General features: G+C 36.6%; 56 protein-coding genes (2 of these 56 cut by a window edge). 29 read left to right on the forward strand and 27 right to left on the reverse strand.

Annotated features, from left to right (window positions below):
* The 16 genes from NR125_RS16750 to NR125_RS16825 form a co-directional block, all read right to left on the reverse strand.
* Positions 1-1,375: the 5' portion of a PKD domain-containing protein gene (locus tag NR125_RS16750; protein WP_206842708.1), read on the reverse strand. It extends 3,785 nt beyond the left edge of the window; only the first 1,375 of its 5,160 coding nucleotides appear in the window; its start codon is at positions 1,373-1,375; the stop codon falls past the left edge of the window.
* A 5-nt stretch (positions 1,376-1,380) separates the two neighbouring features.
* Positions 1,381-2,307: a hypothetical protein gene (locus NR125_RS16755; RefSeq protein ID WP_206842710.1), complete on the reverse strand. Its 927-nt coding sequence runs from the start codon at positions 2,305-2,307 to the stop codon at positions 1,381-1,383.
* 386 nt (positions 2,308-2,693) lie between these two features.
* The gene (locus tag NR125_RS16760; protein WP_206842712.1) at positions 2,694-3,344 is read right to left on the reverse strand and encodes a hypothetical protein; all 651 of its coding nucleotides are present in this window, start codon (positions 3,342-3,344) and stop codon (positions 2,694-2,696) included.
* Positions 3,345-3,821: 477 nt separating this feature from the next.
* Complete coding sequence (locus NR125_RS16765) at positions 3,822-8,849, reverse strand: PKD domain-containing protein (protein WP_256815751.1); 5,028 nt, start codon at positions 8,847-8,849, stop codon at positions 3,822-3,824.
* A gap of 12 nt (positions 8,850-8,861) precedes the next feature.
* Positions 8,862-10,277, reverse strand: coding sequence for an S-layer homology domain-containing protein (locus tag NR125_RS16770; protein WP_206842739.1), 1,416 nt, complete (start codon positions 10,275-10,277; stop codon positions 8,862-8,864).
* Positions 10,278-10,535: 258 nt separating this feature from the next.
* Positions 10,536-11,042, reverse strand: coding sequence for a hypothetical protein (locus tag NR125_RS16775; RefSeq protein WP_206842742.1), 507 nt, complete (start codon positions 11,040-11,042; stop codon positions 10,536-10,538).
* A 12-nt stretch (positions 11,043-11,054) separates the two neighbouring features.
* Entirely contained in the window at positions 11,055-11,450 is a 396-nt protein-coding gene (locus NR125_RS16780) for a hypothetical protein (RefSeq protein ID WP_035332138.1), read from the reverse strand.
* Positions 11,451-11,519: 69 nt separating this feature from the next.
* Positions 11,520-11,696 carry a hypothetical protein gene (locus NR125_RS16785; RefSeq protein ID WP_160169273.1) on the reverse strand — a complete coding sequence of 59 codons (177 nt, stop codon included), beginning with the start codon at positions 11,694-11,696 and terminating at the stop codon, positions 11,520-11,522.
* Positions 11,697-11,789: 93 nt separating this feature from the next.
* Positions 11,790-12,683 (reverse strand): hypothetical protein, encoded by an 894-nt coding sequence (locus tag NR125_RS16790; protein ID WP_256815752.1) that lies wholly within the window; start codon positions 12,681-12,683, stop codon positions 11,790-11,792.
* Between the two features lie 5 nt (positions 12,684-12,688).
* Positions 12,689-13,465, reverse strand: coding sequence for a hypothetical protein (locus tag NR125_RS16795; RefSeq protein WP_256815753.1), 777 nt, complete (start codon positions 13,463-13,465; stop codon positions 12,689-12,691).
* Between the two features lie 167 nt (positions 13,466-13,632).
* Positions 13,633-15,162 carry an ATPase, T2SS/T4P/T4SS family gene (locus NR125_RS16800; protein WP_035332132.1) on the reverse strand — a complete coding sequence of 510 codons (1,530 nt, stop codon included), beginning with the start codon at positions 15,160-15,162 and terminating at the stop codon, positions 13,633-13,635.
* Positions 15,163-15,174: 12 nt separating this feature from the next.
* A complete protein-coding gene (locus NR125_RS16805) occupies positions 15,175-16,266 on the reverse strand; it encodes a CpaE/TadZ family protein (RefSeq protein ID WP_206842748.1) in 1,092 nt (363 codons plus the stop codon).
* A 16-nt stretch (positions 16,267-16,282) separates the two neighbouring features.
* Positions 16,283-16,933 (reverse strand): SAF domain-containing protein, encoded by a 651-nt coding sequence (locus NR125_RS16810; RefSeq protein WP_035332130.1) that lies wholly within the window; start codon positions 16,931-16,933, stop codon positions 16,283-16,285.
* Positions 16,934-16,945: 12 nt separating this feature from the next.
* On the reverse strand, positions 16,946-18,361 hold the full coding sequence (locus NR125_RS16815; RefSeq protein WP_035332129.1) for a hypothetical protein: 1,416 nt from the start codon (positions 18,359-18,361) through the stop codon (positions 16,946-16,948).
* A 145-nt stretch (positions 18,362-18,506) separates the two neighbouring features.
* Entirely contained in the window at positions 18,507-19,514 is a 1,008-nt protein-coding gene (locus tag NR125_RS16820) for a hypothetical protein (protein WP_035332128.1), read from the reverse strand.
* 197 nt (positions 19,515-19,711) lie between these two features.
* Complete coding sequence (locus NR125_RS16825; RefSeq protein WP_160169272.1) at positions 19,712-20,410, reverse strand: MerR family transcriptional regulator; 699 nt, start codon at positions 20,408-20,410, stop codon at positions 19,712-19,714.
* Positions 20,411-21,526: 1,116 nt separating this feature from the next.
* Here NR125_RS16825 and NR125_RS16830 point away from each other — a divergent pair.
* Entirely contained in the window at positions 21,527-21,859 is a 333-nt protein-coding gene (locus NR125_RS16830; protein ID WP_035332125.1) for a hypothetical protein, read from the forward strand.
* A 26-nt stretch (positions 21,860-21,885) separates the two neighbouring features.
* Positions 21,886-22,461, forward strand: coding sequence for a hypothetical protein (locus tag NR125_RS16835; protein ID WP_035332124.1), 576 nt, complete (start codon positions 21,886-21,888; stop codon positions 22,459-22,461).
* 350 nt (positions 22,462-22,811) lie between these two features.
* Here NR125_RS16835 and NR125_RS16840 read toward each other — a convergent pair whose 3' ends face one another.
* Both NR125_RS16840 and NR125_RS16845 read right to left on the reverse strand, forming a co-directional pair.
* Complete coding sequence (locus NR125_RS16840) at positions 22,812-23,321, reverse strand: hypothetical protein (RefSeq protein WP_035332123.1); 510 nt, start codon at positions 23,319-23,321, stop codon at positions 22,812-22,814.
* A gap of 62 nt (positions 23,322-23,383) precedes the next feature.
* Positions 23,384-24,595 carry a ParM/StbA family protein gene (locus tag NR125_RS16845; protein ID WP_035332122.1) on the reverse strand — a complete coding sequence of 404 codons (1,212 nt, stop codon included), beginning with the start codon at positions 24,593-24,595 and terminating at the stop codon, positions 23,384-23,386.
* Positions 24,596-25,271: 676 nt separating this feature from the next.
* Between NR125_RS16845 and NR125_RS16850 the strand changes: the two genes are divergently transcribed.
* From NR125_RS16850 to NR125_RS16915, 14 genes are all read left to right on the forward strand, one after another.
* Positions 25,272-26,579: a hypothetical protein gene (locus NR125_RS16850; RefSeq protein WP_035332120.1), complete on the forward strand. Its 1,308-nt coding sequence runs from the start codon at positions 25,272-25,274 to the stop codon at positions 26,577-26,579.
* Positions 26,580-26,698: 119 nt separating this feature from the next.
* The gene (locus NR125_RS16855; RefSeq protein WP_206842761.1) at positions 26,699-29,482 is read left to right on the forward strand and encodes a type IV secretory system conjugative DNA transfer family protein; all 2,784 of its coding nucleotides are present in this window, start codon (positions 26,699-26,701) and stop codon (positions 29,480-29,482) included.
* A gap of 155 nt (positions 29,483-29,637) precedes the next feature.
* A complete protein-coding gene (locus NR125_RS16860; protein WP_206842763.1) occupies positions 29,638-30,546 on the forward strand; it encodes a hypothetical protein in 909 nt (302 codons plus the stop codon).
* Complete coding sequence (locus tag NR125_RS16865) at positions 30,536-31,684, forward strand: replication-relaxation family protein (RefSeq protein WP_206842773.1); 1,149 nt, start codon at positions 30,536-30,538, stop codon at positions 31,682-31,684. The genes NR125_RS16860 and NR125_RS16865 overlap by 11 nt, the downstream gene beginning before the upstream one ends.
* Positions 31,685-31,688: 4 nt before the next feature.
* A complete protein-coding gene (locus tag NR125_RS16870) occupies positions 31,689-32,150 on the forward strand; it encodes a hypothetical protein (RefSeq protein WP_256815755.1) in 462 nt (153 codons plus the stop codon).
* Between the two features lies 1 nt (position 32,151).
* Complete coding sequence (locus tag NR125_RS16875) at positions 32,152-32,391, forward strand: DUF1292 domain-containing protein (RefSeq protein ID WP_206842775.1); 240 nt, start codon at positions 32,152-32,154, stop codon at positions 32,389-32,391.
* Positions 32,392-32,765: 374 nt separating this feature from the next.
* Positions 32,766-33,218, forward strand: a complete 453-nt coding sequence (locus NR125_RS16880) for a hypothetical protein (RefSeq protein WP_135148171.1) — start codon at positions 32,766-32,768, stop codon at positions 33,216-33,218.
* Positions 33,215-33,799, forward strand: a complete 585-nt coding sequence (locus NR125_RS16885) for an NYN domain-containing protein (RefSeq protein WP_256815757.1) — start codon at positions 33,215-33,217, stop codon at positions 33,797-33,799. Before NR125_RS16880 ends, NR125_RS16885 begins: the two co-directional genes overlap by 4 nt.
* Entirely contained in the window at positions 33,799-34,659 is an 861-nt protein-coding gene (locus NR125_RS16890) for a hypothetical protein (protein ID WP_256815758.1), read from the forward strand. The genes NR125_RS16885 and NR125_RS16890 overlap by 1 nt, the downstream gene beginning before the upstream one ends.
* A 91-nt stretch (positions 34,660-34,750) precedes the next feature.
* Positions 34,751-36,208, forward strand: a complete 1,458-nt coding sequence (locus tag NR125_RS16895) for an AAA family ATPase (protein WP_256815759.1) — start codon at positions 34,751-34,753, stop codon at positions 36,206-36,208.
* Complete coding sequence (locus NR125_RS16900) at positions 36,209-38,125, forward strand: hypothetical protein (protein WP_256815760.1); 1,917 nt, start codon at positions 36,209-36,211, stop codon at positions 38,123-38,125.
* 65 nt (positions 38,126-38,190) lie between these two features.
* Complete coding sequence (locus NR125_RS16905; RefSeq protein WP_206842801.1) at positions 38,191-38,661, forward strand: hypothetical protein; 471 nt, start codon at positions 38,191-38,193, stop codon at positions 38,659-38,661.
* Positions 38,662-38,776: 115 nt separating this feature from the next.
* Positions 38,777-39,751, forward strand: a complete 975-nt coding sequence (locus NR125_RS16910) for a hypothetical protein (RefSeq protein WP_206842803.1) — start codon at positions 38,777-38,779, stop codon at positions 39,749-39,751.
* Between the two features lie 83 nt (positions 39,752-39,834).
* On the forward strand, positions 39,835-39,993 hold the full coding sequence (locus NR125_RS16915; protein WP_256815761.1) for a hypothetical protein: 159 nt from the start codon (positions 39,835-39,837) through the stop codon (positions 39,991-39,993).
* A gap of 111 nt (positions 39,994-40,104) precedes the next feature.
* Here NR125_RS16915 and NR125_RS16920 read toward each other — a convergent pair whose 3' ends face one another.
* Positions 40,105-40,377 carry a hypothetical protein gene (locus NR125_RS16920; RefSeq protein WP_206842807.1) on the reverse strand — a complete coding sequence of 91 codons (273 nt, stop codon included), beginning with the start codon at positions 40,375-40,377 and terminating at the stop codon, positions 40,105-40,107.
* A 92-nt stretch (positions 40,378-40,469) separates the two neighbouring features.
* A complete protein-coding gene (locus NR125_RS16925) occupies positions 40,470-41,273 on the reverse strand; it encodes a hypothetical protein (RefSeq protein ID WP_206842808.1) in 804 nt (267 codons plus the stop codon).
* A 131-nt stretch (positions 41,274-41,404) separates the two neighbouring features.
* On the opposite strand from NR125_RS16925, the gene NR125_RS16930 reads away from it, so the two are divergent.
* Positions 41,405-42,364, forward strand: coding sequence for a 3-oxoacyl-ACP synthase III family protein (locus NR125_RS16930; RefSeq protein WP_206842816.1), 960 nt, complete (start codon positions 41,405-41,407; stop codon positions 42,362-42,364).
* Positions 42,365-42,526: 162 nt separating this feature from the next.
* Positions 42,527-43,018, forward strand: coding sequence for a restriction endonuclease (locus NR125_RS16935; protein ID WP_244671253.1), 492 nt, complete (start codon positions 42,527-42,529; stop codon positions 43,016-43,018).
* A gap of 65 nt (positions 43,019-43,083) precedes the next feature.
* Here the strand turns inward: NR125_RS16935 and NR125_RS16940 are convergent, their stop codons facing one another.
* Entirely contained in the window at positions 43,084-44,091 is a 1,008-nt protein-coding gene (locus NR125_RS16940) for an alpha/beta hydrolase family protein (RefSeq protein ID WP_206842819.1), read from the reverse strand.
* A 606-nt stretch (positions 44,092-44,697) separates the two neighbouring features.
* On the opposite strand from NR125_RS16940, the gene NR125_RS16945 reads away from it, so the two are divergent.
* The 4 genes from NR125_RS16945 to NR125_RS16960 all read left to right on the forward strand — a co-directional run bounded on the left by NR125_RS16945 (position 44,698) and on the right by NR125_RS16960 (position 47,948).
* Positions 44,698-45,168 (forward strand): hypothetical protein, encoded by a 471-nt coding sequence (locus NR125_RS16945; protein ID WP_206842827.1) that lies wholly within the window; start codon positions 44,698-44,700, stop codon positions 45,166-45,168.
* Positions 45,152-45,769 carry a hypothetical protein gene (locus NR125_RS16950; RefSeq protein ID WP_206842829.1) on the forward strand — a complete coding sequence of 206 codons (618 nt, stop codon included), beginning with the start codon at positions 45,152-45,154 and terminating at the stop codon, positions 45,767-45,769. Before NR125_RS16945 ends, NR125_RS16950 begins: the two co-directional genes overlap by 17 nt.
* A gap of 132 nt (positions 45,770-45,901) precedes the next feature.
* Positions 45,902-46,210: a hypothetical protein gene (locus NR125_RS16955; protein WP_256815763.1), complete on the forward strand. Its 309-nt coding sequence runs from the start codon at positions 45,902-45,904 to the stop codon at positions 46,208-46,210.
* Between the two features lie 595 nt (positions 46,211-46,805).
* Positions 46,806-47,948 carry a hypothetical protein gene (locus NR125_RS16960; protein WP_256815764.1) on the forward strand — a complete coding sequence of 381 codons (1,143 nt, stop codon included), beginning with the start codon at positions 46,806-46,808 and terminating at the stop codon, positions 47,946-47,948.
* Positions 47,949-48,493: 545 nt separating this feature from the next.
* Here NR125_RS16960 and NR125_RS16965 read toward each other — a convergent pair.
* Together NR125_RS16965 and NR125_RS16970 are read right to left on the reverse strand one after the other, a co-directional pair.
* Entirely contained in the window at positions 48,494-48,625 is a 132-nt protein-coding gene (locus NR125_RS16965) for an FbpB family small basic protein (protein ID WP_197205985.1), read from the reverse strand.
* A gap of 90 nt (positions 48,626-48,715) precedes the next feature.
* Complete coding sequence (locus tag NR125_RS16970) at positions 48,716-49,540, reverse strand: ATP-dependent DNA ligase (protein WP_256815765.1); 825 nt, start codon at positions 49,538-49,540, stop codon at positions 48,716-48,718.
* Positions 49,541-49,942: 402 nt separating this feature from the next.
* On the opposite strand from NR125_RS16970, the gene NR125_RS16975 reads away from it, so the two are divergent.
* From NR125_RS16975 to NR125_RS16995, 5 genes are all read left to right on the forward strand, one after another.
* Positions 49,943-50,440 (forward strand): RNA polymerase sigma factor, encoded by a 498-nt coding sequence (locus tag NR125_RS16975; protein WP_035332075.1) that lies wholly within the window; start codon positions 49,943-49,945, stop codon positions 50,438-50,440.
* Positions 50,437-51,453 (forward strand): anti sigma factor C-terminal domain-containing protein, encoded by a 1,017-nt coding sequence (locus NR125_RS16980; RefSeq protein ID WP_256815766.1) that lies wholly within the window; start codon positions 50,437-50,439, stop codon positions 51,451-51,453. The genes NR125_RS16975 and NR125_RS16980 overlap by 4 nt, the downstream gene beginning before the upstream one ends.
* 228 nt (positions 51,454-51,681) lie before the next feature.
* Positions 51,682-51,855 carry a hypothetical protein gene (locus NR125_RS16985; protein ID WP_160169270.1) on the forward strand — a complete coding sequence of 58 codons (174 nt, stop codon included), beginning with the start codon at positions 51,682-51,684 and terminating at the stop codon, positions 51,853-51,855.
* Positions 51,856-52,188: 333 nt separating this feature from the next.
* Positions 52,189-52,800: a hypothetical protein gene (locus NR125_RS16990; RefSeq protein ID WP_256815767.1), complete on the forward strand. Its 612-nt coding sequence runs from the start codon at positions 52,189-52,191 to the stop codon at positions 52,798-52,800.
* 295 nt (positions 52,801-53,095) lie between these two features.
* On the forward strand, positions 53,096-53,329 hold the full coding sequence (locus tag NR125_RS16995; RefSeq protein WP_256815768.1) for a hypothetical protein: 234 nt from the start codon (positions 53,096-53,098) through the stop codon (positions 53,327-53,329).
* Between the two features lie 407 nt (positions 53,330-53,736).
* Here NR125_RS16995 and NR125_RS17000 read toward each other — a convergent pair whose 3' ends face one another.
* From NR125_RS17000 to NR125_RS17015, 4 genes are read right to left on the reverse strand one after another with little or no spacing between them, the layout of a single operon-like run.
* Positions 53,737-53,973, reverse strand: a complete 237-nt coding sequence (locus tag NR125_RS17000) for a DUF5348 domain-containing protein (protein ID WP_130201358.1) — start codon at positions 53,971-53,973, stop codon at positions 53,737-53,739.
* On the reverse strand, positions 53,970-54,770 hold the full coding sequence (locus NR125_RS17005) for an ExeA family protein (protein WP_061794454.1): 801 nt from the start codon (positions 54,768-54,770) through the stop codon (positions 53,970-53,972). Before NR125_RS17005 ends, NR125_RS17000 begins: the two co-directional genes overlap by 4 nt.
* Positions 54,763-56,118, reverse strand: coding sequence for a DDE-type integrase/transposase/recombinase (locus tag NR125_RS17010; RefSeq protein ID WP_256815773.1), 1,356 nt, complete (start codon positions 56,116-56,118; stop codon positions 54,763-54,765). The genes NR125_RS17005 and NR125_RS17010 overlap by 8 nt, the downstream gene beginning before the upstream one ends.
* Positions 56,119-56,162: 44 nt before the next feature.
* Positions 56,163-56,684 (reverse strand): DUF6431 domain-containing protein, encoded by a 522-nt coding sequence (locus tag NR125_RS17015; RefSeq protein ID WP_256815785.1) that lies wholly within the window; start codon positions 56,682-56,684, stop codon positions 56,163-56,165.
* Positions 56,685-56,891: 207 nt separating this feature from the next.
* Between NR125_RS17015 and NR125_RS17020 the strand changes: the two genes are divergently transcribed.
* The gene (locus NR125_RS17020; protein WP_256815774.1) at positions 56,892-57,116 is read left to right on the forward strand and encodes a hypothetical protein; all 225 of its coding nucleotides are present in this window, start codon (positions 56,892-56,894) and stop codon (positions 57,114-57,116) included.
* 246 nt (positions 57,117-57,362) lie between these two features.
* Positions 57,363-57,671 carry the 5' portion of a DNA primase gene (locus tag NR125_RS17025; protein WP_256815775.1) on the forward strand. Its footprint extends 729 nt past the window's final position, so the window shows 309 of its 1,038 coding nt (coding positions 1-309); its start codon is at positions 57,363-57,365; its stop codon lies beyond the right edge, outside the window.

The raw sequence follows: 57,671 nt of genomic DNA on the forward strand, positions 1-57,671 counted from the left end.
CCTGTGTGATTCCAGGAGTGACGGGTTTAAAATCCCAAGTAGTAAGATTATAGTTTATTGGTGCTACTCTAATCGCCTTAGTTGCTTTGTCAGAACCATGAGCATTAAAAGAAACTTTTCGGTTTTCTTTTAAGGTCCCATTAATTTCTAACATAGCAGTTGGAGTTGTTGGTAATATCTTAAACGACCTGGCATCAGTGTCAGAAGCCCCAGCATCATCCGTAACCTTCAAAGCAGCATCATGAGTTTCTTCAGCTGTAACACGTGGAAAATTCCTTGAAAAATTTGAAGGCGAGCCGTCTACTGTTAACTCTCTTGAAACAATCTCACCATCTGGATCCGTACTGTTATCTTGAAAAGTTACTGTTTCCGGCCAGTAATATTCTGGCTCCACAAATAAATTTGCAAGCGGAGGAAGATTTTCTTTTGGTTCCTCAGGTTCCACTGGAGGATCGGCTGCAACAACTTTAAGGGTTGCTGTTGCAGATAAGCTTCCATAATCCACTTTGACTGTTGATGTGCCCACTTTTTTACCTACAAACTTCCCTTTGGAAGAGGTAGATGCCAATGAAGTATCAGAAATAGACCAGGTACTTAGCTTGTCCAGCGTCTTATCGTATTCTTTCCCATCAAGCGCACTATATATAGCTTTATAAGTAGCTGTTTCTCCCACTTTAATGGTTTGTGTTGGAGGCTCAATCCTAAGACCTCTTGCATTTGGATCATCCATGATTTTAAAGTCATATTTATACCAAGGAGTGCCCCCATGCCCTAGACCGTCGTCACCCTGTACACGAAGTTTAGCTGTACGAAATCGATAGTAGTGCATATTTGGAATACCTAGAACATCATTATCACGAAAAGCATCATCATAATATTTCCAATGCTCTTTTTTCTCTATATTCCCTTCTTTAGCCCACCTGTTATCCTCACCAGCAACGCCACTAAAATAAAATGGATTACATCGATCTTCAGTCGGCAGTCCTCCATCACAGCCTGACTTTTCTTTTTGTACATCATAGGTTCGCATTTCGTAAACAGGATAACGTAGGATTGAGTGAATGATCTTCCCTTTAGGTGGAGTATATCCTGTTGGTGAGTCGTACCCAATACCACCTAAATCCACACCAGATGCACGGTTAGATTGCCAATTAGCTCTTAACTGGTTCGTGTCTGAACGAACAAAGTATCCATTTATAGATGTTTTATACCAACCAGCTTCATCATCATTAAGATGTGGATAAGACTTGGCTGCTGTCCCGATTTTACTCATTGGTGGATCTGTAGCATTTCCGATGAGAGTAAAAGAGTTTAATAGAAATATGAATAATAAGCCAAAAATACCTATTATACGATATCTTCTATACTTGAACATTCGTATTACTCCTCATGTAATATTTTCACTAGTCGCATTTTATTTTTTGCAGGTGTTTCATACTTAGCAAATTTAGGATTCATCTCAACAAAGTGTCCGCCGCCTACTGCATAATATCCTTTGCCGCTAATTTCTTTATAACCATAAATACGATACTGCTCGCCCATCTTCAAAGTCCGAGCCACGTTGAACTTACCATCCGTTTCCTTTAAAAGTGGAGTATCTTTTAACATGGTTAAACGGCCAATTTGGTTATGTTTTAATTCAGCAACACCCCATCTTACCTTGTCCAAAAGTGGAAAATAACGATTGACTTCATTAAAGACTTTTTGCTCCACATTGACATTTTCATAGAAGTAAGCCTTAACTTTCCAATACCCTGTTGCCATGTTAGGTGTATCTAAGTAGTAGACTCCTTTATTAACTACTTTATCAAGGTGAATACCTAATGCGATAAAACGTTCTCCTTTTTTATTAACTCCCGTATCTTGAAAACCAGAAGTATATTTAGGCCTAGGAAATTCAGGATTTTCATCATAAATAGCACTATAACGATCAAATGCCGCTAAGCCTTTAGCGTTCCCTGGGTCCAAAGCAGAATTAGAATCCATTAGAAAGAATCCTGAAGCCCTCTTTCGTTCAACATTTGCATATAAAGTATCTGAGCCACTTTTAGAATACTTATCTGTCATATACATTTTAAGTATTAAAGTACCTGTTCGATTGCCTAAGTCAATCTTATATTGGCTTTTGTTTAATCCGTATTCATCCACACCTGAAACATAATCAAGTGGTAGATCTACTGGTAACGGAGTAGCAAGAGCACTTGCTTCCACCTTATTAGGGTTTACTAGACCTGAGTTTTCAAATGGCATAACAGCTCCTAAACTTAATGCTGCCGTAACCGCTCCTACTAAAACAACTTTTTTCACAAATAACAACCTCCTAAAATATGGGCGATATAGGAAATTAGGTTTAAACACTTCCTTTCATTTCCTTTAAATTAAGTATAAAGGATTATTACAGAAAAGAAAAAAACACCACAATGCAGAGAATCCTCTGATTGCGGTGCTTCCGCTTTTCAAAATTATAGTTTCCCAATTTTACTCACAAAGTTTTACTACAATTATATTACTATTGTTCTCTCTCGCGTGAATAAAAATGGAAAGATGTATTAATACTTTAAATTATACCAAGAACCGATAGGAAAATCTAACCTTTTTTGTGAAAATCCCCTATTCTTCATTTACAAAATAGGGCTCACAATCTAACTTAAAATGAAAAATGCTGTTTGACTTACTTTAAATTATCTAATTGTTCATTGTAACAACCTTGCTAGATTGATAGAGATGGTCGACTTCGTAGCTGATTCTCTAAACATAAGTAGAATTTCATTTTTACATTTAGTTTTTTCTTTAAGACATTTTAGTAAATGATCATTTGTTGTAAGCTGCTCCCGTCTTTCTTCGTTAATATTTATTGCTAAAAAGATTCCTTTTTTGTATTGATATCTGTGAATGAATTGATCAATTTTCAATATATCCTTTATCATGTCTTCATAAGTCAGCTTTGGGTTAGCTTTGACTTCAATAATTAAGTCCTGATTATCAAATGTATCTGGTTCATGTATTAAGAAGTCAGGATAATATACTCCTTCGGTGCTTTGTATTCCGAATAATTGTTCAATTTCACTGCCTACTTGAGTTTTTCGGAGCTCAGCTTGCAAAATCACCTTCTCATCCAACTGGTTTTCTTCCATAATTTTGCGAAGTTGATGATAAAGCTCATAGCAAAAGACTCTCTCATGATGCATACTCAAATAAGGTATTAACTCTTCCCGCTTTGGATCTTTCGATTCAATTTCATGAGCATTCAGCATGGAATTGATCCAATCCTGATTTCCAAAATAAACTTCTTTAACATTATTAATTGCTTTTCGAAGAAATTTAATATAAGTAGGAATTTCCATGAATATACTTCCCCTTAATTTATTTTAATAATTAATCAAATCATTCTAGATAGGTTGGATCCAATCCTTTTTAAATTTATCGGTCATTAGAAGAAACTTCACATATTCCAAATAAAAAAACCTAAAAGTTGAGTTCCGATCAACCTTTCCTGTAGGTTAGGAACAAATTTAGAAAAAATCATGGATATTATAAGAGTCCATTTCGTAAGATTATAAAAAATTCGGTCCTAAAATTGATTTTAGAATTTCCTTTCAAGTTAGCATAAAAAGAAAAACGCTTTGCTCCTCAATGAAGCAAAGCATTGGCAACCATACAATAGCAGCTACCTTATTTCCTTCTTGATCCATTTGAAAACTGCCTCTTCCGAGATAAAGAGGCCCTTCAAAAAATTACTTAAAGGGTCTCGAGAATTTTAATTCCGGAAAATTATAAGATTCCGGATATTATTGAAAAATAACATAAATTTTGTATAGACTCTAGTGATTTCTGTGGAAATTAAGTTCTGAATACACATTACCCTGTATCTCGATTAAATAGTTTGCAGCAGCTTCTACTCTTGGATTGTCAACAGGATGTATAGATCCAAAATCAAACATGTATTGACCTTCTTCAATATAGATAAAATCCTCTCGCCACAATTCCGCTTCCCAAATATATTCAAATTCACCCTTACTGATCAGCTTAAATTTGGTGGAAGGAATATCTACTTTTCCAACTTCACCTCCAAAATGAACACTTCCCCATACACGTTGAGCTGGAGTTGAGGTTAATCTAATAATGAACTTCTCTCCTGCATGGAAGAGATTTACGTCAGAAGGGAAACCTTCATCCATCCACTTCCTATTCCACTCAGGTGTGTGAGTTACTAAAGCATCCAAAGCAGCAATATCGACCATAATTATCTCGGTAACAGCATCTTTTGAACCATTATTATCAGTTACTTCAAGCGTTACATCGTATCGCTCTGTCCTGGCAATAAAGGTAGGCTTTTTTTGTGAGCTTGTCTGTATGGAACCGTTGTCTGCTCTAATCGTCCATTTCCATGCCACTATTTCTCCATCTAAATCGTAGGAACCATCTGGGTCTAGTTGAACAGACTCACCCAAGAAAGGTTTAAATGGGTCCCAAATGAATGCAGCAACCGGCGGTAAATTTGGTGGCTTCGGCTGTACAACTATGTCTTGTATTGAAGGGACTCTAGAACGTATATTGTCATTATCTCGTACATGAAGAGTAACTTCATAAGTGCCCACCACTGCATTGTTTATCATCGGATAATGACTGCTGGAAGTCGTAGTTGTGCCGTTTGGTGCTTTAATAGTCCATTCCCATGCTTGAACAGTTCCATCCGGATCAAATGATTTATCAGGGTCTAATTTAATATTATTCCCTTCGATTGCGGGCTTAGGAGTGTAGTCGAATAAAGCAAAAGGTCTCTGTGGCCCCATTACAACTTCTACAATCTCAGAATGTGTCCCGCTCAATGAAGGCAATGGATAAGGCGGATCATCAAATACTGTTTGTGTGACTCGGAATGTCCCTATTCCATATTCCCGCCAATCTCTAGGAGGTACTCCAGTGTTCCATGTTTGAGTAACATTGTTTTCCTCATCAAGTTTTTCAATAGTCCAGGAATAATTTTTTAAAGGATGACCATCCGGGTCACTGCTAAGGTCCTGGTAATTATTCAATTCATTTACCAATAGTGGAGCGGGAGTTAGCTTAAAATTAGACACTGGTGGTCTATTCTCAATAACCTTTATTGTCTTCTCAAAAGGATCCGATGTTAAGGACGGTGGGATTTTAGGAATATCCCTAACTGTTAAACTCACAATATAGCTTCCAGCTCCTAACCCCATTTCTTTGAAACTCTTTGGAAACTCTGTTACGTTTCTAAGGATTGTCGTTTCACCTTGCTTGCGAACAGTAATCTTATAATCAGTTAATGGATCACCGTTTGGATCGTAGCTCCTATCTACAATATTCAGGTCCATAGTATCTACTACTATATCAGGAGCATCAAACAGCGCAACTGGCTTAATATTATACCCTTGTGTGCTGATTCGTTTTGTGACAACGCCATAAGCTCCGTCAATATCCTTAACCTGAAGGGTAACGTCATAATCCTTGTTAATTGCCAATCTGGATGGAGGAGCACCATTATAGGTATTACCGTCAACAGAATAACTTACCCATTTATGCTCCACAATCCCTTTATCTGGACGATTGAATTGATGATCCAAGTCATAAGAAATTGATGGATCCAAACTTAAATCTAATGTTCCAGGGTCAATACTATAAGTAAAATCTGCTATTGGCCTTCTATGAACATTAATTATATATTCTCTTTGTACTTCTTCATCTGACCATTTACGGTAATTGAAAAAGCGTTCATCTCCATCATATATAGGGTCATCTTGAGCTCTTAATTGTACCCGATAAGTCCCTACTTGTGTAAGCTGCAGCGGAGAATCGATATATAATCCGCTTTGAGGTATTGGACCTGCTGGTGCATTGTCTATGACCCTTCCATTTATCTTTGTTGGGTCATGAGAATATTTCCATTCTCTTTTTAATTCCGGGTCATTTTCGTGGTCAGTATAATTTACGGTGTAATCGAGTTTGTCACCTAATACAATTGTTGTATTGACTCCATCCTCTTCCATAAAATATTTATTAATAATGTAGTTCTCAACATCTTTTACATTTTTATTGAGATATTGAGAATCATAAATCGAAAACTGGCCAATACCAATGCCTCCTTGAATTACTCTTTCCGCATTGGTTCGGTTACCTGCGACAGCCATATTCCAGAAGAAGATACTATTGCTTTTCGATTTATTGGTAACTAGATTTACCTTCGAAGTGTTACTTATCCAATCCCACGGCCTTTTATCCATTCTAAGATACAAATTTTGAGCACCGGCTCTATATGTTTGACTGGCATATGAATCCGTAAAATCAGTAGTATTCACTTGTTCGGTAGAATTTAGCCCTTCATTTTGGTAACTGACTATTTCAAACCGATAGTCAGGAAAGTATTTTCGTAATGATGCCGTATACCTTGTTCCTGTTTGAGATAGAATTTCACTACCTGGATCAGAACATGGGGGGGCATGTGAATGTTCCTTTCCTCCATTAGGTCTATTATCAAAATAACACCAGGTTACTTCATAAATTGGTGTAGAGGAACTTGAAGTGACTTCCCAATCTCCACTATAAGGAGAAGTTCCTGAATAGCTGCTGTACTGGTAGCTTCCATAATCTCTCCAGCCCCAGACCGGTACGTTTCGAACACCCACACCGTCTGTATCCGGTTGTTTATAATAAGCATTATTAAACGTTACTCTTGCATCAATGCCTTTGGCTAAAAGATTTGCTTGAAGGGTTGATGCGTACGAGGTTAATCGGTTCTTATCCGCTTCATCATAAGTATAATATTTATGATCGTACGTTCCACCGCCACCACCGTTGTTAACGCCCGCCCCAGGTCTAGAACCTGTTTGGTGTTGCTGCGTTGCTGTATCCATTCCGCCAAAGTTTAAGACAACATCAATTTTATTCTGTCTTCGCACTCCAAAATCAATAACTGGATTTACATTAATGATTTCGACTGATTTATCATATTCCGGTAAATTAAAGTAATCTGGTAGCTGATAAGTTGCTACCTCTCCTGATTTATCAATTATACCGGAGGAGTCCCTCAAATAATGTTCATCCTGGATAAATTCAGGCAAAGTTTCTTGTCCAAATTCTTCTACAACTTCTAAACTAAATCGGTAATTACCCACTTTATTAGATTTAAATTGGACGGTTGTTTCATTTTTGCTTGAGATTATTCTTTTTGGCTCATCCTGCGGAGTTCCAAAGAAACCATCATTATTACTGTCAAAATCTATATAATAGATTCGTTGTTTAATTTTGTCTTCATCCGGAGAAGTACTACTGTCTTTTAGTGTTATAGTAGCATTCTTTCCCCCGTTTATATCCCGAATGGCCTTCCCTGCATCAACAGTAAATTGAGCAAGAGGCGGCCGGTCAGGTTCTACAGTAATAGTTTTGGTAGTGGGTTCTGAGGTTTCTCCGTATTTATTTGTTACAGTTAAAGTTATTTCATATTCACCTGGTTCTCTAACTAAAAAATCCCTTTTTGAAGGGTTACTGCTATTTCGGATAAAGATTCCCTGTTGCCCAACTCCCTCCGTTAAGGGTTTTATTGTCCATTTTGATAATGAATAATCAATTGGGGCGACATGAACAGGCGATACTTTATTAGAAAGAGTACCATCTAATGATATTCTTCGATTTACTTTAGTTGTACCTGTGATACTAAACTCTGCTTTTGGTGTTGTCGGCAAAATCTTAAAGTCTGCAGAATCTGTATCTGAAGCTCCTTGATCATCCGTTACCATTAGTTCTACAGTGTGATCCTCAATTTCTGTTACTCTCGGAAATTTCTTTGGATTTGTTGAATGCTGTCCATCAACTGTTAAGTCTCTAGAAATAATTTCACCGTCTGGATCATAACTATTATCCTGGAATGGTACTTCTTCAACCCAGTAATAAGAAGGTTCAACGTTTACATCAGCAATTGGAGAAAGGTTGGGCTTTTCTTCAGGTTCGGGTGGAAGTTCCACATCTCCAGCAGCAATAGTTACCGCCATAGTTGCTGTAGTAGTTCTTTCAATTCCATCTGTTACTTTTAGCGTCAGTACATGTTTCCCTGTTTCTGTGATTGAAATCGATTCATATAACTTTGTTATCTTATCCTTAAACTCAACACCGGATTTAAGTAGTGTGTTTCCCTTATAAATTTCGTATTTAATAAATTGAGAGTACGGATTAAATTCTTCTGCATTTATCTCAACATTAAATTTTTCACCTGACTTTGCAGAAGAAGGACCTCTTATACTTCCCACTGGAAAGGAAGTTGTAAAAACTTCTAAATAATCATTTCCGGAAGAATCTTTTCTGGCTACCACCTCAGCCCCAGCATGTCGAGCAATCTCTACAGAGTGATAACGATTAAAAGATGTATTATCCTTTAGTCTCTTTAAGGATACTGGTTGTGACATTCTTTCTACATAACTTGGGTTCCCATTCCAAACCTTCCCCCAGCGATACAACGTACTTTTATGGGCAAATGTACGTCCTAAGTGGTAATTTTCATATAATCCATCACCTGGGTTAAAATCAATCGGCCTAAGAAATCCCATATTTCCAACGTAAGTTCCTTGGAATGATGCAGGATCAGTCTTTTCTTTTGTATATACTGGCCACACTCCTTCATACCTATAATGAGGAGGAATTACTACTCCGTCAAAACGAGGAGATGGTTCGTATATCTCTTGGTTATTCGGTTCAGGATATATCGTCATACCGTCATGATAGTGAGGCACAGTTTCAGCAGCCAAGTTTCTATGACCTGAAATATTTATCATGGTAAGGAAGACTAAAGATATCCCTATAAAGCGAAATTTTTTTGAACCTATTATTAGCTTCATGAATAGCTACCTCTAATTTTTTCTATAGTCTTCAGGCAAAGGGAAATTGGCAATTTCAATTCTTGTAATATCTTCTCTCTTTCTTACATCTACTCCCGTATAAGTTCTTGTAAATAGGCCTAAAAGATTTGCAGATTCTCTTATAGGAACCATGAATTTTCCATTCTTCATTTCAACAGCAGTACTTAATTCTTGTGATATCCCATTAACAAAAACCTTTTTTGAACCAGCTGTGAATTCAACTGTATTTTTTGCCTTTACAATCAATTTATTAGAAGATACTTTTACATCAACTTGACCTTTTAAAATCGTTTCTATCTCAACAAACGCTTTGTTATTTTTAAAGTAAGATAGATTAGTTAATCGATTAATAAGTACATTATCTTTTACATAAGTGGCAAAATCGTTACTAGCTAAATGAAGATCTATAGAAAAATCACCTGTTTTCTCAGGATTAACCGGAAGGATTTCATCATCAACAAAATCTATGTTTTCAATATAGAATTCTGATGATCTGTAAGCTTTGCCATTGTAATGAATTGTTTCAGAGTAAGGGTAGTCTAGTCTGTATTGCATTAAAGAAGCATCTTTCTCCGAATCTAAATATTCATTAAATGTGTTATAGGATTGATTAAAATATGAAACATATCTATCGATAAAACTTGTTTGATAAATTTCCCCGTCCCCTCTCGAACGAAATGCAAATTTTTGCTCCCCATATTTTGCTTTAAGTTCAGCAGCTGTCATTTCTGTATCTTTCTTTTGTGGCGGTTCTACTGGTTTTGTAGATGCTATTGTTTGCAACATGTTATAAATTGAAACTACTGTTCCAACGCGCGTCCCACTTGTTGCTGGCTGAAATTTATTAGAGTTCTCTGCTGACCCCATAATGCCGTATGCAGCCATCCTTTTTACACTCTCTATAGCATAACCACCAATACTTCCAGCATCAGAATAAGGTAAGGAAACAGTTTTTGTATAATTTCCTTTTAACTGCAAAGCACGATCTAACATCACAGCAATATCAGAACGGCTAACAGGTAGATCTGGTCTAAAAGTACCATCCTTGTAACCTTTAATAATGCCAGCTGTCGCCGCTTTATTGATTTCTGTATATAAGGAATTACCTGATTTGACATCTTTAAAGGTTATATTAGATGCTTTTAAATCCAAAGCCCTTGCAACAAAGGCAGCAAATTGTCCCCTTGTTACAACCTGGTTAGGCTTAAAGGTACCATCTTCAAAACCAGAAATTACCCCTTTTGATACAAGGTAGTCAATTTGCTTTAACGCATGGTAATCACTAGGCAGGTCTTTAAATGAAGATGCTGCCTCTACTACAGCTACCTGTTCATTAAAAGGAATTGGTACTATTCCTGCAACCGTTAAACTAGAGCTTAAAACCATTGGTAAAATTAACTTTTTCATTTTTTGCACTCCCTCTCGTTTAATAATCTAAGTATAATGAAGATTTTGGAAAAAGAAAAAAACACCAACAATCAGGGATTCCCCTATTGCGGTGCTTCCGCTTTTGAACATATAGTTCCTAATTTACTCATTTATGTATGCAGAACTGAAGAAGACTTATAATATCTCTTCCTCGCATGAGTAAGATTTGGTAAATTAGTAATTATCTACTATTATACCAACTACCTCACAGGAATATCTACATACAAAATTCTATTATTAGTATTTATACTCTTGTATAGTCACATACCTTTGATATTCATCATCAAATCTTACTTTTGCCTCTATAACACAAACAATGCTTGGCCCAAAAATAGGCCTTTCAATATCAATGTTTAATAAAGGATTGCTGTATTTATAGGTAAATGGAAAAGTAACTGGTAAACCTGAATCTGAATCAATAAAATTGTGGTCTATATATACTGTCTCAACAATTTTTAGAGGATCAGTTATATATGACCCTTCTTTTGGAGATAGATCTTGATTTAGTAATAGGTTTTTACTTAATGTTAAATGTATTGTATCTAATGCAACAGCTTCATCGAATTCAATTATTCCATCCGCTACCTTTTCATTATCAATCTGTAAGGCACCATCATGAACAGCATGCTTTAAGGAATAATTGACTTTTTCATAAGTAGTATCCAATATAAAGTACTTAATTTGCGAGATCGTTAATCCAAAAGCTATAAAACATATGCCAATTAAGAAGTATAATGCCTTCATATTTCACCAGCTTTAGTTAATATATTCACTCATACGAGTTGCTGAGCGAACGTGATATAAATCGCTACTATAATCTTTGTCTGAAAGGAATAAAGGTTTAAATAAGAGAAAATAATATTTATTGGGCACTTTTATTGTTGCTTCTACATATCCACCTCTCAGGGTTACAGATTGTGTAGCATTTATGTCAATTTCATTGTCTTGGTATCCGATGCTATTTAGCTTCTTCTTCATTTCCAGTAGAGTTTCTGGAGAATAATATCCCTCAATTGCAGCTTTTTCAGTGGCTCTTTGGACAGTAATTTCAACCGCTTTCCCTCTGGTTTCCTCCATATAATTCAATATAGGCTGTAAAAGAAAAAAGACTAATATGGGGAATAGCATTGTAAATGAAATTAATTGTTTCATAGTATTATCTCCTATTAGATATTAAAAAAGGGATACTTATAAAAGATCCCTTTTTTACTTTTAAAATAATTAATTGGAAGTTGGCGGTGTTGTGCTGGTGTTTGTTTGTGCTTCTTTTAGTAGGTTAACAGAGTTTTGTACCAGGTTTTCATTTTCTGTTTTCAAACCATTATTTCCAAATACAGCGGTAAGGACAAGTGTGATTACGAAAAATGTTAATAGTAAAGTTGCTCCAAGTTCTTTCATTATAAAATCCTCCTGAAATAATATTTTTATTGATGAAACTGTTATTGAGAAAGAATATGTAGTCGAGCAACACTCCCTTCAAGTTTTTTAGTATTACATTTGAAAAATATTGTTGGCTGCTCCCATTATGTCTTTAAAGAACAGCATAAATATAACCACCATATTAAGGATTATTGCACCAGATGCTGTCGAGAAGATTACGATATACAGCACCATTTCCCTGCTTTTCAGGTAATTTCGGTACGCATTATAATTACTATTAGCAAACTGATCTCTCTTTTGCTCTAGTAATGCTAATGACCTTTCCTGGGAAGAGTACTCTACTTCCTTCATGATGATAGATAAGGTTTTTGCTTCCTCAGTACCTATCCTTTTTGAGAAGGAGTCCCAAGCTTTGTCAGGACTCTCATTCCATTTATATAAAAGTTCTTCTAAAGCTGGTTTTATTGATTTGAAATAACTTCTATATTCAAACAGCAAGCCATATATATTTCCTACTCGTCTTGTTTGGAATTCTGCTTTTAATTGAGCATACAAAGAATAAACTTCAGCATTCATCTTTCGCTTATGATTTGCAGCAAGATTCTTTAATACATAATCAAAAACTAAATTGAATTTCAAAGGCGAAGTTAGGAGAAAGACTCCTAAGACCATTAACAGATTCACAAGCGAGAATTGACCCGCAGCTAAAAATAAGCTGATAAAATATGACCAAACTGCCACATACAAAGAAATGTGCCGAAAAAAGTTATAGTGAACGCTGCTCACCTTTAACTTGTTGAGGCCAACAAAGGTAATTAATACTTCAGCTCTTTCGTTGTAAAAATACTTAGAGAGAAAACCATTTTTCGCAAGACTTTTTCTTAATGAGTTCCTAAGCGATAATTTACTTCTTGCCTTATCTAAACCAATAGACTTTGCAATCGTTGAGTATATTAGAAAGATAAACATACCAGTTATAAGGTAATGCAAGTATTGAAATGGCATAAAGATTATCCTCCTCTCTTAGGTCGTTGAAAGACTTTGGATGTGGTAAAGCTGATTAAGGTTAATACGACCGAAAAAGTAAATGTTTTTAGCCCGGTTGCTGTTTGAAAAATGTACTCAAACGCATTCCCGCCCATTTGACTCACCATGTAATGCATTCCAACAATAATAAGTGGTAAAACAATGACCGGTAAGTAACCTAATCGAATTAGCTCAATACCTTCAGATTCGACTTCCCCAATTTTCTTATCTATTTCTGTAATATCCTTTGATAAGTCTTCAAGGATCCCAGCGATATTTGTACCATCCTCTAGACCTTTTAAGATGGTTATAGATAAGTTCCTGCCCCACTCTCCTCCAATTTGATAAGAGAAGATTTGCATCGATTCTTTTCGTGTTGATATTCCGCTTTCTAGTCGAACAATGAGCATACCTACAATAAACTTTGTCTGTTTATTTAAGTTAGGGTAAATATCCTTTAAGGCAAATAAGATGTTATGATGCTGTTTGGTATAAGCTTGTAATAGTTGAATAATCGTATCTGATATAACAGCTTGAGTAGAGTGACGAATATTTAACAAGCGTATATACAAAATCGTGATAGGAAACAAAAACACTACTGAAAATGGCAAAATAAAAGAAGATATCATGCTTCTTGTAATTAGCCAATAAATAATACACAATCCAACTAAAATAGTTGCCTGTAAGGTGATTAATGGTTTTAGATGGTTGGTTTTATATGAGTTAATAGTTGCTTTAAGCAATTGATCATACCAACGCATAAAATTGGATCGTAGTATAATTTGTTTATTATTGGTCTCCTTATTAGATCTCAATTTGTATTTAACTGAATTAAAATTAAATCCAAAAGAATACATTAATAGAACAAAACCGGAGAAGCCTATTAAATAGCCAAATATCCTTACAATCGAATCAATGTACTGAATCATTAGGATCTGCTCGCTTTCAATCCGATAGATCTTTTTAGTTCTTCTTTCATTGGATATTTTTCTTCTAGTTCTTTAAGCAATATTTCTAATCGTTCAACGTCACTTTCATGATAAATTTTCGCTATCGATTTAATTCTCTCAGGGATATTAGAATTAAAAGACCAGCTATCTCCTTTACGGTCGTATGCCATAATCCTCACAATCTGCGTTTCCCATGTTTCTTCATTTAGTTCATAAAATTGGACGCCTGAAACTTTCTTATTCTTTTCGTCTAATTGTTCCATCGTAATGGAAAAATGAAGATTCTCTGCAAATCGTAAATATTCATCTGAATAATTTAATCCATTCGATTGGTTGTGCTGAATACTTAATCTTGCTAATATTCCGGGAATGTTTTCTGGAAACTTACTATGGAAGGTTCCCATAAGTTTCTGGATTCCTCGCTCCCCTGCGGAACCATATAACTCCACTTCTACCCTTCTTACCTCTGCTGCTATAACCTGTTCAATATCGTGTCGCAACAGCGCAGGAAAAACAGTATTTTCAAGTTCACCTTCAATATCTCTTTGTGTACCTTGTATGTGTATAATAGGAGACTTAGGAAAAAGAATATTAGGAAAATGTTCAAATCTAGACTCTATATAAGCTGTATGCATATCTTTTGATTCCGAAAGCATTGTTAAAAGGAAAGTAGATTTTCCGGTACCTGGTGGACCCGCTATAATTTGATTTAGATTTAATATTGATAAAATCTTAAAGACTTCGATTGCCTCTGTTGGCAATGTACCAAGTGCTGCTTGCTTCTCAAAACTATAATTTGTAACCGTCTGTCTCCTCAATGTAATGACAGGTTGATACGTTCTCCCAGGAACCATTATAGATACACGGATTCCATCTTCCGTTACCGATTCTAACTCTGTGTTTTGAAACCTATCCAGCTTATTCTCAGGGTTCAACATCTTAATTCTTTCAAAAAGATCATAAATATGAGTCATACTTCTAAATTTAAAGTGCTGTAGCTCCCATTTCCCTTCTTTCATGAACCAAATGTTTTGGCCAACAACCTTTGCTTTTTCTGACTCAGGATCGTTTCGCCACACACTTAGCGGCCCCCACCCGAACACTTCTTGAAAAATCGCTTCTGTTAAGTCTGGATAGTAATTAGGGAAATTTGAATTTAACAAACCATTGTTGGTTAGGTACTCTTCTATATGTTCTTTAATGATCCGGATGGAGTTAGGATTTCCACTTATAGCACCATGGTGAATTTCCACCCCATCTTCTGTCATCTCACTTTTTAACATATCTTCTACAATTCTCTGAATATAACTTTGTATCGACCTACAGAGTGTCGGGAAGTTTGCATTGATAAAAGAATCACTCATGGATTCCTTCTTATTGGTAATTACAAACTCACTTGCATCAAAACTTGCTGCATTGTTAATTTCTGATATCAGACTCTCTGGTGTTACAGGATCCAACTTAAAGCCCACCTTATTCTCGATTAAGTCTTTCTCTAGTAAACTCATTAAAGCTCCTCCCTACCTAGCAAAACTAAAGAAACTCTTCTTTTTCTTTTCAGTTGGTAATGTTGTAATCCCCTTAGCCATACGATTAAAAGACCGGTTATAAGATTTAACATAGTAGTTATATAAAACCCCATCAGAGCCATCCACTGGAATAAGAGGAATCTTTTCGAATAAAGTAACACCCGTTTCCTCTTCGATTTTTTTAGGTTTAATAAGATGGATTGGATCAAAGCGGTTGACTACCATTAATAAATCCTCTTTTTGAATTCCAATTGGTGAGAGGAATTGATCAAACCATCTATTAAAGTTTCTAATTGAGTATTCATCTTGATTAGCAACTAAGATTTTTGTCCCACTTGCCATAATGCCTGCGAGAGCACCAGAAGTATCATATATAGAACCTAAATCAAGAATGACAAAATCATATTCTTCCTTAACAATATTAATTAGTGAATGGATCGGCTCCGGATGATATTTATTTTTCTTCAAGAAATTTCGGTTACCAACCAAATATTGAATTCCATGAATTTCAATCAGTTGCTTTTTCAAACCTTCTGCATCAAACAAGTGATTAGATACTGAGTGATATATAGAATCAAAAGAAAACTCTGAGGGGAAACCGATTATTTCCCCAGGATTATAGAAATTCAATCCTATTACACAGACTTTGTAATTTAGTTCTCTTAGAGCCACCCCTAGACTTAAGGCGGTCTGTGTAACACCACTTTGAGAGTGTGTGCCGGAAATACTAATTACATTTTGATTTTGTTTTACAATATGTTCTAACCATTCCTGCAGGATTAATTGTTTGAATTCATCTCTGGAATTTTCCTTATAAAAAGGAACAATTCTCTGAGCATTACATATTCTTTTTTGTGTTTCATTTAGTGGGCTGTCAACAAGTAATATCGTTTTTATGGATGGCTGCACATCACGAAAATCTATTATGGATGAGAAGTCAACAAATTCCTGATCCACCAAAAGCGCATCGCATTTCAACTTGTCCAATTCGTCAACGCTACTTAATTTAATAACTTCACTTTGAAGCTGCCCTTCAATTATTTGAATATAATCAACGTGATTTGATAGTGTGGCTACTTTCATTTCATATCCTCCGTTCCTAGTAGCTAAAAATCAGCTTGTAACCTGCTTCTACAGACTTTTTAACTTTTATAAATTCTTCGTTTGTCATGTTGATCTCCAATTGTGAAGCCTGGGAGCCTGCATCCAACCGATCTTTTTCTGAATTGATACCTTTTACCTCAGTGTTGGAGCTGTTTTTGATAAAGGCGACCACCTTACCTTCCAAGATGGGTTTCTCCACTGAAAATTGATTACTTTCAGGTCTGCTCTTATCTGTTTGAACTAACCATAAGTCCACCATATCTAAACGCCTTAAACTCCCGGGAATTGTTTCTATCCAGCTATTTGGAATAGCAAAGAATTTTTCTCCATCTTTAGCTCTTAATAATGGACTATCTACCTTTTTTTCTGTAAAAATATCGTTTACTGAAATAAATCCTGTAGCTCTCTGACCTACAATCTTTTTAGGGTCTACTATCACATTCTCATGAAGCAAATCATTTGGGTATTTGCCTAAATAAATATCGTCTTCCCCAATTACTTCATTAGGTTCAAAGTCCTTATTAGCAAATACAACAGTTGAGGTATTTAACATTCCATGCAATTTCGTTTCATAAAGAAAGATATAAGCTATAAAACTTATAATAAAAAATACAGCTAAACCTCTCATAAAAATGGTCTTTTTCAATTTTTGGTCCTCCTACCTTGTTACGGTTATCTTTGGGAACTTCCATTTTGTTTTTGTTTTCTTTTTAAGGAATTCTTGAGGTAATATCATTTCAATTAATTCGTTAGTTAAGCTCTCTAAATCTTCAACAAGACTTTTCGAATTTGTAATGGGAACCCTCTCACTCTCACACTTAAAGATTTCTTCTCTGTTAAGATCAGGTACGATCCAAATATCATCGAATACATCATTGAAAATAGAGTGATTGGCAATTTTATATGTAGCCTTATTCATTACAATCTGAAGGTTTTCAATCCATTCTCCATTTTCTTTCAACAATGAGGGATATGGCCTCTTCTCAATAATCACTTGATTTAGAAATGGATCAGGCTCTGTAATGAAGAAAATATAATCAGCCATTTGACAAAGTTCCAGGTAAATTTCGTTGTTCCAATCAACACCTACATCGACTATCTTAATAGGAGTTCTTTGGCTAAGCAGCACCTTTAGAAACGTCTCAAAATCCAATTTGTCATATGGGTTTTCTTTTAGTGGGTTTAATACATTCATATATACATTTTTATAATTCCAATCAGTTGAATCATCCTTTTGAAAGTGAAAGTCGCAAAAGGGACTAACATAATTTCCCGATAGTCCTTCTCCCCAATATCGATCATAGGTATATCCATATCGATAAGGGTTCTCCAAATAGGACACTGATATATCCTTTTCAGCTAATATGAAAGAGAGATAGTGTGCAAAGAAGGAACTACCTACCCGACTAGCTGCTCCACCGACTAAAATCAATTTGGGTTGAACTGTTACCCCGATTACTTTTGTTTCTGTTTGTTGAAAGTTAATATTGAACTCTCTTTTTATTATTTGCTTATCTCTTTTTTCCTTTTCCTGCTTTTTTTCTTTCGGCTCCGGATGATTCCTTTTATTAGAGGTTTCTATCTTAATAGTTGATGGGCCGCTGTCCATTTTCCTCCAAGGGATTCCAGGGTCAACTTTTCTGAACAGCGATACCTCACCAAAACTCTTTCCAGATTCAAGTGCATCCAATATCAGCTGTACTGATAGATTGTTATCTTGTCTTAAAAAAATGTTATAAATACCCATATTGACGAGTTCTGCCAAGAATGGGTGTCCTACCCTTTCGGAAGAAAGTATGGCCATTCGAATATGTGGAAATTTTTCTCGTAACGTTACCAATAAGTTTGATAAATAATCTAATCTTAAATCATTTAATTTTTTTGCTAAGTCACTTGTTAAGATCAACCCGTATATTTCTTCCTCAGTCTCTTCAAGGTACTTAAGTAGATCCTCTTCAGATACCACAACTTCCGGAATTATATAGCCTTCCTTTTTCTGTATGAACGTCTTAAAAGCATTTGCCATTGCAGGATCAATCATTCCCACGACTATGTGTTTTTTATCTGCATTCACGATTACACCCCTTTCCGAAAAAAAAAACGCACTCTGACCCGTTTAAGGCAAGAGTGCGTTCTTCGCATCTTAATCACTTATTAATAGTTGTATTGTTAGAAAAATAATTTGGTGGTTCTCTTGGTAATTCTTTCTAACACATATTCTATTCAATTGCGCTTTCAATTTCAACCCTATTTTTAAATAAAATTTTATTTGTGTCATGTAAGGTTGTTTTTTCACCAGTTGCAAAATCAATCCATAAGCCGCAGCTTGAGTTATGGTTACTCCATGCTTCTATAACATCACTGTTGAAAAATGGCTGGTTTTCTACCTGATGCCAACTAAAGTCATTTGAGCTATATGGTAGGTACAGTTGGTGTCTGATATTTAACTCAGGGACCGGAAACATTGTTTCCGTACTTATAATGACACTCACTGTAATAATTTCTGAAAGCTGAACAATACTTCCCAATAGCTTTCTTATAATCTCCTTAATTTCTACGCTTGTGTCCATCTCTGTTAATTTCTTCGGAATATCAATTACCAGTAGCATTTGCTGAGGTTCTGCCAGGGATGATGTTAAAGCCCAATACGACCACATACCTTTTATGTACTCTATTAATAGATCAACAGGACTTTCAACGTCTTTGATTTCATAAACATACCCTCTTTTGTAGTTCCAAGTTATTGTCTCCAATTTTTTTAGCTCTTTAAGTAACCACTCTTTTTCTTCAGAATCTTGTAAGCTATTAATAGCCCTTAAATAGCCGACCAGTGGTCCTTCTTGATGTTTACGATAAGATGCAAGAGGAATTAACTCACTTCTAGTAACACCTCTTTTAATACATAACGCTTCAAAATACAGTTGCACAAAGGACATCCTTGTTTCCTCAAACGGACCATTTCTTACATGTCGTTCAGCTGGCTGCGATTCAAATTCAATCATATTGAAATCGTCTGATGTTTCTGACTCACCTGGCCTTACATCCCCTATCCAGAAAAGACTTTTGTGATCAATCTGGTACAAGGTATCACTTATCTTTTCTAACAGCTGCATTTTATTGGATTGATTTTTGTCACCAATTATTGCTGTTTTTGAACTGTATAAATCATACCAATGCCATTCAAAATTTTCATCTACGAACTGAAACGGATTCATTAGTTTTTGCACTGTAGTCCCCTCCTAAGAAAAAAAACGCAATCCTGCCCTTACCGGTAGATTGCGTTCTTCGCTTATAATTAATTATTAGATTTTATATGGTAAATATATCTTAACATCCCACATATTACAATACTTTGAATATATTTTCTGAGTATCTCACCTACTAAGAGATCAATTCTTCACCTATTAGTAGGCTCTATTATAGTTTATCCCCCGAATAAACGGCTGAAAAATCCCTTGTTCTTCTGTTCTTCTGCTTCTTTCTTTCTTTGCTCCATTAACTCTCTTAATAGCTTTAATGACTCTGCATCTCGCCTTTTCAATTCCTCAGTTAATTCTTTATCGCGCTTTTCCTGTTCATCTTGTAGACCTTGTAACTTAGTTTCTACAATACTTTGATTATCAAGTAACTCCTTTCGAACCTCTTCTCTAAGCGTCTCCTTTAAAATTTCACGTTCAGTAGCAAGCTGCTGCTGGAATTCCTCAACCAAATCATTTCGAATCTGTTTAGTTGTTTCACCTATCATGTAGCTGAACAGTGTCCTCACACGTTGGTTATCCAGCAATCTTTGTACATCATCAGCATTTAATAGATCACCAGTTTTATTACTTGGCTTCGGAACTGGAGCATCTTCTTCATCTCTTAAATTGAAACGTTCTCTCATGTCTTTCAACATTGCCGCAATATCTTTCATAGTTGTTCTTCTGCCATGTTCATCTTTCAAGTCTTGGATAAATTTAAATATTTGCAGGTCGTCATCATAGTAAATTCTTTCATTTCGATTATTCCGTTTCACATAATGCACTTCAAATTGTTCTAATTGATCAGTCCAATTCCTTAAAGTTGATGCTGGAACTCCAAGCCGATCCGCAGCATCACCAAGGGTTATAAATTCAACTTCCATTTGCATCTTCCCTTTCGAATCCACCTATTAATAGTTCAATTATCGCATATTTATAACCTATTAAACAAGCCGCTCTACTTGAGAACTCACATCTCAATTCACCTTTTCCAGCTCTTTGCAGCCAGAATGTTCCGCTCCCCAATAATCACAACCTTCCAATTCTCTCGCCCTACATCATAACTCATAGCTCGATATTATATTCAACCTATTAATAACCCTGCTGATATTTTGCCCTTCATGAGAATTCATATATCGATTTATCAAGTAACATACTAAGAGGTCGCATATATAAGTTGCTATTCATGATAGTTCGTATTTGGATATATTATTTAACATCTCAATAGGGTATATAGGGACTTGCTCTTCATTGTAATTCACAGCTTGAACATCCATATAACATATTAATAGGCTAATATGTTATCTTGTCCTACATGAGATTTCGTATTTAGATAACGATTTGCAGGAAATTACTCTCGCATTAACTTTAATTATTGTTGGGTATAAATTTTTATATAAACATTTATAATTATTTATATAAATTAGTCATAAATATTTATATAATTAATAATAAAATGATTTTTAGAGGGGAGAAGGGGAGATTTAATAGTTTCGCAGGGGTAACGAGACTTTTAGAATTGAATTCAATAATTAGCATTTCTAAGTGGGGTACATCAAAATAGGTTAGTAATCTATACAGGAAGGATAATTTCAAGAGCATTATCGGGGGGGGGCTTAAATGGCAGCGCTAGCTGCAGAAGATACACTGTAAAAGCAGTTATGATTGAAAATCCAAATAATGAATCAAAACGAAAACATATATATGTTTGTCCGACTTGCAAAACAGAGAATGGGTTGCGAGATGCAAAAGTTATTAATCCACAGAGCTTCAGGATAATACAGAAGACGGAAGCGTGTATATTGCCACTTATGATGGTTCAGGCTGTTATTTAGATTCGGATGATATGTTATTATTGGCCTGTGAAATTATGAAAACCCTTGGAGATTGAAAGATTTGACGAATTAATAAATACGCAAAATAGACATACTCGTTTAAGCCGAAATTACTCCCAACGTAAACAGATTGAAGGGAAATACCTTATCCCTTTAGAATATTTGATGATTGATAAAAAACAGTTTAACCCTTCCCGAAAATGGAGTTTCAAGTGTGGAAATTGCTCCACCAAAGTCTCCAGCCAAGACGGTGGAAATTACTTTACAATTAACCCTAGCCTTAATTGGAATTTGGAATTTACCACAGAAACTGGTTTGGAACGTGCATGTTCGGAAGGATGCATAAAGGTAATAGCTAAAGACTTTGTGAGAGAATGGGTAAAGATTAATCCGAGCCGGAAACTTTTTGTTACGGAAGATTTGGAAGAAAGGCTAACGGAATTAATTAAAAAATGCATAGGGTTGGAGAAAAAGAAGAGGAGCCAGCTTAGTAGCTGATTCTCTATAAACGTGGGGGAATTGACATGAAAAAAATTGATGCAGCAATGGAAATTATGAAAATGCACCGGTCTGTTTTTCAGGCAATTGAAGAAATTACCGTAATGAGCGGAATGGAGATTCACAATATTTTTGATATGTTTGACGATACCGAGAAAATTCTTTCTTTCTTGGCTGGAGAGCCTATCCCGAATTTTTATGATAATACCAGTGAATTTCTAAGGGGAGAGGAACCGGAGGAAGGACTTAGGGAACGGTTGCTGTTCTTCAGTCAAATGGAAAACAAAGTGTTTAACGTGGAATGGGTAATGGTGCTGACCATATTGGCTGAGATTGAAAAGAAGCGTTGGGAAGTTTATGAGAAATATGAGCAAACAGGAGTTATATTTGATTTCTTTGACCGAATTGAACCTACGGGAGTAATCGATTCACTTGTTAAGAAGCTGGTTGGCGATACTGGAGAATGGCTACATCCGTATTCAGATGGAGAAATGTCTATTCAGGAAGTCATGGAATATCTTGATGAATTATTCGAAATGACTCCAGACGAATCGAATTTGTTCGTTAATCAAATGAAATCAAAGGGGAATGTGATTAACTAATGTAAAGAGTCTCCAGAGAAGAACTCCAACAGGCTCCTGATAAGTTTTTAAAAGAATTTTCAAGCGCCAGGAAGAACGCAAGAAGAAAGGTTACCGGCCTGAATTGATTCTGATCCAGGGTGGGAAAAAGTGATTTGCCATTATTGCGGCAGACATTTTCCAGAAGAGGAATTACTTATTTTCATGGATTGTGCAGTGTGATTGCTAATATGAACTGCAACAAATATGGAAATCCTAAGAGGGGCTAAGAAGGGCTATAAAAAAGCTCAATTAAAAGTGAGTATGTTAAATACAATAATTCATGATTAATTAAAAGTGCTACAACCCCTTTGGAGGCTTGTAGCACTTTTTCATCCAAATATATTTAAGTCATCAATATCTAAATCATCGTCATTTTCCCCAGTTATTTCTTCAATAATCTTTTTTTCCTTTGATTTTTCTTGATTGATGTTGACAGGGGAAAGGGAAGGCTCTTCAATTTTAGGTTTCTCTTGTTCTTTATCAACAGGTAAAACAGAGGAACCACTACTCCCTATATTATCGTTACGAGAAGAAACAGCTGGGTTTGAATCATTATTGTTTAAAGAATTTTGTTCCATTACTTCATTCTGCATAACTGGATGACTACTTTCTTTAGCAACCTTATGGCTTGGTTTATAATATGAAAAACGCTGCTTCATTTCATATGTAAGGTCTCGGATGCCATTTTCGGCTATATCTTTTTCGATTAGATATCTAATCGAATCAGCTATGGTACCTTGAGCATTAAACCAATCAACAATATGATCCGGCTCGTTTTCTTTCAATTTTAACGGTATCTGACTACCAGGTTTCTTTATGGACTTTTTTTGTCTACCCATTTTCACCCTCCTTCCATGAAGGAAGGTATAACCTCAGAGGCTATACCTTGAATCTTATAAGGTTAGGCTTTCACTTTTTTCTTGCTTTGGTTTTTCATTCGATTTAATAATACCAACAGACCCTCAACATTCATTAGGGGAGCATATTCTTCAGGAACCCAAAGAATTTCTTTGCCTAATTTTCCTCCAAGGTCTTCTAATAATGGATAAAGAGAATCCTTAAGTGCAATGCTGCCTCCTCCATAGACCACAATTAAATCGACTTCATTATCAAAAGCAGAAAGGACTCTTTGATAGTGTTTAAAAATGAATTTAGATTGTACTAGTGCAGTTTTTTGGAAAAACCTTACTGCATCTTGATGGTATTGATGATTTTCATCTTTTAAATACTCACTAAATTTTTGTCTTGTTAATTTTTTTAATGTTGAATGTTTTTCTTTAAAGTTTTGTATAGCTGCTTCTATTGCATGTCCTACACCGTGATTACACCCTGTTACAAAATGGGTATCAAGATTAAATCCGTCGGTAACTGGCATATCAGAAGTTCCATCTCCAATATCAATATGAGAAATCCGCTTGCCTTTTAGATACTCTCCAGTAATTTCTTTCCCATAATCTTCACTAAAATGTTTGAATATTTCATCGTTTCGATTGTTAAGATTTTGATCAAACAAGAGCGCGAATAGGGCAGGAACACCTTCAGCTGCAACCTTAACCTGTCCAAATCTTATTTTAACAAGCACATCTACATTGTTAATATGGACAGTTACATTATGAATTAAAGATTCATTGTCTCCAGTAAATCGCTTGGCAAAAACGTCAGCATTCTTTGGATTCCATTGTTCAACAGGTAATGCTGTCAGCATATCAACTGTCACATCTAGTTCTGAAGGGATCTTCTTATTCTCTTTAAAGTAATTTTGAACTGCTTTTGCTGCCAATGTTCCTAGAGTATTAATGATTGGCAAATCACTATCATACTTAGTATCTAGCTCAACATCCATCGAAACTGGTTGGTATTTGCTTTTAATTGCTTTTAGGCCTATATAATAATCCCCATTAAATTGAATGCTGCGCGAAGAAATTGTGACATCAATTTGATTCATTAAGTTTTCGATTTGTGATTCTGGGGATACGTTATCTACAAAGCCTTTTGAGGTCGGCTCCGCATATACATTTGGTTGTCTAACTAAATCTCCGTTTATGTATAAAGCTTGCTCTGAGTTGCCATTATCATTTGTACAATCTAAATGAATTTCTGGTGTTTTTGCCATACCGTTTTTTTCCTCCTCAGGAAGATTAATTTATTTATATAAAAAATTATACCAATATTTATTTTTTTGTCAACGCTACTCCAAAATTTATATAAATACTTATATAAAAATAGGTTCCGCTTTTATATTTATATTTATACTAATATTTATATAAAAGTTTTCATTTTGTATTCTCTGCTAAGACAGTTTAGGATACATCCAACATGAAATTCTAGAGCTTTAAGAAAGACTCCCCCACCATATTTTTTACCGATTATTGCGTTTAAGTCATGGTCATTTATCCAGATTTCCTCCTTTGGGGTGTTCAAAAAGAGGGAGGGGGAGCTGGGATTAATAGTTCGAAAATCTTTCAATCTACCAACTGTATTACTAGTAAATTTAAACTGTTTTGAAACAGTGCGAAAATTGTCGAATTTGTAATCCATTTCTATAATCCTTTTCTCTAATGTCAAGGGATGAATGAAAAGGATTATAGAAATGGAACAACATAAACCCTTATATATCAACGTTTACAGACTAAAAAACGTGGCTAAAGGTGCACAGTTCCAAGGCGTGACTTTATTGTGGCTTATTGCACCTTGAAATTGACCATTCATACTATACTATTTTTTTAAATTTTCCTTTAGGTTTTTCACTCACTAATCTACAATAAATTAAAACTGTTTTATGGAGGTTAATGGGAACAATGCCAATTTTTTGTGGATATAAACTTTTCCCTAAACAACTAAAGATATTAGATTTTTTATTTAGACGAAGAGCTGCAACAACTGAACAAATTACAAGGGGGTTAGGTTACCGCCTAAACTATAATTCTAAGAAAGGGATATACACTAACATTTTGGAACTTAAGAATTCTGAACTTATTGATTCGGACAGTATAAGGGGAACTAATAAACACCTTCATTACTTGACAGAAAAAGGTCATGAACTAATGGATTTGTATAACGGCATAGCGCCAGGGCATAAAGGAGAAGGGTATGATAATGATCTTGGTGATTTCCCCTATGACTTATACAAATATCCATTAAAACAAACAGAGCACTTCAAATTAATTTGCGATGTATACCTTGAAGTAAAAGAGGCAAACGAAAGGATACTGGATAAAAAGAAACAGACGAACATACATTCGGAAGATGAAGCAGAAATAAAACCCTCGACTGACGAACATACGTTCCTTGTGAAATTCAGAGATAATCTATATGCGTCTCAAAATTTCTATCTTCGGACAGACAAAACTAAAACTAAGTACTCTTATAAGCCTGATTCAGAAATAAAGATTGGTGAATACACCTATCCAGTAGAAATAGACCGAGCTACAGAAAGAGGGCAAAGGTTCAACCTGAAATTTGAAGGTTATAGGAGATACTTTGATTATTTATCTGAAAAAGAACTGCCGCTCCCCAAAGGAATCATTTTTATTGCAGAAGAAAAATTGAATAATCGTATGATTACTAAAAGATGGTCGAGTATTGCAAATCGTTTTCTTGCTGAAATTGGAGAATACTCTGAGCAAGTGAACCTATACTTCACTTCAATAAATAAGCTTCAAGAATTGTTAATTAGAGAATTTACGTTCAAACATGAAGAACGCTTGTTAAATGAACAAGTTTCAAAGATGTACGAAAATGGAGATTACTTATTAGGGGAGAAAGTACAAAGATTCCAAGGTGCCCCTCAATATCCTATCTCAGTTGGTGAAAGAGACGATAAGGAGAACTTTAATTATTTTGTTAGAGTAGAAGGATTTCAAACCCAGGGGCTGATTACAGCAATCCGCTTCAAAGAATTTTACAATAAATTAAATGCCTCAAAAGAAACAGATAAGAGTGATCTGGCTACTCCGGTTTTTTATTATTTATTTGAACCACCGCAATTAAGCGGGCTTACGATCATGAAAAATCAGCAGCAGTTTTTTAGCAGGGCAATTTACTTCAACCTTGCAACAGGTGAGTATGAAAAGGTAAATTTAGCTAATACTTGTTGACACGTATTTCAGTGATTCAATATAATTTGATTAAATTAATATATTTCATAGAGCGGAAGAACCGTCCTCATACCTTGGGGGCGGTCTTTTTGTTTTAAAGGGGAAGGAGTTAGATTAGAGTGACAAATATTGAAAAGTTTAAGGCGTGGGTGAGAGACTATGAAAGTGTTGAACATTGGATAAGGATGATTTTCCACACAAGAGCTGTACAGGTTTTAACATTGCTTAACATGTCTTTAGGGATTATCGGATTTTTAACCTGGTTCAAATTATGTTTTGGGATATCATTTTTTATTCCTCACTTTGTTAATGTAAATTGGCCATCATACTTACTGATTGTCTATCTACCGTTGCTGACGTGGTTTTACTCAACAATCACTCAGCCAATAAAAGATGGTTTTAAAATTAAAGTTGATTGGACAAAGGAGGAGAAGGGTAGGCTGCATGCCTTTATCAGGAATATTATCCCCTTTATCTTTCTCTTATGGGCCTCTGCAGCAAAATACATTCATGAAAATTATGAACCATTAATTGGTCCTATTCGAGTAGATCCCAACCAATATAATCAATTGTTGGTCACAAACATGGATTCCTTAATTAAGCTTTTGTACTTTTTGCCTGTATTTTTCACCCTTATCCTTTTGGTTGTCTACTATCGTCATTATGCGATTAATAAGGATATTCTCAGAGACCAATTCTTTAAGTGGCAATTCCCCCCTCTTGCTCGGTTTTCGCACAATCTGGTATATGACCAATTTGATGTCATTGTGGGCTGGGATAAGAAAACCAAAAAACCGCTAATTTTAAAGCAGAAACAACGGTTTCTACATGAACTAGTGAATGGAGCAACAGGTAGTGGTAAAACAAGTACTGCTATTTTAGTCAGAATTGCACAGGATTTAATAAAGATTTCAAAGGGAATACCTGGAGGAATTGTTGTTCTTGAGCCGAAAGGTGACTTAGTAGATGATGTAGTAAAACTTGCAAAAGAGTTAGGTGTTCCAGATGAAAAAATCATGGTAATCGATCCGACAAAAGACCAATCTACAAAATTCAACCCGTTTTATGGGCCGATAGGTGCTGCTGCCGAATCCTTCCGGGGGACGATAACGGCGCTGACGGAAAATCAAGATACCTTTTTCAAAGGACAGCAGGAGGAAACAGCCGCATTCTACACGATGCTGGCAAAAATACTGTTTGGAAATTTGACGAATATAACACACATACAACAAATGTTTCTAGATGCCCGCTACTTAGCTACTTTAACGGAAAGAGCTAGAGCCATAATTGAGGAACATCATAAAAATGAGTCCATGCCAGAGAAGGTATTAAATCAATGGGATGGGATTGTACGATATTTTGAGGATGATGTATTGGATTATAAGACTTTCAGAGATAAAGACGAGATAAAACCTGTTTTATATCCTGAAGGGCACCGCTATGCAGGGAAACAAATGGTTGAGAGTAAAAAAGATAAATTCGTAACTGGTGCTAAAAAGTATTTGAACGACATCTCCATGAACGCTATGTTGAGTCAGCTTATGATTTCACAAGACGGAGAAAATGTTTTAAATTTAGATGACTTCTTAGAGAATGGCGGAGTCCTTCTAATCAACACCGCTCTTGGTGAGCTTGAGGAGTTATCCCTCTTATTTGGCCAATTCTTTATCCGTCAGTTTCAAAGTGCAGTATTCCGACGTCCCAAGGATGGCGCGGAAATCGGAAGTGATGAAAACAAAAGAATATACAAACGGATTCCTATTTTCTTTAATGTCGATGAATTTCCGCTTTATATCAATCAGGCTTTTGAACGCATGCTCACCTTAGGACGCTCTTACAACGTTGGCTCATTAATTGCTATCCAGTCTTTGGGTCAACTTGAGACAGTAATTAAGGGATATAGACAAACGATTATGACAAACGCTTCTTCCAAGACAGTGTTTGGACGTGGAGTGGTTGATGACAACAAAATATTCTCAGAGACATTCTTAGAAGATAAGTTTGTAGAAGAATCCCTAAACGAATCAACCACACCGGTTACAATTGAAAAGCAGCAATGGGGATACCGTCACAATACACAGAAAATATTAGCACCGGCTTTTACCCCATCTGATATTGCTCGACTTCCGTTTAAACATATGATTGTACAACTTGTTAATGAGGATGAATCGTTAGAGGATGCAAGAATCGCGACGGGTACATTTGTATCCGAGTCCAAGTTTCTTAAGCGTTACTTTAAAAAGCAGTTGGATATAAAGTCCGAGCAGTCAGAAGAGACTGACGACACTGAGTACAACCTAGTAGATTCAGCATTGGGTCATCTTAGCGGATTAAGCGATGAATTCCCATCTATGGAAAACGCAGAAGGCGGAGGAAGTAAAGATACTAAAGTGGAGTCACCGAATGAACCACTAGCATCTACTGCAACTCAACCAAAAGATATAGATGAACCTGAAACAACAGTGGACAACCAAACGGATGATCCTAATGATAAATGGCGCTTTAATGATATAATGGATGACATTGACAGCACCTATGTGTTTGAGGATAAAGAAGTTTCCCAAGGTACTCTTCTTTTCAAAGAAGTTGAGACAGGGGTAATCGCTAAACCACCTAAACAAAAAAAGCTTAGTGAAGCTAACGTCGAAAATCATGAAGAAATGAGTACTCAACAATTAACTTTGCAAGATATGATTACCTCACCACCGAATACAGAAGAGACGAGTGGAAGTGAAAGTCATATTCATAGCATTCCAGATAAAGAAACTAATGAATCTGTTGATAGCCTCCTAAAAGCTGTAGAAGAGGCCGCTGCTTCTCGGAATTTCAATAAAGACAATCAAAAGGTACCAAATTCTAGCGGTATTACCGAAAATCTTGAAATAGTGGAAGATGATTTGTAAAAAACTATTGCATTCCTTCCAGTAATTCCTTATATTAATAAATAAGCATTACAATTAAATTAAACCCAAAACAACGGAAGAACCGTTTCAGCCATTAAAGGCTTGAAGCGGTTCTTTTTTTGTTTTCAGGAACTTTTAAAAGGAGAGTGTGGTATATGTATTTATCGAATGAAATTGAAGCTGAAAGAGCAGCAGCTTGGGCAGACATAAAAGAATCCCAGCGTGCAGGAAATGTATTAACAGCGAAAGCCATTGGTATCGAATATTTTGAACTAGGAGAACTAAAGCAAGAGTGCTTGAAACTGAATTACAATGGCATTTATGGGTATCTGCCTACTAGCTTTATTGATACCTATGAGTTTAGAGGAATTCAGAACTTTGTCGGAAAGACTTTTGAATTTGTTGTCTCTTATGTAAGCTTTGATGATCAGATTTTTGCTGCAAACCGTATTCTAGCACTTGAAAAATCAGCAAGACGTTTTTGGAAAAATGGAAAGCCGGGGGATATCTATCCTGCATTTGTTCGCGGTGTTGACCGTTATCATGTATACCTACTCGTTAGCGGTGTCCCTACAAGAATGCATCGCGATGAGTTTTCGTACGTGTTTTCCGATGACCTAAGAGAAGAGATCTTCATTGGAGAAACCATCGATGTGAAGGTTCTAGAAATTAACAAACCCAATCCGGATTTAGAAATCGAAGGTGACGAACCAACAGCAGAAGAGAAAAGAGCCATTGAAGGAAACATTTCTGTCAGCAAGAAAGCACTGGAAGTTGACCCAATGTCTTTCATTAATGAATACAAAGAAAAGTCCACTTATTTAGGCACCATCACAAAGATTCACGTAGATCACGGAATTTTTATCAGCTTGGAGCCTAGAGGAATTACAGTTCGCAGCGGCTTTCCACCTGGATCAAACGGAGCTCGCCTTCAAGTTGGAGATGAAGTAAACTTCAAAATTCAGGATATCAATGTTAAGGAACGCAGAATCAAAGGGCTTATTATCACACCGAACCAAAACTATAAAAACAAATCAAACCGGAGCTATCAATATGGCAGATAACCTTACCGCACAATTAGATATTAATGATCCGCTCATGAAAGGCAGGCTAACTTCTTCCCCAAAGAAGTTAGCTGAATTGCCTTTAGCTACAAACAATCCATACGATCCTGAAACAAGCCCAAGTGATATTCTTAAATATCTTCCTCCTGATGGATCGATGTTTGGATTATATGCCGATCCTTATGCAACAATGGTGTTTTACCAACCGAGGGAAGGGAACCATAGCGGAAAGTATTGGCTTAATGAGCGAATGGAGAAGCATTCATTTACTGACAAAGAGCTAAATTTAATTGACTTCTTGTCCACAAATAGAATCGCTACCCGGAATCAGATTCAACGAGTGGTCTTTGAGCATGAAGACAGTGACCTAAAGATTAGGGATTTTATCAAGAAGTGCAGAAAAAGGGGAATCATTACTGCCTTTTCATGGGTTACTCCATGCAATAACGGTAAAAAGAAGCCTTTAATTTATGGACTCACTAGAATTGGAGCCGCTGCCGCTCAAGTCCTGTTCCAAAGAGAAGTACCAAAAGAATTCATTTTCCAACCAGTCGTCTTCAATCACTCAAGAGGTCCTAAAATGTCGGGATTCTTTCATGATTTGGTCAGTAATGAATTATTCTCTGAATTTAAGAGACTCGATCGTGTCATTTCTTGGGAGCGCAAGCCATCTATCCGCTTAAAGGATGGAACTACCCATAAACCAGGTATAGCAACTGAACTAATCAAAGATAAGGGTCAATTCCTTACGTTCTGGGTTGAAATATTCCGAATTACACCTGATTGGATTGAACATGTGACCAGCCGCTTTCAAAAGACTCAGCTTGCATTTGAGAAACTACCCTTACAAGAACAGCCGAAGAGGGTTATTGTCATATTAGACAGTGATTCAAGGATTCCCTACATTGCCCGGCTCGCAGAAGAACATATGCCTTCCGTTGAAGTGCGATATACAACTGATGAAAGACTACTAATGGGAATTGGAGTAGATAGTTTCCTTTTATACGACCACCAAACAAATCAAATGAAACGCTCACCCATTAACTTTTTATCAGATGATTATGCAGGTATGTCTGCTACAGAGTTCTTCGCATCACAGACTTTTGAAATAGAGGATGAGGATGAATTTGAGGAATAAAACCGTGATAAATAACGAGATTATGGAATTGGGGAAGGAATTTTGGGGATTATTGTCCTTTGAAACCAACCTAACGGGCCTTTATGAATATTTAGAATTAAACAAGTTCGGTGTTGCCCTGACCACATTAGCTAATTGGATTGTGTTTCCTGAGTTAATGCCACCTGATATTAGAAATTCGATTCGCTTAAAAATCATTGCAAGATACCAAACAGAAGAGTATAAAACCATTCCTTACGTTCTTATGACGAAAGAGCAAACTGAGGTTTACGAACATACCTTAGAGCTCCTAAACTTTAAATATAACAACGTCACGGCCTCTCCAGGCGCCTATAAAAGGATTTATTCCATGCGAAAGGAATCATTTGAAGCGGTCCTTCATCAATTTATAAAATACAGATACTTAGATAAGGAAAGTATGTTTAAGTATTATGACTATTATTTAGAAACACAGGAGGGGAAATAGAGTGATTCAGCCTATAGGAATGGTGTTAGTGAATGAAGAAGGTGAAACTCATGATGATGTTTCCCTCATTAAGCTTATCGATGTTAATTCAAAAAGATTTGCTGTTCTTCAGGATGATGAGGGGATTTCGTTCGCCCAACTTACCATAGACAATACTGGCCATACCGGCTTTACTGATATAACCGATGAAGAAGAATTTAAAGTGGTTGAGAGGATCTATCGGAAATCACCTAATGAGTAGTCCTCTATTGATATATAAATAAAGAACTTTCACCCTACAAAGGATTGAAAGTTCTTTTTATTTGGTTGCTAGACTTCTAAATTTCGTGGTAATATAAGGTATATTATTTAACTTTAACCATTTCACATCCCCTCTATGCAGAAGGGACACTTTGTAACAAGAAAGCGCTCTAAGAGTGAACGAATGTATTCTTATGAATACAAATTGATTCGTTTCTCTTAGAGGGCTTTTTTGTATTTTAAAGCACCTAAAACTTTTTTAAGGAGGAGTAATTGATGAAAACACACATTTTTAACAAGAAGGTTGAGTTTATGGAGGGAATAGGGAAATTTCACAAGTCCCGCTTCCGCTCTTACTCAGGGTTGGTGATCTAGATGGACCTGCTGCGCATGATGACCGTTTGGGACTCAGCAGCCAGTGACTTGGACACTAACAGTGTTGTAACAGGAAAAGGAGTTTCAAGTGTGCGTGTGAGTGAAGGAGCTTTTGGACGTATTATTACTGTCCTCACTTCTCAGCTTACATTAGACGAAGTAAGTTCGCGGTTTGTTCAAATCAAACGAGCGGGTTGCTTTCGTTGTCGCAGCTTGAAGCTCTTTTTTAATGGAAATATTCCAGAGAAACTTCTTCTAGAGAAAGGTCTACATAAAAAGGGTCCTCTTTGGAAGTTACCGCACAATGAGATCAGTATATTAGCTGTTCCATTTGGTGCAAATGAATGGTGTTTCATGATAGAGAAACGAACAGGGCATGGAGTTCCAACTCATGCTCTATCGTATCTTCCCTATTATGACTATCAATTACAATTGGAGGTAGAAATCGGATGACTAAAAAATCAGCCGTACTTATTGATGAAATGAATGCAATGGCACAACTTCATAAATTGGGAATTAAAGGAATCAAACCTTGGAATTCTTTTTACAAGACGATTGAAACATTTTTTATTAATAGCTCACTGCCAGCTGAGTATCACTTTTATGGCGCTAATGTTCCTAAGAAATTAGAGCCTCAAAGATACGAACTAAGAGAGAAATTTTTTAGAGCTCTTATCCGTGATGGAATTAGTGTTCATAAAGGCTTCGTGGTGCAAGACCATGAAAAGAAGTTTATTTCAAAAGGAGTAGATGTCCTCCTTTCGCTAGATTTGGTGGATCTATCATTAGAAGGTTATGATGAAATCTACGTTTTTTCAGCGGATGGGGATATCGTACCTGCTATTCAACGCGCGAGAGAGAATGGCACGATTGTAAAAGCAATTGTCTCTTTTGATACACCAGCAAAGCATATGGTAGAAGCAGTAGATGAAGTCATTCGCCTTAGTGATGTTCTTAAAAAGATTCCTTCCAATCATATTTTGAGACAGGAAAGAACAAATACAAGAACATTTAAAAAGGAGAGTGTTGCATAATGGCGACTACAACACCTAAATGGGCAATGGAAAAAGGGAAAAAAATCATTGAAGAGGCCAAAATTCGTTATGAACAGGCAAAAAAACAAATTCCAGCTGAATATCATGAATTTGTTGTGTTGTTGCCTCAAAATGTAAAAGTTAGTCAGACCCAGGTAGACATTGATTCTCATGCATCTGAGCTTGGTTTCTTTGCTACTAAGAACGGTACATATGTATCGGTTTCTTATCCATACATGGCAGTCAACGGCCGGGTTAAGATGGCTAGGGATGACCATCGCAAGGCTGGCAAACTTCTGCATTTCAACGAGCCTGCTATAAGTAATCAAGGAAAAAGCTTAAGCGTTACCATTGAATCAGAATTACTTGGTAAGGCTACTGGCAGTTCGTTAATTCCTTTAGGAGAAAATGCCAGTGGGGCAGAACGAGATAATCCGCTCGAGGTGGCTGAAACCAGTGCCATTGGCCGGGCATTAGGCTTTTTAGGTTATGGGCTTATCGGTACAGGAATCGCATCGGCAGAAGAAATGGACGGTGCGGAAGGTGAAGAAGAGGATCAATCCCCTGAAAAGCCTACTGGTGATAACCATAACAATTCGAGTGGTAATAATAATTCTCCATCTGTTTTTCGGATCAAGGTCCTTGATTTACCGAAATTCAACCGAGATGGCAGCTGCATATTCCATGCTTTGACCCATAAACGACAAGAGGTTGAGGTAGTGGTAACAAAGCAACATAAAGCTTACATGGACCACTTAGGTGTCGATCAGATCATAAATGTAACCGGCTGGCTGAATAACGACCGGATACGTGTAGACGCATCAAAGGCACCTGTCATTGAGGGTTCAGGAGCAGCTTAATATTCATTATTGAAGAGGAGTCAGTACATAGGTACTGGCTCTTTTCTGTTTTTTAAGATAGTCCAAATTACTTTTTAAGGAGAGATTTAAAATGGCAAAAGCAGTTTTTAAAAGAATGAAATTACCAGAAGCAACTATTCAGATGGTAGGGGAGAAGGTTCCTGAGACCGTTGAAAGAATCGAAAGCTTAAATAGTCCCAAAGCTCAGCAGGTCTATCGGGTGAAATTTAAAGACTTGGAACCTCATGCCTTTATCGTTTCAGATGAAGCAGAGAAAGGTAAGGCTAAGTTCTATCACTATTGTGAGAAAAACGAAAAGAATAGCCAATGTACCCATTTAGTACTCGGCGCCGCTATAGCAGAAAAAGTAGGATTTCAGGTAGAGAAGGCTTCATTTGGTTTTGATATTGCCGGGATAGAAGCATTGCCTTTTCCCAAAGAGGATAAGGAATACTCTAGCATGAATAGTCTTTTTGAATTGCTAGAGCCGGTAGAAGAAGAACCAAGTACTTCTTCTACCGCTCCTGCAGCGGCTATTCCAGCATCCCCCTCAATTCCAGCACCCGTTTTAAAAAGGAACTGGAAAGCGGGTTGGAACGAAATCCAGGAGCATCTTCAAAATGAAGGCCTATCTACCAGAATGATCTCCAAGCTACAAGCCAGGAGAGCTGAGATTCATACTACAGTTGGACTTAGACCAATGACAATTGAGCCTCAAAAACCTAATTTTCCATATCAGGGAGAGATGTTGGCCCGCTCATTACGACACATCTTAAAAGGCAAAGACCTTTTGCTGATAGGAAATAAAGGGAGCGGTAAAGATACTTTAATCAACACGATCTCTTGGATCCTTGGTTTACCAATGACTGTTTATGTTGGGAACAAAGATGAAACTAAAGAAAGTTTAGTTGGGGAACCGGCCTTTAGGAATGGAGAATCAACATTCGACCCTTCTGAGTTTGCAAAGGTGATTAAATATGGTGGCATTGTCAACATGGCCGAAATCAATATGCTTGTTGGGGATGTTACCTCGATCCTTCATTCCGTTGCAGATGAAAACAGAGTGTTAGCTACTCCAATAGGATCCATTCACCGTCATGATCATTCCGTCATTGTCGGAAGTATGAACGTGGGTGAAGGCTATCAAGGAGTGAAGGAACTGAACGATGCACTAAAAGATCGCTTTGCAATCCTTCGACTTCCATATACAACCGACTTTAAACAGTTAATCGAGAAGAAAACAGGTTTGGATGACCTCCATGCTCTGATGTTTCTTGAAAAAGTGAAAAACGCTATAAGCAAGCTGATTTCAGAGGAGTCTCAAGGACATGCTGCTGATACCTTACGTGGCTATATCGATGCTGCGGAATATTTTTGTGATTATGGAGTAACTAATGACACAAAAACTGAGGTAATCGAGGACTATATTATCAACAAAATCGAGGACCTTGATGAGTACATGTCTGCTAGAGATATGATTCGGACTGAAGCCTGGAAAGACTTCCCGACATCGAAAGAGGAAGAAGAATATATGAAGGGGGCTATGTAGATGACTACCGCTCTTTCATTACGCCAGGAAAAGGTTAAGCAAAGAGAAGGAGTGCGTTTAAAACGCACTCTTCGTTCTTTATTTGGAGGCAAAGATTTTGGCTTTCTTTGGACTGATGATTCAACCTCATATACAGATGGAGAAACCATTTGGGTCAAGTATGAAGTTCAAACGGAACATCATCGACTCTTTTCTCCTGAAGAATGCCGTATTCTACGAAAGGGACATGGTCTCCATGAAAGAGGTCATATTGAGTTTGATTACCTTCCGGATTATGTTCAATGGCAGGTAGACAACCATTCTACAAGGCTTGAGGACTGGAAAGACTTTTCAAGTCCCAAGTATCCCAGTCAATGGCTTCAATTCTTTGGAAACATGAGCATGGACGGAAGGATGGAAAACTTTGTGGTTCTTAAATTCCCTACTTATAAAGATTATGTAGATTTTACAAATTATGAGTGGAGATTTGGAATCCGGGAGGAAGGTATAGGAGAAAATCCTATCCAGGACTTCCAAGATTGTTATTCTTCCAGAGTATTAGGGATGAACGATTTAGAGGGTTGGCTGCCAGAAGCGGTTGAACTGGTCAACACCGTCCAGGAGAAAATTGAGGAATTACGGTTTGCTCCCTCTACCAAGGAATGCTTAGAGCTAGTTTCCTCCATCATGAAGGAGGTTTGGCCAACTTTAGCCGAGTGGATGGAGTTAAATGATATGGAAATGGACCAACCGCCTGCAGATTACCAATCTGATTCACACGAGGATGGACAGCAGTGGGGGGATTCAAAAGAAACGAGAGAAAATGCTCAGAGTATCCTTGTTCAAGTCGAGATAGCAAAAGAAGACTCTGCTAGAGAACAAGAGAGTTCAACTGAAAAAAACACCACTGGCTCAATGAATGAATCCGAAGGCAAAGAACCAGAGGAAACTGACGAAAGTGACAAAGAGAAGCCATCTAAGCCTGATTTTTCTCATATTATCCGGATAGAAGAGAAGCAGCAGGAAAAAGACTTTAAAGAAGCTGATGAATTAGTAAGTGACTTTGAAGAAAAGAATGATGAGGTATCTATTGAGATTCCAGAAAAGAAAACACGTCTTAACGAAGAGATCGTTATAAAAGCGTACCATAGACAAAATGCTAACGAATACGCCAAACTACGCGGAGAAATTAAACGCTTCATTAAGCCTACTTCAAAAGCTCTCAGAGAGCTTCTGGAAGGTGAGAAGGAACAAGTGAGGAAGAACGTCCGCAGTGGCCGCTTCATGCCAAACAAAGCCTGGAAAGCGGTCCATTGTAGTGACTCGAATGTCTTTCAGAAATACAAAGCGGGAACACCAAAGGGAAATGCTTTTGTTTCTTTATTAGGAGATATTAGTGGATCCACTTGGTGCTTGCTACCTGGTGGTATTCCCGTTTATCAGGAGATTCAGAAAGCCATGCTGCTTCTTTTAGAATCATGTGTGGAGGCAGGCATCCCTACAACAGCTCATGCGTTTACGGAAGATGATGAAACCATTATCTATCCTATTAAGCCAAATCCACACCGCTATGGTGAGGAAGAAAAGAGTTACTTAGGGGCAATAAAGCCGGAATTGGGGAATCGTGACACATTAGCTTTACAGTGGTCTCTTGATCAGCTAATAAAGCGTCCAGAGGATATCCGATTAGCCATTATCCTATCTGATGGTCTTCCTGTTTTTGAACATGGAGAAGGTCCTGAGACTATACGAAATATGGTGGAGAAGGCAGAGAAACAGGGAATTGATGTTCTATGTCTATTTGTAGGAGAACCAAGTCCCCATACTATTCAAACTGTTCGAGACATGTATCCTGGCCGCGCTATTTTTTCGGAACAGAACATTGCTCGGGAACTGCAGAAACAAGTAAAAAGAATTATTCGGCAACGCCGGAAGTAAAAACCTTGACCGTCCATTAGGGCGGTTTTTTAATAGGTTAAAAATTTTTTAAGGAGGGTTTTCAGATGTTAAGCAGCTTCAATACTAGCAATCTAATTGGGGAATCAGTTAACCAAAATGGAATGTTTTTTACACCATTCAAAGACAGAAAGGTTGTACCACAGCAGATGGTAGACGTGTATAGGAATTTACACACGAACAATGGATATAGCATCCGCTGTTCTAAATCTGGACTGGTTCTCTCACACTGCAGCACGGTTATGCTCCGGAATGTTCGATTCATCGTTTCCGAGAGCGGGAGACAAAAGACTATTCAGGAGAAGCGGAAAAGAGTGCATGCCTATATTAGAGGAGAATTGGTCGGCATAAATGAGTTAGTACCGGGCGATTTTCTCCAAGTGCATTACAACCCTTACCATACGCCGCTATTTACTCTAGCAGGAGCCAATAAGCCTGTACTTGGGGCAGAAGAAGTGATTTGCTGTGGGAAGTACGCTTATGTGAAGCAGCAAAATCAGATGAGACTATTCGAATAATAGAAAACTCTAAAATAGTTATCTACTTAATAAAATCACAATTCGGAAAATTAACCTTAATTTCTTATATATGGATAAGGACAAATTTGATACCTTTTTAAGGAGGAATATAAATATGAATCATATCGTATTTCTATCAGGGGGAAATGCTAGTTTCGCTGTAGCCGCTTGGGTAAAGGAGCAATACGGACATTTGAAAGGACATAGTATTCTATTATACTTTACCGATGTGAAGTGGGAAGACTTTGATCTCTATCGATTTATTATAGATGCTTCAAATCGCTTGGAGCTCCCTATGTTAATACATAGTAGGGGTTTGACTCCGCCACAATTAATGGTAAAGCAAAAATTCATGGCCAATTCCCGAGTTGGTTCGTGCTCGAAAGAATTGAAAATGAAAGTAGCATCCGATTACATTAAAAAGGGGATTAAACCTGAAATAGAAGTATGGCATAACAAGAAGTATATTAAAACGGATGACTTTATTAGTAATGCGACTTTATACTTTGGTATAGGCGTCAATGAGTTACACCGGGAAGAGCCCATTAAAATCAACTGGGCACCTTATGAGGTTGTAAATCCGCTCATTTACCATGACATAAACATCGATGAGTCTTTAAGGAAATATTCTATTTTGCCCGGACAGCTTTATTCCAAAGGTTTCCACCATAATAATTGTGGTGGTAAATGCATAAAGGGGGGCCAAGCTCATTTCAAAAACCTCTTTATGAAAGACGAGAAGAGCTTTATTGAGTTAATGGAACAAGAAATTGTTATAAGCGATTATATCCGTTATACAAAGCAACCTGCCATTAAAAGCGGAAAATGTAAAGACTATATGTATAAGGATGTCTGGGAGTTTGTTTCAACCGGTGAGAAGTCAGCAAAAATCCAACACATAATAGACACTCATCCCTATACTAAGAATTGGAGATTCGGTAAAAATCGTCACGGTGAAGATATTAAGAAGCCGTTTACGTTCATGAAAACCAAATCCCTATATGAATTAAAACAACAGCCAATGCAATATGATATATTCGATTACGGGGCATGTGGATGTTTTGTAGAATTAGATACTGCCGCCGGGTGATTAAACCATAATTTTGCCGATTTGACAGAATAATGATTAAGCTAGAAAGGATAAGATCAATGCCTAAAAAAATTCAATTATCAATGACCGTAACTTGGGAGTATGATCCAGAAGAGTATGAATATGATGAAGGGATGACAATCGAAGAAAAGGCGAAGCAAGATGCCAGTCATCCGGACATTAAATCTATAATTCGAGAAGAGGGAACATATAGTGAAGTAGCCTGGAAAATAGTTGATTAACTTCAGAATCTTCCAAGTTATATGACTAAACTCTCTTTATATAATTAATAAAACCCTCGATATGCGCATTAGTAGCATATTGAGGGTTTTTGTTTTATGGTTTTACTGTTATCAGTGTATTTCATTCGTTTTCCCCTGATTCTTACGGATAATCCCTATTATGAAGTAGACAATGGTTAAGCCAAATCCTATTATGACTAAAGTTGATACAAATAGCTGCAATTCATTATCGACTAAAAAGTAAGTGACTGAAGAAATTATACCTACACATAGGAAGTAAAGAGCATTTGTAAAACCTTTATTTGAGATGCCCGCTACTTTTTCAATACCCTTGGAGATCAGCGCCGCTAATAAAAGAATTAAAATAAATATTAGTACTCGCACGTTACCATCCTTTTTGTAATAATTGTTAAATATGTAAAAATTATACCACCGGCTGGGTGACATTGATATCCTACCGGTGGCTTAATTTTCACTTATATTTTTCTATAATCATCTCTTGCCTTCAACCATTCAGCACCATAATAATATAAGTTTAATGCAGCTCCAAATGGTCCTACCTTTACCGCACCTTTAACAATGTTTTTAATTAAGGTATAACTTAAAATCTTTCCAGCTCTTAATGCCTTTACAATATCATCAGCAAAACCAGCTACCCCAAAGGTTGCTAGGTTTTTCTCTATAGTTCTAAGGTTATCAGCATGCCCTTGGAACCTAATAAAGTCTCCGTCTTTCCTAGATGCATACTTATAATAGGGACTCTGGCCAGCCATGATAGCTTGACCTTGAGTGCTCGAAGTAAACCTATATCTAACATCAGAAATGTATGAGCCATAGTATGTTGCCATAGGCATTGGCATGACTGTTGGATTGTCCCCGAAGGATTGTTTAGTACTAATCTCTACCGTTTCACCTGTTTCAGTTTCCACAGTAATAGTACCTGTTAATTTATTCTCCGTGACTAAGGTACTGTATTCTTCCACAAGTACTTTCTCAGAACCATTCACTTCATATTTTTGAACGGTAATATCTTGTTTTTCATTCACAAAGGTAACCGTCTCACGATACTCATACAATTTACCATCTTCATTGATCTGATAGACTGATAGCTCATCAGTATCCACAAGTACATTAATTCCCAACTCTTGCTCGACAGGATCTTGCACCCCGTCGAAATATGGAGTTTCAACTCCCCCAGCGGCACTTGCAGCTCCCGCATACGGTGATAAAAGAACAGAAGACAACAGAGTACAACATACGATACTACTAAATTTCTTCATTTTTCTCCTCCTAATTTTGTTTTTACCCCTTATTAATTAGCCAAAAATATACATATTCCTCCTAAAATATGAAAATATTGGATATTATTGAAGAGGGTTCCCCAAAATTCGTCAAAAAAGGAGAAACGAACATGTTGAGAAGCGCAGGAATACTTGGTGTAGGAAGCTATTTGCCACCTTATGTAGTAACAAATGAATACTTCAAAGAGAAGTGCGGCATTTCTGGTAGATCTATCGAAAAAATGACAGGCATCAAAGAAAGAAGATTTACGATTCCAGGCATTAATATGATAGACATGACATATGCAGCAGGGAAAGCGGCACTTGAGAATGCGAATGTAGATCCAACCGAAATTGATTTTGTTATTCTCTCCACTATTACACAGGAACGTATATATCCTTCTATTGCATGCCAAGTTCAAAATCGCCTCGGCATCCCAACGACAGCTGGGGCATATGATATGAGTGTAGGCTGCGCTGGTTTTGTATTCGCTCTGTTAAATGCCTTCCAGTATGTACAGACCGGCTTTGCGAAAAAAGTGTTGGTAGTTGGTGTAGATGAATGTTCCCGAAACATGGTATTAGAAAATAAGAAGGAAAGAAAGGTAAATATATTGTTTGGCGACGGAGCGGGTGCTGCTATTGTAGGAGAAGTGTCAGAAGGGTTCGGCCTTTTATCATCAACGGTAGGTTCTGACGGATCCGGGTCTGAGTATATGAGTGAAGACAGTAACCATAGGCCGTCAATGGATGGCGAGGCTATTTTTCAGTTTGCTTCAACATACATTCCGATAATTGTAAATGAGGTCTTACTAAAAGCGAATTTAACTCTTGATGACTTGGATTATCTTGTTCCACATCAGGCTAACCTTCGTATTATTGAAAAAGCGGTATATAACTTGGATTTCCCAATTGAGAAGGTTGCCACTCATGCTGTCCAGTACTATGGCAACACCTCTTCAGCAAGTGTGGCACTCGCTCTTGCTGATGAAGTAACAGAGGGACGAATTAAAGACGGAGACTATGTCGCCCTCGCAGGCTTTGGATCAGGTTTAGCCTGGTCAGCAGCACTAATAAAGTGGGGGAAGTAATCGATTCAACCTTAGCTAATAAGAGGCTTTAAAGGACAAGCTTTGATTTTATAAGCTCATTTTTTGTAGATTTAGACCCAATTATTGATGGATTACTTTAGTGAGTCAGGTATACTTAAAACAAACAAAATGAACCAAGCGTTTGTTACGGGGGATTGAAGCATGTTAGATGGTATGCTAATCTTGTTCTTTTTATTTTTTATTGGGCTCATCCTTTATCACTTTATTGAACAATTTAAATTAAACAAGCGTCTTAATAAAGCAGGTATAGAAGAAATAGATTTGATGAAGGGTGATGAGTTTGAAAAATATCTAAGAGTCCTTTTTGATAAACTCGGATTCCGTGTCAGGGTAACAAAAGCATCAAATGACTTTGGTGCTGACCTTATACTCGAAGGAGACGTTAAAGTCGTAATACAAGCTAAAAGATATAAAAAGAAGGTTGGTATAAGGGCAGTACAAGAAATAAATACAGCCTGGGATTATTACAATGCTCAGGAGGCTTGGGTAATTACGAATAACTTTTTTACAACACCAGCGATAAAACTAGCTCAATCTTCTAATGTTAAATTAATAGACCGCTATGAATTGGTAGAATTAATTTTAAATTCAAAAAGCTCGTCTGCTGAAAAAAAGCACTTTTGGAGTTCGTGAAAAAAAGTCCGTAGTTATCAATAACTACGGACTTTTTATAAAAATTTTAGGCATTGATTTTACAATTAATAAGAAACATAAGGGCTTAATCTAGATAAGCCATGAGCATTTAGAATATCTTTCTGTGCTGTTAATGCCTGCCTTGCATAGTCTACTAGATCAAGAGTTGGTCCTTTACTCAAATAGTCAAGTCTGCTGTAATGGAGGATGTTTTCTGAATTAATACTACCCTGAAAACCAATGTAATCCATTTTATCGGTATTCATATCGTATACACCATTAAGCCATTCATTATTCAGATATAAATTTTTCACATCAGTATCGTACAATCCGTTCTTATTTGCATTCCATTGTGTAGAACTGATTTGTGATTTACCCATTGGCAGGGGATTAAATGTATAAACGCCGCTAATAGAGGATTTCTTTATTCCCCCACCATATTTAAACTTTGATTTATCTGGAAGTAACCAATTAGCTGAGCGTATATCTAAGTATGTCTTTGTTGCTAACCAACCACCTAATGAATGACCAGTAAAGTACCATTGATAACTCCTGTATGCCGGGAAAGCTTCATAAATATAATTTGTAAACAACTGAGCCTGATAGTTTTGTCCAGGTGCATTACTTGATAGAGTCTCTCTGGCAGTGTTGGCATCATTAAGGTCCGGTATGAAATTCCAGCTTTTATCTGTACCGGAGAAAGCGATAAATAACTTATTGCTGCCTTCTGCAACCACTGCCATTGCTTTAAAACCGGTCCCATCCAGTCTCAACCATTCTCCAGTACTGGAAGAAGCACTCATCGGATGGTAGACATCTGCATTAACATCGACTGCTGAAATAACTTTAAATTTGCCCGCCCCATGCTTACTGTTAAGATCGTCTTGGATAGTTTTACGAGTATAAGAGCTGTATTCTGCAGAATAAACGAGTCTTGATAAATCATAATATAGACGGTTGTAATTATCTGCATATCCTGCATTTGCTGCTCCTGGGCTCACAATAACTGAAGAAACTATTAACACTAAAGTTAAAGTAAGTAAAGCGGCCATCTTTCTTAGGTTTCCAATCATTTACATATCACTCCCCAAATAAAATACTTACTAAGTATAGGAAAATATGTAAATTAATTCAATACAATCTATGTAAAGAATATATTAATAATATTAGCTGATCTCTCTTACTTTTGAATTGTGAACTATAATGGGACAATAAAAAACCTTTTAATGCAATATTACATACATAAAAAGGGTTTGAAATCTGGGGGTGACCTTGCTAGGGAAAAGCAAAGCATCCTATTTAAATGTTTTAGTTGTATATACTTTCTATCTTTTGTATAATAAACAAGAACATTTGTTCTGTTATAGGTATAACCCTAGCAGATTCTTTATTCCTCTCTCCAACACCGGCCAAGATAGCCGGTGTCTTTTTTTATTTCACCTTTACTTTAAGCAATTTCATTCCAGTTCTTTGCTGGGATTTCTTCATTGCTTCAGCAAATTTCTTTTTAATATCCTTTTCTTTTTTTTTGCTCATATCTCTCTTCCTCTCACTCTTCTTTTTATTAGTCCCATTATGGTCAAACCATACTTTTTTTAATCAATTTAGGTTCTAAAAATAAGACAACCTTCTTATATTAATAGAAAAGTGGAAAGGTGACCCTGAGAAAGGAAGATTATATGAGTAGCATAAATCCTATGTTTGATGATATGAAGCTAAATAAAGTTCCTAACACGATCTCACAGCCACAAGCAAAACCAACAAAACCGCGAAAAGAGCGGGTGGATAAGACTAAAAATGTCAAGCTGCCTGTAGATCACATTCTTCATATGCAGCTCAGACGTTATGTTAAATTAGCGTATCCCCTATATATGAGAAAGATGGGGAAACCATTATCACAGACTAAGTTCAATACATTGCTGCTACGGTATGTATTAAATCACCAGGATATAATCAATTGGGATTGGCCATATCAAGATAGCAAAAGATACATGCATACGAACTTATTAAAGACAGAGCACAGAGAAATAAGCGGCCCCTATGGACTGGCAATCCAAAAGGGTTTTTCAGATCGTAAGACCGTTTATATTATGATAAAGTCCGGTGTTCAATGGCTGGAGAGGGGCGGAGACCTTGAAGAAATCATATAGCCAATGGAATGTTCTGCAAGAAAGACTAAGTAACCAGAAGGATAGCCTTCTAGATTTTTTGTTTACTTCCAAGTATCGATACATAGAAATCAAACTACCATACTATGAATACTTAAGAGGGCAGGTTTTTTGCCAGGACTTTATGGACCTATTCGATGAGGCTCCTTATACTTTTTCAGTCGTAGACTTAATGTCTATTTTATTTGAAGACTTTCTTAACCAAATAAAAAAGGGAAATACCCAATATGAAAGCATGGCTCGCTTCTTAGTGGATAACAAATACAAATATTTAGAGCCTCCTAAGAAAGAAACCCGGGTATTAAAAAAAGTGAATACCAACCTGTTTTCATTTGAAACGACTGAAGAGGTAATGTCTGTGAAGGAGGAAGATAGCAGAAAAGCCTACCTGACAGTCAAAATTCGAGATAAGGTACTTTTAAGGGGAGAAATATTTCTTCATGATCTCTCTCCATTCCTTCATAAAGAGCAGCTTCAGATTGAAGAATTATTTGCTATCCTTTACCTTGATTTTATTGCCAAAATTAAAGAAAAGGGGAATAATGTTGATGTCATGAAGGCCATTCTCAACCGGATAACGTAGGAGGTCTTCTTGACAAACATATATGCTTTTAAGATAATAGAATCAAATTAATATTTATTAGTGTACGGAAGAACCGGCACATGGGTATACGCTACCCGTGTGCCTTTTTTTGTTAAAAAGGGGGGACTTCAAATGATATTGATCGAGGATTTACTTTACCGGTTAAGACACGACAGTGAAACAATCGAAAAAGAGATGCTAATAGATACATTTAATCGAATTTTTCTCAGCCAAAGAGTGGAACCTTTCTTTGCCCAACAGCAGTTGATTGTATTAAATGAAGCTTACGAAGATTCCCCTAGTAAAGACTTCCGGTCTATTCTAGTAACAGCAAAAAAATTAGCAGCACAGCGGGAATATGGAATAGGTTTAAATCACCTACTTGGCACCATATTAAGTCTAGCAAGCTCTAAGAAACAGCAAAATCCCCCTCATCAGTGATAAGGGGGACCTGCTATCAGATTTAAGGCTGTTTATTAAATTAGTTTTATAATAGCAGACCAATTTCAAAGTTGCAAGAGTTTTAAAAATTCTTTTACTCAACTAGAAAGTTATGGTAGTATAAAAGTATCAGATTACGGGGCTGGGGATACGTCCATCCTTTTAGGGGAGAAGTGTATCTATTTTTTCAGCGACCGTTTTTAATAAATAGGGCGTTTTTTTTATGCAAAAATAATTTTCCCAAGCAAAAAGCTGATCGCGCCAACGACCAGCTTAAAATTAAAATTTGTGTCCATCAAAACGCCAATTCTGATAGACGAATGATCCAGATAAGATCTTTAAATTTGCGCCAACAAATTTAAAGAAAGCCACTAAAACTTAAGACTTAAAACTAAATACTAAATACTTAAAACTAAATACTTTAGTATCCTTCGAAAAAAATATACTTTCGAGGGCTAGTTTTTTATTGGCTTTTTTAAATTGTTATCTTTATTATACTTATTTTTCACAGTAGGCGCAACGGTTCAGACTTACTTTATATCAAATAAAATAAGACTTTATCATACATATTCTGACAGGGAGGAGGAGAGCCAAAATGAAGAAAAAACAATCAATTTCGGTTAAAGGCGTTAAGTTTTTTCAAAGGCATTTAGATTTATTAAAAGCTGAACAAGAACGTTCTCCTCTTCCTGCATCCTCGTTAGCTTTATATATACTTATGCATCTCAAATGTGATGACCTGGGAAGAATTAAAGGCAAGGAATTCTCTCTATCAGATTTTCAACAAAGCGGAATACCTTATACAACTTTACATACTGGCAAAATGGTATTGCTTGAAAGAGGGCTTATTCGTGAAGTCATTATTAATGACTTACCTTCCTTTGAGATCGTAGGATATAAAGAATTAAATTCCCCTGAACATCGTATTGAAGGGGACAAATTAAGCTATTTCCGTATTCCTTATGAATTATTAACAAAGCCCCTTCTTAAAAGTTTAGTTTCAGCAAGAGAAGCTGCCGGCATTTTATTAGTATTGGACCTGTTCAATCGATTCACTCGTTTTATCGGGAAAAACCAAGCAGAGGCAATGCAGGCATCGTTTATCTATACAATGAAATCTTTACAAGACAAGACGAAAAAATCCGCTTTAAAGATCAGACACATCATTAATTTGATACGGGATTTTTTCTCATTTGAAGCCTGTGATTATAATGAGAGACGTCCGAATAAAGAGCGGGTTGCTGTAACTAAGAAGAATGTAATTCAGATTGTTATTAAAAAGTTTAAGGTATGTATTAACCCTGATTTATTGCTTATCGAAGAAGACGAACATGCAACAAAAACATTAGAAGCCGCTTTCCGTAAGGAATTAACTGTCAAATTAGAGAATACCGGGATATCTTACCATTCGAAAGAATTGCGTGATATGCTGACAGCTGTTAAACAAGAGGTCATTAACGTTATGCAGTTTTCAACCCAGCAGACAGTTAAGGAGAGGAACCGTTTTATTCGAAACGTATTCTCCTTAGCTTTAGATAGCTTAATTGACTATTACCAGTTAAAGTCAAAGGAAAACAGCAATTTCACTTTTGGCAGCATAGGATCTTTCATGAGAAAGAGCTTAAGAAGCTCCATGCAATCGTTAGTTGTTATTGAGCTTGATCCTGGTGATCGAATAGAAATTGCCTCTGGTTATTATGAACGATACCGAAAATACCCTGTTGTATTTTCAAATTGAATAGAACTTCAGCCATGTGAAAAAATCGAAGGGTCACATGGCTTTTTGGGTTTTAATCCTTTTATCATTTATTATTATTTTTCAAGCTAAAGGCCGGTATTCATGTTCAATTTCATGAATACCGGTCTTTTTGTTGTATCCAAAGATAATAGGGTCACTTTTCTAATTCCGAACGTGCTAAGATTCCTCTATTCTCAAATACGAGTAATCTTTTGTGGATTCGTGGATATTTGGAGATTCAATATGTGAGTTTTAAGGATTATTGGTACTTTAAGTTGTGTAAATATGGATAGTTCTATACTATATTCGTGGAAACTGGTGTTAATTCGATTCTTTCAGATGCTAAAGAGGGGACAAGCCTTACTCGGCCAATACACTACACTGAAGACGATGTGCTCTATATTTTTAAATAATTGATCTTTTTTATTATTAAAACTTGATACTTTTTATTTCACTAAATTGAATGAATGAAATACTGTATGTACATGCTTTTTTACAAAAAAAAAACGATCATTCCTAATTAAATGATCGCTTTTCAAAAATATTTAAGATTTCTGGGTAGAAATTTTTTCATCTACACGCTTCTCAATCTGTTGAAGTTGTTCCGAATCCTTTAATAGCTCCTGCTTGTTTTGTTCAATGAGAGCTAGCATTGATGCTTTATTTGGTTTTCTCATTAAAAATCCCTCCTTCAATTCAAATATAGTCAAAAAGTAGCAAATTGTCGAAAAATGCAAAAAAAAAAAAAAACGCCCTTCATATGGACGTTAGCTAACCCAGCTCTCAAAGCTTGGAATTCTTAATTTCCCGTTGCTTGTTAGATTTCGATATTTCACGTTACAAGAGAGAGGTTTAATATAAACAAATTCTCCTTTGTCTAAAATCTGATTGTCTCTTGTATATTGATAGAACTTCCTTCGTTCTGTTGGAGGCATAAATTCCATAACCCCAGCTGGTTCATTATCATCAAACTGCAGCAGGAGGCCGAATTTCTTTTTGCTATAACCAACAATATTGATCCTGGTGTATTTATAATTGATGACCTTTAAAACTTCTTTTGACCTCCGGCCGATAAGATAAGGGGCATCAGCCTTTTTTTGAACTATCCCCTCAAGATCATGCTGCTTTATTAATTCAAAGTATGCCTTTGCATTGCCGCTCAGCCATTTCACTTTTGTTACCAGCTCAGAATCAGTAGGTAGGAGTTCTTCTAATAGCTGTTTTCGTTCTAGAAGTGGCAAATGAGTGACCTTCTTATCATTAACATAAATCACATCAAATATAGCAAACTGAACTTGATAGGGGGCTTTTAAACTTTTAAATCGGCTCATCATCGCTTCGAAGTTGGGTTTGCCATCTATACCAGGTACAATCAACTCCCCATCGTATACGCCATCTGGAAGCGGGACAGAGGCAATCTCTGGGAATAAGGAGGTAACCTCGTTATTATGGCGGGTATATAAACGGGTAACACCATTAAGTTTTGTATATAGTAAGCGGATACCATCTAGCTTTAACTCGGTTATCCACTTAACATCATCAAATGGAAGGTTGTCTGCTGCTTTATGCAACAACTGTGGAGATACAAACATACTTTCACCTCTAACCCCATTTTACATCAGCATGATGATAAACGAAGGAGGTACTTAGAGGGATACAAAGAAATTTGTACTAGTATTACCATTAAATTTTTTATAAAGTAAGTTAATCCATTTCGTTTTAATTATCTACATTAAACTGCATAAATAATTTGTACAAGGACCTGAAAGAGTCCCTCCTGCATCCCTCCTTTATTGTGGCTAAAAACAACATTTTAAGGTTTCTTTATTTTTAAATGATAGTCCTTCCAGGTACCTAGATGTATTACTTTCTTTTCTTGTACAGACATACACTAAAAACCTATTATGAATAAGAACTTCTTTAATTTTTTTAAATGTTATTGTTTACTTTTCTCTAACTAATTCGTCTTATGTTTGATGGGAAAGGGGGCAGAGATGTTTGAGGAAGAACAAGCAAAGACTTTAAACAGCGAATTAAATGTGGTTTACAAATATCTAAGAAAACATGGAATTTCACATGTCGATGCCCAAGATATTGTCCAAGAGACTGCTTTTAAATTTCTGTCCTATTCAGACTCTATAAAATCCCAAAACATTAGAGGGTGGCTCATTCGAGTGGCCTTAAATTATCATCATGATCAATATCGAAAGAAAAAAAGAATAAAACTTGGATTTAATGATGAACACTTAAAATTATTATCAAATGATTTGCCTGAAGACCTTTTACTTGGAAATGAAAAAAAAGAAGAAATACAGACAACATTAGATCGACTTAATCCCCTTTATAAAGAATTGATTTTGCTTAAATATTATTGGGACTTAAAGTATAAAGATATTTCAATTTTGCTTGATATGAAAATAGATAATGTGAAAACAAACTTGTATCGGGCCCGGAACCAATTCATTAAGTTTTATAAGGAGGTTAAAGAATGAGCGACAAAAATCCAAGAGATGAGGCACATGAAAGTAGTGAACAAAGTGAACCTTTAGAAGAAATTGACTTTACAAGCAGCCCATCTTTTCAAAAAGTTTTTAAGAAAACCAGGAGGAAACAAACCTTCAAATATGTCTTTATTGCTTTCCTTACTACCGCAATTGTAATTACAGCTGTTATATTTGGGAGCCAAGCCATTCTAAACAATAAGATAAATGAACAACAACAAAATTCACTTAACGAAACTGTGTCTGGCGCAAATGTTCAAATCAGTGAATCATATTATCATCATGATATGTTTAGTGTTAATGAAGAAACTAAATATCGTAAGCAACTTGGCGATCGCTATATAATTTGGGATAAAAAAACGAAGAGGATCCCGTTAATTGGAAAGATAGAAACAGTTAGCCAAGGAAGTGGGATGACAGGAATAAACACGTTGGATAAAGAAGCTAAAAGAACAGTCCGTTATAATGACTTCAATAACGAAAGAGAAATAGAATTTTATTACCCTGACGTTTCTTATAGTCCCCTTCCTAAAGAACTGGATGTAGCCCTGGGCTTGGAAACCGACAAACTTATTGAAATTGCTATTTCATTTAAACAACCAATGACTTTAGATCAACTCAGTAAACAGCTTGGCAACAAGAATGTAAATTGGTTATGGGTAGATACCACATCCAAATCAAAAAAAGAAGAAATAAATAAAATAAAGGGGGATAGTGTTAAAACCAAATGGGGTGAAGATGCTTTCGGTTTTGATGTGTCAGGTGATTTGCCCTACACAACCGAAACCGGGCAAGTATTTATAAGTAATATGAAGGAACTTAGTAATTCAAATTCCACAATTAAAAAGGCTTTAAAAACTATTAGAGAAAACACAAAAAACTCCAATGGAGAGTTGTTGATAAGTGGTGCAGTAGTAACCGGAACTCCAGAGGAATTGGAACGCTTTAAAGAACTGAAATTTATAAGAGCAACTGTGCTGGGAGCAACAATAGATAGATATTAAATAATAATGAATATTTAGTTGGCTTAATTTGTACACTACGCTCCCGTCTTTTAGACGGGAGTATTAAATTTTTCTAACTGCGACTTACAATTAACTGAATACTCTTTAATAAAATGATAATATACAACCTATAGGAGTACTTGCTACTGGGTTTGAATAATCTAATAAAGTTTAGGAAAGCAAAACCTATGAAGTCCTTATACAAAGGATAAAAGTGGAGGGAATTCAATGTCTAAGGATGAAAATAAAAACCAGAAACAAATGAAGGCTCAAACTGTATATAGAAAACTTACACAACAAAATAAACCAGAAAAGACTAAAAACAAATGGGGGATATATGATGTAGTCATTGTCTTATTATTTATATTAATTCTATTATTAAATAAAATTTTTGATATTTAGGTATTATACTGAACTATTTATAACCTGTTATTTTACCGCTTTTAGAAGAACCCTTTCCATTTCATCATAAGTCCTTCAATTACAATATTTATTATAGGAGTAATTTTTAGTTCCTCATTAGTAAAACAAATCTCCATTTGAACCTATCCAAATCAGAGTTAGTTATAATTTTTAGATGCTTTTATTAGATATCCTACCAAAAAAATTCCTAATTTTTCAATTTTTATGGAAATTAAAACCCAATGCTGTTATTATTTTACATAGGGTTGGCCAACCTTTATAATCTCGTACACTACTATTATTGACAATGTATAAAAAGGAGCAATACTAAAAATGAAAAAATCCCTAATATCTTTACTAGCTATCTCAACTTTTACAATGGGAGGATTATCTGTAAGCGCTGAAGAAATTGATTCTTCAAGTGATAATGTTAATAACGAAGCCATAGAGATTTATGATGAATTAGATTTTGGTTCAGCCCTGGATCTCGAAGAATATACTGAAATTGAAAATGGTAAAGATGGACTAAATACACAACCGGGATTTGTAGAAAATTCAATTACGATTATGGAATCACAGATACCATTGAAAAGAGATTCATCGCCGATTACTACACTTGGAGCTGGAACGTGGGATTATATTACCTCTGACACTATTAATACAAGTGCTTCTAAGATAGTTCATTCAAATGGTGGGAATTTTAGGTTTGTCGTTGATCAACCTTCCATTGGTCCTGGCTTCACATGGATGTATAAAATTATGGAAGATGACGGGGCTATTGGTGATGATACTTTGGGCACAGTTACCTTAAGTAACATTGGAACTCCACAAGAGATAATTGTTGACGCTAGAAATTATGTAGACGGTGACAATAATAAAGCAGAGTTTTATATAATTAAAATGACAGTTCCTACAAGATCTGTATATGTAGAATTTTATGATTAATTGACAAAAATAAGGTTAATTTTAATTTTTATCACTCAAATAGTATATAAATAATGTCCTCCTTTCAATTTTTGAGAGGCGGACATTATTTATGTAGAAAAAAGTTAATTTATTTTGTTAGGAGTTAAACTATGCTTATTAAAAAGGACAAATATATAGATAAATTTTATGAGTTATTGTTTTGTTATAAGAGAGCTATTCATCTCTAAACCTCTTTTTCTTTTAATTTCGCTGCTCCTCTCTTATTATTTTCCTAATTATTGAATACTGTAAAAACATTATTGGAGGTTAGATTTTGAAAAAAATTAAATCCTTAATAGGTGGAATAGTACTTGGAATTATAATTTCATACTTTATCCTAGATTATAATGGTTGGACTATTTTCGAAATGGATGATAAGGGGAATACAGTCAAGACCACAAATGAACTGGATTTTGATTTACTTACAAATTCTTTTTTAATCATATTACTGTGTACGTTACTAATATATATAGCTTGGACTTTAGTGGAAAAATTCAGAAATAAATAATCTACTCTAATAAGCTTTCTGGCCGGTTCGTAAAAGGGTCGGCTTATTTGAATTAATGGATTGACTTTTATTATTTTTTCATTAGTGGAGTATAAGCAATATCGGGGTGCCGAAGAAGGCTCTTAGATTGTTACATGGAAAATTGTACTAGAAATAAGGGAGCTGTACATACTATAGGAAATTAAGTTGAGGTGGTTCAAAAATGGATCTCGATTTTCAGAAAAAAGAACAAATACTGTCAGAATTTAAATCAAACATAAATAACATTGTGAAGAATTCAAATGTGAAGGAGGTTGAGTGTTAATGACGTTTTATAATGACCCGAAATTGTCGACGCTAGTTGTCCTGAAACTGACGGATTCACTGACCAAAACGAAAGGGAAGCTGTCATTGCTTCCCGAACATTCTTATACATCTACTTGATACGTTTCATTTTTCTTTAGATAAAACCTGACTTCATTTCGACCGGTTAGAATATACCAGTCTCTGCCCAATTCTAGACGGCAGGAAAGAATCTGTCCGTATCCTAGATGAAGCTCAAACCATTCCCCACACCGCATTTTATAACCTGAATTATCCCCCCAAAATACAACCCAACAGTCCAACTCTTCATTGTAATTCATATCTTTCCAGCGGCCCTTCATGAAAGTTCCCCCTGGATGACTTGCTTAATCATATGATCGTCAATGATTCTTCGACCATTTTGTGAGCCGTATAAAAGGCTATGGGTGCAGAGTTTATTAATGAGTCTAGCTGCTCCACCAGAGAACCGATGGATTTCATCTAGGGCTCCGTCAGAAAATATGGGTTGATCCACTCCGGCATACCGAAGATGCCTGGAAACATACTCCCCAACTTGGGCACGGTCTAGATGGCCTAACTGGAATTGGATATCGATTCTTTGACGAATCGCTGCATAGGACTGGAGTCGAAGTCGATCCCACAATTCACTTTGACCGACGAGAATAAGTGCCATCGGGCTTTGCGAATCCATCTTAAAATTCAGAAGGAATCGAACCTCTTCAAGCATTTCCCGATCGAGCAGGTGAGCTTCATCCACTACCACAACAGGTTGGAGTCCTCGTATTCCTTTCATTAATTCAATCTCCCGATGTAGTTGCCGTTTTGCATCTCCTCGATAAAACTTTGCTTCAGAGCCTAACTGTTCTAATAGACCTTTGTAAAAATGGCGAGGAGTTAACTTCGAATCGGACAGATAAAGGACGTGGAATTTCCCTTTGTCCAGTTTGTCCACGAACTTACGGATTGTCGTTGTTTTTCCGGTGCCACTATCTCCACTCAGGATGGCAAAAAGCTGTCTTTCAGCTGCATATTTCAGTCTTCCGAGGATTTCTTGCGTCATGGAAGAATCATAGAGCTGTTCCGTTGGCAGATTTCGGGTAAAAGGGGTATTTTCCATTTCGTAAAAAGCTTCAAACAAGAGAATCATCCTCCTTCCAAACGCCACGGAAGGTTACGGCAGTCTTCTGTTCGCTTTTGCGTTTCTCATTCTTTCGTTCAGCTGCTTTTAATAGTCTGGAAGATTCCACATTCTGCACCTGCAGGTGCTCCGGTAATGCAGGACGTTTTCCTGCTCTTTCTCCAATGATGAGCTTTCTTGCTTTCCAAGGAGCGTGATCCTCAAACTCAATGGTCAGCTCTTCGATATTTGCCGGGTCATAGACTACATCAACCTGTCGACCCATGAAGGCCAAACCCACCTCATATTTTTGATCCATAAAACTGATACACCCTGATTTATCCACTTTTCTTGTTTCACAGTGTAGGAACGCATTGCTCAATGCATCCTGATCGATAAAACGAATCGATTTCTTATCCGAACGAAAGGCGGTTTCTGGGCTAATTTTCTCCCCAAGCGCAGAGTGTGGTTTATTCTGATAACACTCTGTTAGCCACACTTGAAAGAGCTCATTTAATCGATCTAAGGTATTGGGTTTCTCAAGAACAGCTTCACTAATGAATGAATCTATGACTCTATTAAACCTTTCAATTTTGCCTTTCGATTCGGCAGAATACGGTTTTGTGTAGATAAGACGACTGCCTATTTTTGAACAGGTTCGTGACATCCATTTGGTTCGATATTGTTTTCCATTATCAAAATAAACAGCTTCTGGAACACCGTATTTTTGGATAGCCTGGCGGAATGCATCCTCAATAATTCTTGAATCTAGTGTAGGGTAGAAGGCCGCATGAACCACAAACCTAGTGGCATCGTCGATAAAGGCGACAAGATAGACTTGCTTCTTGACCCCATTTGGACCAATAGGTAAGTAAGGGCCATATTTAATGTCAGATTGCCAAAGTTGGTTCCGGTGTCGTTTCTGAAATCTTCGGGCAGCCACTCCTGTTTGGGAGTAAAGGCGCATATGTCGTGAGCTGTAACCTTTTTCCGTCAGCTTTTCCTGAAGAGTGGACCTTTTGATTTGTCCGGGTTCAGCCAATCCTTCCCACTCAAGAATCTGGATAATTTGCGCCACACTGCGGCTAGGTACTTCTTTGCGAAGAAGAATAGCCTGTTCTAATAGATGGGGAGGAATGGCTTCTGACTTTCTAGAAGATTGTCTCCCTTGGGGCTTCAGTCCCCCAAAACCATCTTCACGAAATTGAGCCAAATATCGTCTGATGGTTCTCTCCGAAAGGCCACTTACCTTCGCAATCTGTTCTTTTAATTCCTTTCGCTTTCCAGCATCAAGACCCTCTGCCAATAGAGGCGATATTAATTGAAAACGCTGCACGGCCAATTCTTCTGATTTCTTATAATCCCTCATGACACACTCTCCTCTCTGAATCTATCATGAGTGTAAATCATGGGCTATTGGACAATGAATGCAGAACGGGTATGTACCCATAAATTAATATTTACGATGGGCCGGACAATCCTGGCCAGCCAGCCACTGGCATCTCCTGCCAAGCGTCCTATCCTTTGAAGTGCAGTCCCCGAAACTTCGGACGTAAGGTCCGGGGGGATATTTCCCTGATTGGTTCTGATCATGATGGAAATTAAACAGCCCACCCAGTAATCCACGAATTCTTGGAGCCAACTATGCCACCTCGAAAGAGTGGAATCATCAGCTGGAACCGTATGGTTAGTTGGGTTCGTAAGAACGCTTTCTATACATCCCAGTTCATAGCGCTTGTATGGGACCAAAAAATCTGGTAGCTCATGGTGAATGGCACGACAATTTATGCACCGTAATCTTCGGATGTTATATACCTTCATTTGACCAGAATGATCAACGGCTTTTCGATCCTTGGTTCCTATTACCAACATGTCTTTCCCGCAACATGGGGAAGGAATCCTCCCCGCACCCCTAATTAAAAACCCCAGTTTCACTATTTTCAATCAGTCGATAATCTGATACAATGAGCATATACTTTTTGGTTGGGACGTCTCCCGTATAACTGTTGGCGCAGTTATACATTTCGGGGGACGTCTTTTCCTTTCTCCAGAATAAAATGTCGAAATGTTCCGAATTACATACGGACATTATAATCGACTATTTCTGGACAGGCAATACCGTCAACATTCGGTTAATTTAGGATGTCAAAAACAGTTGAGGTTTTTGAAGATTATTATCAGGACAAGCAAATATTTGGATATGTTGTGGAACGGGCGGATGGACTAAAAGCTGAGGTATACACTGAGTACACAGGTATAGAAGAAAATCAGGTATTGAAAAATGTCCACTGGTTTATTAATGATGGGGAGAATAAATCAGGTCCATTTAATGGATTAACCGCAGCGATTCAGCAATTCTTAGGGTAAACTTTATCTTGGTTAAAAAAATGATAGTCTATTTTGAAACTTATGCTATAATATCTATATATTTCTATTTATTTCTTCTTTTTCCATCCATGCGGAAGGAATCTACGGGTTAACAAAAAGCACTCCTTGAAGTGATCAAAAGTATCTGTTTTGTTGTGATACTAATTGATGACTTGAAGGAGTGCTCTTTTTTTGTGCTCAAGCCCTGTGTAGAGGAGGAACTTTTTAAGGAGGAGGAGATTGTTTATGGCTAGAATCAGCAGCGAAACAATCGAAGCAGTAAATTCAGCAGGGATTTTGGATTTAGCTTATGCGCTAGGGAATAACCCTAAACGTATTGGGAAGCAATACCAAATCCCTTGCCCTAACCCAGGCCACTTAGCAAGAGTCAGTGACAACACGTACATTGAGCCAAACAAGAACCTATTTAAGTGTTTTGCTTGTGAGGCAAGTGGTTCAAGTGCATTCAACTATTATTTTTGGAATGAGTACGGAAGAGCTTATGACAAGAATAGTAAGGAAGACAAGAAGACATTTCCCAAAGTGATTGAGGCA

It is taken from the genome of Cytobacillus sp. Bac17, assembly GCF_024519925.1.
Taxonomy (GTDB): domain Bacteria; phylum Bacillota; class Bacilli; order Bacillales; family Cytobacillaceae; genus Cytobacillus; species Cytobacillus pseudoceanisediminis.

Excerpts from the sequence above, each read along its gene's own strand:
- NR125_RS16760 (WP_206842712.1), bottom strand. The coding sequence starts at position 3,344 with ATGGAAATTCCTACTTATATTAAATTTCTTCGAAAAGCAATTAATAAT.
- NR125_RS16765 (WP_256815751.1), bottom strand. The coding sequence starts at position 8,849 with ATGAAGCTAATAATAGGTTCAAAAAAATTTCGCTTTATAGGGATATCT.
- NR125_RS16770 (WP_206842739.1), bottom strand. The coding sequence starts at position 10,277 with ATGAAAAAGTTAATTTTACCAATGGTTTTAAGCTCTAGTTTAACGGTT.
- NR125_RS16775 (WP_206842742.1), bottom strand. The coding sequence starts at position 11,042 with ATGAAGGCATTATACTTCTTAATTGGCATATGTTTTATAGCTTTTGGA.
- NR125_RS16780 (WP_035332138.1), bottom strand. The coding sequence starts at position 11,450 with ATGAAACAATTAATTTCATTTACAATGCTATTCCCCATATTAGTCTTT.
- NR125_RS16785 (WP_160169273.1), bottom strand. The coding sequence starts at position 11,696 with ATGAAAGAACTTGGAGCAACTTTACTATTAACATTTTTCGTAATCACA.
- NR125_RS16790 (WP_256815752.1), bottom strand. The coding sequence starts at position 12,683 with ATGCCATTTCAATACTTGCATTACCTTATAACTGGTATGTTTATCTTT.
- NR125_RS16795 (WP_256815753.1), bottom strand. The coding sequence starts at position 13,465 with ATGCGTTGGTATGATCAATTGCTTAAAGCAACTATTAACTCATATAAA.
- NR125_RS16800 (WP_035332132.1), bottom strand. The coding sequence starts at position 15,162 with ATGAGTTTACTAGAGAAAGACTTAATCGAGAATAAGGTGGGCTTTAAG.
- NR125_RS16805 (WP_206842748.1), bottom strand. The coding sequence starts at position 16,266 with ATGAAAGTAGCCACACTATCAAATCACGTTGATTATATTCAAATAATT.
- NR125_RS16825 (WP_160169272.1), bottom strand. The coding sequence starts at position 20,410 with ATGGAAGTTGAATTTATAACCCTTGGTGATGCTGCGGATCGGCTTGGA.
- NR125_RS16830 (WP_035332125.1), top strand. The coding sequence starts at position 21,527 with ATGATTGATAAAAAACAGTTTAACCCTTCCCGAAAATGGAGTTTCAAG.
- NR125_RS16835 (WP_035332124.1), top strand. The coding sequence starts at position 21,886 with ATGAAAAAAATTGATGCAGCAATGGAAATTATGAAAATGCACCGGTCT.
- NR125_RS16840 (WP_035332123.1), bottom strand. The coding sequence starts at position 23,321 with ATGGGTAGACAAAAAAAGTCCATAAAGAAACCTGGTAGTCAGATACCG.
- NR125_RS16845 (WP_035332122.1), bottom strand. The coding sequence starts at position 24,595 with ATGGCAAAAACACCAGAAATTCATTTAGATTGTACAAATGATAATGGC.
- NR125_RS16850 (WP_035332120.1), top strand. The coding sequence starts at position 25,272 with ATGGGAACAATGCCAATTTTTTGTGGATATAAACTTTTCCCTAAACAA.
- NR125_RS16860 (WP_206842763.1), top strand. The coding sequence starts at position 29,638 with ATGTATTTATCGAATGAAATTGAAGCTGAAAGAGCAGCAGCTTGGGCA.
- NR125_RS16865 (WP_206842773.1), top strand. The coding sequence starts at position 30,536 with ATGGCAGATAACCTTACCGCACAATTAGATATTAATGATCCGCTCATG.
- NR125_RS16880 (WP_135148171.1), top strand. The coding sequence starts at position 32,766 with ATGGACCTGCTGCGCATGATGACCGTTTGGGACTCAGCAGCCAGTGAC.
- NR125_RS16885 (WP_256815757.1), top strand. The coding sequence starts at position 33,215 with ATGACTAAAAAATCAGCCGTACTTATTGATGAAATGAATGCAATGGCA.
- NR125_RS16890 (WP_256815758.1), top strand. The coding sequence starts at position 33,799 with ATGGCGACTACAACACCTAAATGGGCAATGGAAAAAGGGAAAAAAATC.
- NR125_RS16895 (WP_256815759.1), top strand. The coding sequence starts at position 34,751 with ATGGCAAAAGCAGTTTTTAAAAGAATGAAATTACCAGAAGCAACTATT.
- NR125_RS16900 (WP_256815760.1), top strand. The coding sequence starts at position 36,209 with ATGACTACCGCTCTTTCATTACGCCAGGAAAAGGTTAAGCAAAGAGAA.
- NR125_RS16905 (WP_206842801.1), top strand. The coding sequence starts at position 38,191 with ATGTTAAGCAGCTTCAATACTAGCAATCTAATTGGGGAATCAGTTAAC.
- NR125_RS16910 (WP_206842803.1), top strand. The coding sequence starts at position 38,777 with ATGAATCATATCGTATTTCTATCAGGGGGAAATGCTAGTTTCGCTGTA.
- NR125_RS16915 (WP_256815761.1), top strand. The coding sequence starts at position 39,835 with ATGACCGTAACTTGGGAGTATGATCCAGAAGAGTATGAATATGATGAA.
- NR125_RS16925 (WP_206842808.1), bottom strand. The coding sequence starts at position 41,273 with ATGAAGAAATTTAGTAGTATCGTATGTTGTACTCTGTTGTCTTCTGTT.
- NR125_RS16930 (WP_206842816.1), top strand. The coding sequence starts at position 41,405 with ATGTTGAGAAGCGCAGGAATACTTGGTGTAGGAAGCTATTTGCCACCT.
- NR125_RS16935 (WP_244671253.1), top strand. The coding sequence starts at position 42,527 with ATGTTAGATGGTATGCTAATCTTGTTCTTTTTATTTTTTATTGGGCTC.
- NR125_RS16940 (WP_206842819.1), bottom strand. The coding sequence starts at position 44,091 with ATGATTGGAAACCTAAGAAAGATGGCCGCTTTACTTACTTTAACTTTA.
- NR125_RS16945 (WP_206842827.1), top strand. The coding sequence starts at position 44,698 with ATGAGTAGCATAAATCCTATGTTTGATGATATGAAGCTAAATAAAGTT.
- NR125_RS16955 (WP_256815763.1), top strand. The coding sequence starts at position 45,902 with ATGATATTGATCGAGGATTTACTTTACCGGTTAAGACACGACAGTGAA.
- NR125_RS16960 (WP_256815764.1), top strand. The coding sequence starts at position 46,806 with ATGAAGAAAAAACAATCAATTTCGGTTAAAGGCGTTAAGTTTTTTCAA.
- NR125_RS16965 (WP_197205985.1), bottom strand. The coding sequence starts at position 48,625 with ATGAGAAAACCAAATAAAGCATCAATGCTAGCTCTCATTGAACAAAAC.
- NR125_RS16970 (WP_256815765.1), bottom strand. The coding sequence starts at position 49,540 with ATGTTTGTATCTCCACAGTTGTTGCATAAAGCAGCAGACAACCTTCCA.
- NR125_RS16975 (WP_035332075.1), top strand. The coding sequence starts at position 49,943 with ATGTTTGAGGAAGAACAAGCAAAGACTTTAAACAGCGAATTAAATGTG.
- NR125_RS16980 (WP_256815766.1), top strand. The coding sequence starts at position 50,437 with ATGAGCGACAAAAATCCAAGAGATGAGGCACATGAAAGTAGTGAACAA.
- NR125_RS16985 (WP_160169270.1), top strand. The coding sequence starts at position 51,682 with ATGTCTAAGGATGAAAATAAAAACCAGAAACAAATGAAGGCTCAAACT.
- NR125_RS16990 (WP_256815767.1), top strand. The coding sequence starts at position 52,189 with ATGAAAAAATCCCTAATATCTTTACTAGCTATCTCAACTTTTACAATG.
- NR125_RS17000 (WP_130201358.1), bottom strand. The coding sequence starts at position 53,973 with ATGAAGGGCCGCTGGAAAGATATGAATTACAATGAAGAGTTGGACTGT.
- NR125_RS17010 (WP_256815773.1), bottom strand. The coding sequence starts at position 56,118 with ATGAGGGATTATAAGAAATCAGAAGAATTGGCCGTGCAGCGTTTTCAA.
- NR125_RS17020 (WP_256815774.1), top strand. The coding sequence starts at position 56,892 with ATGTCAAAAACAGTTGAGGTTTTTGAAGATTATTATCAGGACAAGCAA.